At 58.2% G+C, this 57,671-nt stretch carries 47 protein-coding genes (1 of these 47 running past the window's edge); 12 read left to right on the top strand and 35 right to left on the bottom strand.

All coding sequences use genetic code 11. From position 1 onward, the window contains the following. The 4 genes in view from B3759_RS03830 to B3759_RS03815 are tightly spaced (at most 52 nt apart) and all read right to left on the bottom strand, a layout consistent with a single transcriptional unit that may run on beyond the window. A protein-coding gene (locus tag B3759_RS03830) for a phosphoenolpyruvate hydrolase family protein (protein ID WP_291363786.1) crosses the window boundary here: on the bottom strand, window positions 1-723 show its 5' portion. Its footprint begins 108 nt before the window's first position; only the first 723 of its 831 coding nucleotides appear in the window; its start codon is at window positions 721-723; its stop codon lies off the left edge, out of view. After that, window positions 710-1,966 carry a Tm-1-like ATP-binding domain-containing protein gene (locus tag B3759_RS03825; protein WP_291363785.1) on the bottom strand — a complete coding sequence of 419 codons (1,257 nt, stop codon included), beginning with the start codon at window positions 1,964-1,966 and terminating at the stop codon, window positions 710-712. Before B3759_RS03825 ends, B3759_RS03830 begins: the two co-directional genes overlap by 14 nt. Before the next feature lie 6 nt (window positions 1,967-1,972). Further along, the gene (locus B3759_RS03820; RefSeq protein WP_291363783.1) at window positions 1,973-2,287 is read right to left on the bottom strand and encodes a putative quinol monooxygenase; all 315 of its coding nucleotides are present in this window, start codon (window positions 2,285-2,287) and stop codon (window positions 1,973-1,975) included. Window positions 2,288-2,339: 52 nt separating this feature from the next. Further along, complete coding sequence (locus tag B3759_RS03815) at window positions 2,340-3,716, bottom strand: PLP-dependent aminotransferase family protein (protein WP_291363781.1); 1,377 nt, start codon at window positions 3,714-3,716, stop codon at window positions 2,340-2,342. Window positions 3,717-4,168: 452 nt separating this feature from the next. Between B3759_RS03815 and B3759_RS03810 the strand changes: the two genes are divergently transcribed. After that, the gene (locus B3759_RS03810; protein ID WP_291363779.1) at window positions 4,169-7,948 is read left to right on the top strand and encodes a Hint domain-containing protein; all 3,780 of its coding nucleotides are present in this window, start codon (window positions 4,169-4,171) and stop codon (window positions 7,946-7,948) included. Window positions 7,949-8,039: 91 nt separating this feature from the next. Here B3759_RS03810 and B3759_RS03805 read toward each other — a convergent pair whose 3' ends face one another. The 4 genes from B3759_RS03805 to B3759_RS03790 form a co-directional block, all read right to left on the bottom strand. Next, window positions 8,040-8,282: a hypothetical protein gene (locus tag B3759_RS03805; RefSeq protein WP_099348685.1), complete on the bottom strand. Its 243-nt coding sequence runs from the start codon at window positions 8,280-8,282 to the stop codon at window positions 8,040-8,042. A gap of 115 nt (window positions 8,283-8,397) precedes the next feature. Then, on the bottom strand, window positions 8,398-9,213 hold the full coding sequence (locus B3759_RS03800) for a family 1 encapsulin nanocompartment shell protein (RefSeq protein ID WP_291363777.1): 816 nt from the start codon (window positions 9,211-9,213) through the stop codon (window positions 8,398-8,400). A 1-nt stretch (window position 9,214) separates the two neighbouring features. Further along, window positions 9,215-10,237, bottom strand: a complete 1,023-nt coding sequence (locus B3759_RS03795; protein ID WP_291363775.1) for a Dyp-type peroxidase — start codon at window positions 10,235-10,237, stop codon at window positions 9,215-9,217. A gap of 388 nt (window positions 10,238-10,625) precedes the next feature. Then, complete coding sequence (locus B3759_RS03790) at window positions 10,626-11,780, bottom strand: MFS transporter (RefSeq protein WP_291363774.1); 1,155 nt, start codon at window positions 11,778-11,780, stop codon at window positions 10,626-10,628. A 228-nt stretch (window positions 11,781-12,008) separates the two neighbouring features. Here B3759_RS03790 and B3759_RS03785 point away from each other — a divergent pair, with 228 nt between their 5' ends. Further along, window positions 12,009-12,950 (top strand): metallophosphoesterase family protein, encoded by a 942-nt coding sequence (locus B3759_RS03785; protein WP_291363772.1) that lies wholly within the window; start codon window positions 12,009-12,011, stop codon window positions 12,948-12,950. 27 nt (window positions 12,951-12,977) lie between these two features. Here B3759_RS03785 and B3759_RS03780 read toward each other — a convergent pair whose 3' ends face one another. The 3 genes from B3759_RS03780 to B3759_RS03770 all read right to left on the bottom strand — a co-directional run bounded on the left by B3759_RS03780 (window position 12,978) and on the right by B3759_RS03770 (window position 19,114). Beyond that, a complete protein-coding gene (locus B3759_RS03780) occupies window positions 12,978-13,337 on the bottom strand; it encodes a hypothetical protein (protein WP_291363771.1) in 360 nt (119 codons plus the stop codon). A 78-nt stretch (window positions 13,338-13,415) separates the two neighbouring features. After that, window positions 13,416-15,134, bottom strand: coding sequence for a DUF4132 domain-containing protein (locus B3759_RS03775; protein WP_291363770.1), 1,719 nt, complete (start codon window positions 15,132-15,134; stop codon window positions 13,416-13,418). 1,385 nt (window positions 15,135-16,519) lie between these two features. Next, on the bottom strand, window positions 16,520-19,114 hold the full coding sequence (locus B3759_RS03770) for an MMPL family transporter (protein ID WP_291363768.1): 2,595 nt from the start codon (window positions 19,112-19,114) through the stop codon (window positions 16,520-16,522). A gap of 261 nt (window positions 19,115-19,375) precedes the next feature. Between B3759_RS03770 and B3759_RS03765 the strand changes: the two genes are divergently transcribed. Then, window positions 19,376-19,636, top strand: coding sequence for a hypothetical protein (locus B3759_RS03765; protein ID WP_291363767.1), 261 nt, complete (start codon window positions 19,376-19,378; stop codon window positions 19,634-19,636). On the opposite strand, the gene truA is transcribed toward B3759_RS03765, so the two are convergent. From truA to B3759_RS03735, 6 genes are all read right to left on the bottom strand, one after another. Then, window positions 19,606-20,430, bottom strand: coding sequence for a tRNA pseudouridine(38-40) synthase TruA (gene truA, locus B3759_RS03760; RefSeq protein WP_099348693.1), 825 nt, complete (start codon window positions 20,428-20,430; stop codon window positions 19,606-19,608). The genes B3759_RS03765 and truA overlap by 31 nt on opposite strands. Continuing rightward, window positions 20,427-21,341 (bottom strand): methionyl-tRNA formyltransferase, encoded by a 915-nt coding sequence (gene fmt / locus B3759_RS03755; RefSeq protein WP_291363766.1) that lies wholly within the window; start codon window positions 21,339-21,341, stop codon window positions 20,427-20,429. The genes truA and fmt overlap by 4 nt, the downstream gene beginning before the upstream one ends. 76 nt (window positions 21,342-21,417) lie before the next feature. Then, window positions 21,418-21,966 (bottom strand): peptide deformylase, encoded by a 549-nt coding sequence (gene def / locus B3759_RS03750; protein WP_010668161.1) that lies wholly within the window; start codon window positions 21,964-21,966, stop codon window positions 21,418-21,420. An 83-nt stretch (window positions 21,967-22,049) separates the two neighbouring features. Further along, entirely contained in the window at window positions 22,050-22,514 is a 465-nt protein-coding gene (locus tag B3759_RS03745) for a hypothetical protein (RefSeq protein ID WP_291363763.1), read from the bottom strand. Then, window positions 22,507-23,610 (bottom strand): AI-2E family transporter, encoded by a 1,104-nt coding sequence (locus B3759_RS03740; RefSeq protein WP_291363762.1) that lies wholly within the window; start codon window positions 23,608-23,610, stop codon window positions 22,507-22,509. Before B3759_RS03740 ends, B3759_RS03745 begins: the two co-directional genes overlap by 8 nt. A 232-nt stretch (window positions 23,611-23,842) precedes the next feature. Next, window positions 23,843-24,262 carry a hypothetical protein gene (locus B3759_RS03735; RefSeq protein WP_291363760.1) on the bottom strand — a complete coding sequence of 140 codons (420 nt, stop codon included), beginning with the start codon at window positions 24,260-24,262 and terminating at the stop codon, window positions 23,843-23,845. Window positions 24,263-24,428: 166 nt separating this feature from the next. Between B3759_RS03735 and alkB the strand changes: the two genes are divergently transcribed. After that, window positions 24,429-25,112: a DNA oxidative demethylase AlkB gene (gene alkB / locus B3759_RS03730; protein ID WP_291363758.1), complete on the top strand. Its 684-nt coding sequence runs from the start codon at window positions 24,429-24,431 to the stop codon at window positions 25,110-25,112. A 29-nt stretch (window positions 25,113-25,141) separates the two neighbouring features. On the opposite strand, the gene B3759_RS03725 is transcribed toward alkB, so the two are convergent. After that, entirely contained in the window at window positions 25,142-25,798 is a 657-nt protein-coding gene (locus B3759_RS03725) for a hypothetical protein (RefSeq protein ID WP_291363757.1), read from the bottom strand. Window positions 25,799-25,995: 197 nt separating this feature from the next. Here B3759_RS03725 and B3759_RS03720 point away from each other — a divergent pair, with 197 nt between their 5' ends. Then, on the top strand, window positions 25,996-27,486 hold the full coding sequence (locus B3759_RS03720; protein ID WP_291363756.1) for a carboxypeptidase M32: 1,491 nt from the start codon (window positions 25,996-25,998) through the stop codon (window positions 27,484-27,486). A 182-nt stretch (window positions 27,487-27,668) separates the two neighbouring features. Here B3759_RS03720 and B3759_RS03715 read toward each other — a convergent pair whose 3' ends face one another. Next, window positions 27,669-27,872 carry a helix-turn-helix domain-containing protein gene (locus tag B3759_RS03715; protein WP_291363807.1) on the bottom strand — a complete coding sequence of 68 codons (204 nt, stop codon included), beginning with the start codon at window positions 27,870-27,872 and terminating at the stop codon, window positions 27,669-27,671. On the opposite strand from B3759_RS03715, the gene B3759_RS03710 reads away from it, so the two are divergent. Next, entirely contained in the window at window positions 27,816-27,998 is a 183-nt protein-coding gene (locus tag B3759_RS03710; protein WP_291363755.1) for a hypothetical protein, read from the top strand. The genes B3759_RS03715 and B3759_RS03710 overlap by 57 nt on opposite strands. Here the strand turns inward: B3759_RS03710 and B3759_RS03705 are convergent. Continuing rightward, window positions 27,972-28,721 (bottom strand): AraC family transcriptional regulator, encoded by a 750-nt coding sequence (locus tag B3759_RS03705; RefSeq protein ID WP_291363754.1) that lies wholly within the window; start codon window positions 28,719-28,721, stop codon window positions 27,972-27,974. The two genes, B3759_RS03710 and B3759_RS03705, sit on opposite strands and share 27 nt — an antisense overlap. 243 nt (window positions 28,722-28,964) lie before the next feature. Here B3759_RS03705 and B3759_RS03700 point away from each other — a divergent pair, with 243 nt between their 5' ends. The 6 genes from B3759_RS03700 (at window position 28,965) to B3759_RS03675 (ending at window position 36,531) form a co-directional block, all read left to right on the top strand. Beyond that, the gene (locus tag B3759_RS03700) at window positions 28,965-30,224 is read left to right on the top strand and encodes an aspartate aminotransferase family protein (RefSeq protein WP_291363752.1); all 1,260 of its coding nucleotides are present in this window, start codon (window positions 28,965-28,967) and stop codon (window positions 30,222-30,224) included. Window positions 30,225-30,238: 14 nt separating this feature from the next. Continuing rightward, window positions 30,239-31,261 (top strand): phosphotransferase enzyme family protein, encoded by a 1,023-nt coding sequence (locus B3759_RS03695; RefSeq protein ID WP_291363750.1) that lies wholly within the window; start codon window positions 30,239-30,241, stop codon window positions 31,259-31,261. Between the two features lie 79 nt (window positions 31,262-31,340). Then, window positions 31,341-32,795: an APC family permease gene (locus B3759_RS03690; RefSeq protein ID WP_291363747.1), complete on the top strand. Its 1,455-nt coding sequence runs from the start codon at window positions 31,341-31,343 to the stop codon at window positions 32,793-32,795. Window positions 32,796-33,249: 454 nt separating this feature from the next. Beyond that, the gene (locus B3759_RS03685) at window positions 33,250-34,671 is read left to right on the top strand and encodes a class II 3-deoxy-7-phosphoheptulonate synthase (RefSeq protein ID WP_291363746.1); all 1,422 of its coding nucleotides are present in this window, start codon (window positions 33,250-33,252) and stop codon (window positions 34,669-34,671) included. A 162-nt stretch (window positions 34,672-34,833) separates the two neighbouring features. Further along, the gene (locus B3759_RS03680) at window positions 34,834-36,075 is read left to right on the top strand and encodes a nicotinate phosphoribosyltransferase (RefSeq protein ID WP_291363745.1); all 1,242 of its coding nucleotides are present in this window, start codon (window positions 34,834-34,836) and stop codon (window positions 36,073-36,075) included. A gap of 66 nt (window positions 36,076-36,141) precedes the next feature. Next, entirely contained in the window at window positions 36,142-36,531 is a 390-nt protein-coding gene (locus tag B3759_RS03675) for a hypothetical protein (RefSeq protein WP_291363744.1), read from the top strand. A gap of 143 nt (window positions 36,532-36,674) precedes the next feature. On the opposite strand, the gene B3759_RS03670 is transcribed toward B3759_RS03675, so the two are convergent. The 15 genes from B3759_RS03670 to murD form a co-directional block, all read right to left on the bottom strand. Continuing rightward, complete coding sequence (locus B3759_RS03670; RefSeq protein WP_291363742.1) at window positions 36,675-37,532, bottom strand: pyruvate, water dikinase regulatory protein; 858 nt, start codon at window positions 37,530-37,532, stop codon at window positions 36,675-36,677. A 174-nt stretch (window positions 37,533-37,706) separates the two neighbouring features. Next, window positions 37,707-40,379, bottom strand: coding sequence for a pyruvate, phosphate dikinase (gene ppdK, locus B3759_RS03665; RefSeq protein ID WP_291363740.1), 2,673 nt, complete (start codon window positions 40,377-40,379; stop codon window positions 37,707-37,709). 211 nt (window positions 40,380-40,590) lie between these two features. Further along, window positions 40,591-42,678: an NAD-dependent DNA ligase LigA gene (gene ligA, locus B3759_RS03660; protein ID WP_291363738.1), complete on the bottom strand. Its 2,088-nt coding sequence runs from the start codon at window positions 42,676-42,678 to the stop codon at window positions 40,591-40,593. Further along, window positions 42,678-44,402, bottom strand: coding sequence for a DNA repair protein RecN (gene recN / locus B3759_RS03655; RefSeq protein WP_291363736.1), 1,725 nt, complete (start codon window positions 44,400-44,402; stop codon window positions 42,678-42,680). Before recN ends, ligA begins: the two co-directional genes overlap by 1 nt. A gap of 153 nt (window positions 44,403-44,555) precedes the next feature. After that, entirely contained in the window at window positions 44,556-45,605 is a 1,050-nt protein-coding gene (locus B3759_RS03650) for an outer membrane protein assembly factor BamD (RefSeq protein ID WP_408736441.1), read from the bottom strand. Between the two features lie 132 nt (window positions 45,606-45,737). After that, window positions 45,738-46,754, bottom strand: a complete 1,017-nt coding sequence (gene lpxC / locus B3759_RS03645; RefSeq protein ID WP_291363734.1) for a UDP-3-O-acyl-N-acetylglucosamine deacetylase — start codon at window positions 46,752-46,754, stop codon at window positions 45,738-45,740. Window positions 46,755-46,987: 233 nt separating this feature from the next. Beyond that, window positions 46,988-48,499, bottom strand: coding sequence for a cell division protein FtsZ (gene ftsZ / locus B3759_RS03640; RefSeq protein WP_291363732.1), 1,512 nt, complete (start codon window positions 48,497-48,499; stop codon window positions 46,988-46,990). A gap of 110 nt (window positions 48,500-48,609) precedes the next feature. After that, entirely contained in the window at window positions 48,610-49,986 is a 1,377-nt protein-coding gene (gene ftsA, locus B3759_RS03635) for a cell division protein FtsA (protein WP_291363731.1), read from the bottom strand. Further along, window positions 49,983-51,047, bottom strand: a complete 1,065-nt coding sequence (locus tag B3759_RS03630) for a cell division protein FtsQ/DivIB (protein ID WP_291363729.1) — start codon at window positions 51,045-51,047, stop codon at window positions 49,983-49,985. Before B3759_RS03630 ends, ftsA begins: the two co-directional genes overlap by 4 nt. Next, window positions 51,044-52,027 (bottom strand): D-alanine--D-alanine ligase, encoded by a 984-nt coding sequence (locus B3759_RS03625; protein WP_291363727.1) that lies wholly within the window; start codon window positions 52,025-52,027, stop codon window positions 51,044-51,046. The genes B3759_RS03630 and B3759_RS03625 overlap by 4 nt, the downstream gene beginning before the upstream one ends. Further along, window positions 52,024-52,995 (bottom strand): UDP-N-acetylmuramate dehydrogenase, encoded by a 972-nt coding sequence (murB, locus tag B3759_RS03620; RefSeq protein WP_291363725.1) that lies wholly within the window; start codon window positions 52,993-52,995, stop codon window positions 52,024-52,026. The genes B3759_RS03625 and murB overlap by 4 nt, the downstream gene beginning before the upstream one ends. After that, complete coding sequence (gene murC / locus B3759_RS03615; RefSeq protein ID WP_291363723.1) at window positions 52,992-54,419, bottom strand: UDP-N-acetylmuramate--L-alanine ligase; 1,428 nt, start codon at window positions 54,417-54,419, stop codon at window positions 52,992-52,994. The genes murB and murC overlap by 4 nt, the downstream gene beginning before the upstream one ends. Continuing rightward, a complete protein-coding gene (gene murG / locus B3759_RS03610) occupies window positions 54,416-55,648 on the bottom strand; it encodes an undecaprenyldiphospho-muramoylpentapeptide beta-N-acetylglucosaminyltransferase (protein ID WP_408736440.1) in 1,233 nt (410 codons plus the stop codon). The genes murC and murG overlap by 4 nt, the downstream gene beginning before the upstream one ends. Next, window positions 55,630-56,799, bottom strand: a complete 1,170-nt coding sequence (locus B3759_RS03605; protein WP_099348268.1) for an FtsW/RodA/SpoVE family cell cycle protein — start codon at window positions 56,797-56,799, stop codon at window positions 55,630-55,632. The genes murG and B3759_RS03605 overlap by 19 nt, the downstream gene beginning before the upstream one ends. Continuing rightward, window positions 56,799-57,671, bottom strand: an 873-nt coding sequence (murD, locus tag B3759_RS03600) for a UDP-N-acetylmuramoyl-L-alanine--D-glutamate ligase (protein WP_291363718.1), incomplete at its 5' end; no start/stop codon positions are given. The genes B3759_RS03605 and murD, both read right to left, overlap by 1 nt.

Genomic DNA, 57,671 nt, shown 5'->3' with positions numbered 1-57,671 from the left:
GCTCAACACTTTCTGCGCATCGGCAGGCATCGCGATAGGCCCGCCATGACAGAGCAGGATCACATCATCGCGCACACTTTTCGCCGCGTCCGAAATCTCGTTGATCAGCTTGATGCAATCGTCCAGCGTGAAGGCCGTTTCAGCCCCGATGCTGCCGCCCGTTGTCAGCCCCATGTGGGCTACAAGAATATCGGCGCCCGCGCGGGCCATGTCCTTTGCCTGCTCAACATCGAAAACATAAGGCGTGGTCAGCAGATCTTTCTTGTGGGCACGGGCGACCATATCCACTTCAAGACTGTAGCTCATACCCGTTTCTTCAAGATTCTTGCGAAAGTTTCCGTCGATCAGACCCACCGTCGGGAAGTTCTGGATGCCGGAAAAGCCGACGCGACGCACATCATCGAGGAATACATCGAAATCCACAAACGGATCGGTGCCGTTGACGCCTGCCAGAACCGGCGTGTTCGGCACGACCGGCAGCACTTCACGCGCCATGTCCATGACAATCTGGTTGGCGTTGCCATAGGCCAGAAGCCCGGCGAGCGATCCGCGGCCCGCCATGCGGTAGCGGCCGGAATTATAGATGACGATCAGATCAATGCCACCAGCCGCCTCGCACTTGGCGGAAAGGCCGGTGCCGGCTCCGCCGCCGACAATCGGTTTGCGTTCGGCGATCAGTCCGCGCAGGCGATGCAGGATGGCGCTACGTTCAATCCGGGGCATGGAAGTCATTCTCCTTGAAAAGATCGATAAGTTCTCCTGCCATGGCCTGAGCGAAGGCAGGATCGTTCATGGCGAGCGGCAGGCTGATGAAACGGCGATCCGTTGTCTGTTGCAATGTTTCAAGCAAAGCATCGCGGAAAGCGATATCGGCTGCCGGATCATAAAAAGGCTGATCCGGGCGGTCGAGTTGTGAAAACCCGCCTTCCGGGTAAAAGAACCGGACAGGCCCGTCACAGCGATTGAGACGTTCGCCGATCAGACGTCCCATTTCACGGCACTCCTGATCGGTCGTGCGCATGAGGGTGATGAACGGATTGTGCCGCACGAAAACACGGTCACGATAGCGCTCAGGCACGGTTTCCACAGCACCGAAATTGACCATGTCGAGGCCGCCGCAACTCCCGACATATGGCACCTTGGTCTCGGCGATCACATCGAGACGGGAGGCGTCGCAAGGGAAGATACCGCCCGCGACGAAATCACAGAACTCGGTTGTGGTGATGTCCAGCACACCCCGCAGAACGCCCTGCGCGACAAGGCGCTCCATTGAGTTTCCACCGGAGCCGGTCGCGTGGAAAACCAGACATTCGAAATCCGGCTCAAGTACCCGGACCGCTTCCGTGACACAGGGCGTTGTCACTCCGAACATGGTGATCCCGATTGCAGGACGGGTTTCCGGCGCAGCCACATGACGGGTTTCCGGCGCAGCCACATAAGGATGGCGTACCATGGCCGCCATGGCGTTCGCCGCATTGGCGAGAATGGGGCGGGATATGCGGTTCAGCCCCTGCAAATCCACGACGGGATAGATCATCGCGATATCGGACTCGCCGACATAGGGCTTGATGTTACCCGAGGCGACTGTGGAAATCAGGATCTTCGGCAAACCGATGGGCAGCGCCTGCATGGCCGGTGCGACGATGGCCGTTCCCCCCGAGCCGCCGATGCCGATGACACCGGCCAGATCGGCGCGGCCCGGCAGGAAGCGTTCCAGCGCGACGGACATGGCGGTGATCGCCTGACCGCGTTCTCCACAGAACACGGCAGCTTCGCCATCCGGATGATGGGCGGCGACTTCCTGCGCCGGGATGTCTGCTGGACAGGGTGTCTCACTGGTGCTGACATCCACGATCAAAGCTTCAATGCCGTTCTCGACAAGAACGGAACGCAGATAGGTCAGTTCAGCAGATTTCGTGTCGGCAGTGCCGAGAAGATAGACATGCGGCGTCATGATCCGCGTCATCCCGCTTCAGGAAAAGGCCGACACGTCTTCGAGCATGGTCACCATTGGTCTGCCTTCCATGCCTTTCTCGAACGCGGTCTTCATGGCGAGAAAATGGGGCTGCTTTTCATGTTCGTGAATCGCTGCCACGCTTTGCCATTGTTCGATGAATACGAAATGCAGCGGATCATTCAGATCGCGGCGGCAGGTATAGAAAAGATTGGTCACTTCCTGACGGGATGCTGTGATGCAGGCCGTCATGACGGGCAGAATTGCGTCGAGATGCTCTTCTTTCAGATGAAAGGATGCAACGACCGTCACATGCTGCGTAGTGTCAGGCATGGGCTTCCCTCCGAATGGTGGCGTGGGAAGAGCCTACTCGAAAGATACACTTTCAGTATATCGGTATAGTGTCACGCGACACTTTTCCCTCTGTATCGAGGCAGGCTGACTGTACGAGCCTCAGCGCCTCGGGGAGTCGCCGGAACGATACACTCCCGAATGCGAGGCGTATTCCAGTGCTGTGCACCGCTTTCGTCGACTGAAAGGATGTTGCGGCGGGAAGGGAGACACCAAGGTCTTTCGCCAGCGCGATGACACGTTCTGCTCGCTTTAGCGGCATGGGCAGCCACGCATGAAAAGCGTAATGACGCGCCTGCACGACCTGAGGCAGGCTGGCGGTCACAAGCTCCTGACGACGAATGGCCTCGTTCTGAAGGGCCTTTCGTACGCTTTCGGCAGTGCCGTTCTGCATCCACAGCGCCATCATGGCATAGGACAGGGGGGCGATCATAAGCGAAGAAGCCAGAAGCGCAGGCAGGCATTTTTCCATATAGCCAGCCGGAGGAATGAGGGTTCCGATACGCAGTCCCGGGCTGAGGATCTTGGAAAGGCTACTGACATGGAACGTGCGTTCCGGCGCGAGCTCAAGAAAAGATGGTCGGGACGGATTATGCCCGGAGACATACACACCGTCTTCAATGATCAGAGCATCGAATTTCCTGCAAATGCTGACAATTTCCTGTCGTCGCTGCAATTCCATCGTCGCTGTGGTCGGGTTGTGCATGGTAGGCGTTAGATAGAGGACGGCGCGCTCTTTTCGATTTTTATGGAGAATCTTGTCGAGTGAGGCAGGAAGTATTCCTTCCTCATCCATTCGGGCAGCATGAACGGGCATGTGGTTTTGCCGCATGGCGCCAAGCATGCCGGGATAGGTCTGCTCCTCCGTCACAGCATATGTGACATGTGACCGGGCGACGTTCAGAGCTACATTGAGAGCCTGCTGCGCGCCTGCCGTCAGAAGCAGGTTTTCCGGCAAGACCTCTACGCCCAATTCTGCAAGCCAGTGCGCCATGATGCGGCGATGTTCGGGATGCCCGGCGATCGGTGGATAGACATTGAACAGATCCGGATCGACCTGTTTCGCCAGTTTGTTGAGCGTGCCGGACAATGCCCTGTTGCTGAACATCGGTGGCGGCATGTTCGTAGCGAGGTCAAATCTGGTTCCGGCGTTTTCCTGCCGGACAGAAACGAACATGCCACGACCATGTACGCTGCGCACCAGCCCGCGACGTTCAAGAATGGCATAGGCGCGTGAGACAGAGCCGATGCCGATGCCAAGCCGCCACGCCAGATCCCGATGGGCGGGAAGGCGGTCATCCACCTTGAGCTTTCCGGCAAGGATGTCGGTACCCATCGCTTCCGCAAGCCGTTCCGCCGGAGAGGCGTTCCCGTCCGGTAGATGTGGGTCCCATGATGACTGAAGGCGCATGTTTTTTCTCTGCCCTGGACCTCGTGTTTCGAAAATCTGTTCCTGTCCGGATGTGTGATTTTCTGACTGCCGGAAAGTCTGGTTGCCCTGTTTTGGATGTGACTGTCCAGACTGAGTGTGTGTTGACGGGACGTAGCAGGGGGATGGTTTCAGTCTGTATTCATTGATCGGATGCGACGGAAATATAGAACCTGTAACTGAGTATTTTTTACAAGAGATGAAGTTTTTTAATAAAAATTAAGGATTGATGTTGCCGCTATCCAGAAAGTGTCGGGCTGCTGGGGAGGAAAAGTCGCATAAAAATCCTGAAATATTCGCGTATTAGTATTTTATCGTGAATAAAACGTCTTCCGGTTGCGGGTGGGTTCTTTTTGTCGTTTATAAGAGTGCGATGTGCATAGAAGATGTATTTCGTATACTTTATTTATTCTTCTGAAGAACGGAAGTCAGAAATGGCGGCGGCAATTTCGGGTGGTGACTGGCTGGCGGTCAGTCATGGCGGCAAGACATATTACGAAAGTGGCCAGACCTCCGTTTCTGATCCGACTTCCCTGACAGACATCGCCAGTCTCGTTGTGGCCAGCGGCGCCATCGTATCCGGCGTGACAATTTCTGGCGGTAAGCCTGTCGTGTCGGTCCTCAGTGGAGGGATTCTCACGCAGGTAACGGAGATGGACGGCTCGCTGTCAGTTGCAGCCGGGGGCACGGTCAGCAGTAGCACGTTGACGGGCGATCAGGCATCGTTCGCTTCCGGTGCCGTCGCCGCCGGAGTAACGCTTGGCGGAGACAGCAGCGCATCCGTTCTGTCGGCTGTGTCGGGCGCCATCATATCGGGCATTTCCGTCGTATCCGGTGGTTCACTCAGTCTGGCCAGTGGGGCGGTCGTCAATCAGGTGACAGCGTCATCCGGTGGTGGCGTTTCGGCAGCCTCCGGCACGGCGATCAACGGGATGGTGCTGTCATCAGGCAGCGTGAACGCCATCGCCACATTCCAGTCTGTGACGAACTATACCGATGACACGTTTGATCACACGATTCCCAACGCAACAACGGGTGGGGCTGATCTCTGGCTTCCCATAGACGCCAGTACACATGTCACCTCGATCTCCATTGATCTGACGATTGATGCGCTGAACGGTCCCGGCATGCATTTTTTCGCACTGCAGGTGGACTTTTCAAACGGAGCCTGGGCGCATGGCGGCTTGCAGGCGCAGGGAGAGACGCCGTGGCGGATCAACTGGGGTGGGCTGGATGTCACACCGGATGATCCGACGGGATACAGTATCAACGATCCACAGGATCTGTCCTATATTCAGGATAATATTCCCCAATATGTTTCAGCGGATTTTCTCGTTGGAAAAACATACACCTACACCATAAGTCGTGGTGAGGAAGTTACGTTTCTTCCTGGTTATTACACAAAGATTGACGGGGCGCAGACTTATTACGTCGATCAGACCCGCACGATGTGGGAATGGCATTTCACTGTCACGCCCACCGACGGATCATCGCCCGCCATCACACAGGTGCTCTACACAAGTTCTCCGTATATCAGTGAAGCTGCTTACTGGAACGAGAACTTTGAAGCGAGTCAGCCTGCCAGCGAGTGGACGAATCTAAAGGTCACTTCGGAAGATGGTTCCACTCAGGTCGTCAGCAAGGTCATGTCGGCAAATGCGACGGGTCCGATTACATCCGGCAGTTCCATTACGTCCGGCGCAACAATCCTGTTCAGTACGACAAATGTGTCTTCCGGGCAGGTTCTCAGTCATGCGCAGGTTGAAACATCCGGGGTCATCAATGTCGAAAATGGCGGGGTGACGACAGGGACTATTGTAGGGGATGGCGGTTCTCTCCTTGTGTCGAGCGGGGGCATTGCCCTGCAGGATACCATTTCGAGTGGTGGAACCGCGATAGCGCTGTCATCGGGAACCGTGGAACGGGAAACCGTGCTGTCCGGTGGGACGATTGTGGTGTCGTCGGGCGGAAACGCCGTGTCGGATATCCTGTCCGGCGGCAGTGAAACAGTGCTGTCCGGTGCGCATGTCGCATGGGAAACGCTGCAGTCAGGCGCTGTGCTGACGGTTGCTGAAAGCGGCATGGCCGGAGGGGCGGCAATTTCTTCCGGAGGAAGGGAGATTGTTTCTTCCGGTGGCTATGTGCGGGGCGATACCATTTCTGCGGGAGGCTCTGTGCAGGTGCTGTCCGGTGGCAGCGCTACGGATGAGACCGTTCTTTCCGGCGGCACGCTGACTGTTTCAAATGGAAGCGTCACGCAGACCACAATGAAGGGAGGGGAGTTTATCCTCGAGGGTGGGGCGACCCATGCCAATGTGCTGTCCGGTGGCACACTGATTGTTTCCAGCGGGACAGAGTTCGCCGATATAATCTCTTCCGGTGGTGTGGTGGAATCCCTGTCCGGCACACTCGTGGAACAAGACATTCTTTTGTCGGGTGGACAGATCATCCTGAACGGCGGGAAGTCTTATCTCAATACTGTGGTTGGAGGCACGCTGACTGTCTCCAGTGGACTGGCCTATTACGACACACTGTCTTCGGGTTCGACAGAGATTGCCCTGTCCGGTGCGAACGTACAGGAAGAAACCCTGTTGTCGGGCGCGACACTGATCGTTTCCAGCGGTGCTCTCTCGCTAAATAATATACTTTCCGGTGGCACTGAAATCGTGCTTTCCGGTTCCATTATCCAGTCACAAAAGGTTCTGTCCGGCGGCACACTCATCGTTTCGGCTGGAACGGCCAGTTATGACACAATCTCCTCCGGCGGGACGGAAAAAGTCCAATTCGGCGCCAGCGCGGCAGCTGAGACCGTTCTGTCGGGCGCAACAGTCGTTGTTTCCAGTGGAGGTTCCACGCTCAGCAATACGCTTTCGGGTGGCACTGAAGTGGTGCTTTCGGGAGGCGTTGCCCAGTGGCAGAAGGTTCTGTCCGGTGGCACGCTGGTGCTTTCCAATGGCGCATCGGCGACAAACGTTTCTCTGGCCAGTGGTGGAAAGATCGATTTCCGCGCTCTGGATTATACTTCCGACGTGTCCGCCAGCATCAACAGCGCGTCGAATATCCTGACGGTTTCAGCAGGCGGCAAGACCACAACCGTCTCGCTTTCCGACACATATGGCGATGGTCCGGTGACGGTGACAGCCGATGAAGACGGCGGTGTGGAAGTGGAAACCTGCTTCCTTCCCGATACCCTGATCCGCACGCCATCTGGCGATGTTCCCGTACAGTCTTTGCGTCAGGGTGATCTGGTTCTGACATATGACTGGCAAAACGATCGAGACGTGCCGCAGCCGCTGACATGGGCTGGAAGCCAGAGCGCACGGGTCCGTGCAGGTCTTCTTGATGACGAGGCAGGCTACCCCGTGCGTATCCTGAAAGATGCAATCGCGCCCGGCCAGCCTTACAAGGATCTGCTGGTGACGGCGGAACATTGCCTGTTTTTGAAGGACTCATTCATTCCGGCGCGTATGCTGGTGAATGATCGCTCCATTTTCTACGACCGTACCCTGATCTCCTATGCCTACTATCATATCGAGACAGCGGAGCATTCCGTCGTGCGGGCAGACGGGCTTCTCACGGAAAGCTATCTGGATACGGGTAATCGGCGAAACTTCACGCAGAACGGGTCTGTGGTGTCCTTTCCGGCGGCTCGAGGAAAGTCCTGGGAAAACGATGCCGCCGCGCCGCTGACGGTCTCGTGCGACAAGGTCGAGCCGGTGTTTCGTATGATCGAGGCGCGGGCCGAGGCGAATGGTCTGACGCTGCGATCCGCACGGCCCGCTGTAACGCATGATCCGGATCTGCATCTGCGGGCGGAAAACGGCATGTTCATCCCCGTGTTTCGCAGAGAAGGGGATTGGTTCCTCTTCATGATTCCGGCTGGGGTGGACCGCATATATCTGAAGTCGCGTGCCGCACGTCCGGCTGATGTCGCAGGACCGTTTGTCGATGATCGTCGCTGGCTGGGCGTTCTGGTGGGCGAGATCATGGTGCAGGACGCAGAGGCGATGAAACCGCTGGTGACGCATCATCAGGAAGTTGATCTCCCGGGATGGCATGGCCTGTCGGATGAACCCGGACGCTGGACGGACGGGGATGCGTTCCTGTCGCTCGGGATGGCAGACACACCGGACGAGCGGTTGCTAAGTGTGCAGATTCTGGCTGCGGGTCCGTATCTCGTGCTGGAAGGAAAGCAGGCTGCTGCGTTAGCCTAGGGACTGTCTGCAAGTCTGAAACGCTATAAATAGACAGGGGCGTCTCTCATGAGAAAGACGCCCCTGTCCATTCTGAAATCAGAAAACTGCTTTATTTGACGTCAAGCGTCTTTTTGCCAAGCAGAGCCAGTTCACTGGCTTCCATGCCTTCCGGATTATGGGTCGCCTTTTTCGCGATTTCCTTCTCCTGCTCGGTGGCGTGCTCTCCGCCTTTCAGCACATGCTCGGCAAGAAGGATAACTTCTTCCTTCGTCAGGAGCTTCGGGGAGTGTGTCGCTTTGCGAGCCAGATCGTGAAGCGAACTGGAAGCGTGGGGTGCGCGGTCGTGTGCCATGGTGTGTCCTTCTCAGAAATCATGCAGAAACGCATGACATGCTCCAGAAAGTTTCACATCATTTCTGAAGCATTGCAAAACATTAAAGAGCATGGCAGGCAAATGGTTGCAGTGTTCAGGAGGCTGGCTTCGAGGCTGCATCAATGGCGACCGTCGCTTCGCTGGTCAGAACACGGAAAACGAAGCTTTCCTGCAGGTAAAGTTCGACTGTCTCCGCCGTGTGGCTCAGATAGCCGATCGAGAAATCCTGACCGATATCCAGCGCCAGATCACCGCCACGCATGGAGACAACAAACGCACCCTCAATGGCCGGAGCCCAGATGAGCTTTCCGTCGATCAGGCTTTCGATGTGCTTGCGGACCGGGTAGCCCTCATCATCGCCGCCGTTCACGGCCAGCCACGCCTGCGCACCCAGAACGATCGAATAGGGGCCGTTTACGCCTGCAAGACGCAGGGCGTCGAGCGCTTCGGTAATGACGTAAGAATAATCCTTGGCGGAAGAGGGCAGCTTCAGATGGGCGTTGGAGGTGCCTTTGCGGATGCCTTCGATGCCAGCAGCCGCATAACCGTCGAAAATGGCGCGATCTTCCGCGTAGGCGATTTTCTTCGCGGCATCTTTCACCGGCTGCCAGTCTGAATCCAGCGAACCACGGTCTACGGCGTCGATCTCTTCACGCGACAGGGTGAAGGGAACCCGCAGTTCAACGAGAGGCAGCACTTCGCGCTTCACGGCGCGGATACCTGCATCTGGTGTTTCGATCGTACTGAAGCGGCCTGTCCCGACACCGGCGAACGCCTCACCATGTGGCTCGGACGTATCGACCACGCGCCGTCCGGCAAGATGACGTCGAAGGGTGCGCGAGGCTTCCTCTTCGATTTCCTTCCAGGCAGCACCGGAAATGGGGGCGAGATGGCGATGAAGATTGTTCATATTATTGTTCCTCTTTCAGTGAGCCGATGCTCAGGGAGGTGTCGGTCTGGTCTGGCTGCGTCTCTGGTGTTGCGGGCACGCTCTCCAGCGGAGCAAGGTCAGGGGCGCCATCCAGAAAATCGGATGTCGGGATGAAGAACAGCGTTCCGGTGACGGCTGTGCTGACATCGAGAAGCCGGTCGTAGTTGCCCGGCGGCTTTCCCACAAACATGTTCTGCAACATCTGCTCCGTCCGCGCCGGAGAGCGGGAATAGCCGATGAAGTAGGTGCCGAACTCGCCCTGACCGGGTTTGCCGAAAGGCATGTTGTCACGAAGAATCTGAAGCTGCTGCCCATTTTCCTCAATATTTGTCAGCACATTGTGGGCGTAGCTTTTCTTGGCGCTGTCGGCGAGTTCAATATCGGACAGCTTCTTGCGACCAATGACGTCTTCCTGCGTCTCGGTCGGCATTGCGTTCCATTTTTTCATGTCATGCAGATATTTCTGAACAATGACATAGCTGCCGCCAGCAAAGGCAGGATCTTCATCGCCGATGAGCGTTGCGTCGAGTGCCGCCTGACCGGAGGGATTCTCCGTGCCGTCGACAAAGCCAAGCAGGTCTCGTTCGTCGAAATATTTGAACCCATGCACCTCATCGGTAATCGTCGCCACGCCTTCCAGACGTGAGACGATTACGCTGGCCAGCTCAAAGCAGAGATCCATGCGGGTTGCGCGGATGTGGAAAAGGAAATCGCCGGGCGTCGAAGGAGCGACATGCACCCCGTGGATCTCCTGAAACGGATGCAGATCCTTCGGACGTGGAGCGCCAAACAGAAAGTCCCAGGCGTTGGAGCCGATTCCGGTGATACAGCTCAGACGTCCATCAGGGATGCGAAATCCTACACCACGCACCAGAGAGGACAGATCACCGAGCAGATCACGTATCTGGATGGCAGCTGATGCGGAGACGCCATCGTTGAGGGTGGCGACCATAAAAATTGCGGCCTGAGTCAGTTTGGTATCGACGGCTTGAGGCGTGGCCAATGGACCTATGCTCCTCTGGGAGGGGTTTCACATGACAATGAGGCACAAGCATAAGTTGTCGAGCGATGGTGACAAGAGACGCCATGCATTAAAATAACCGCTATGTGTTTGTTGGTCTGTTTGAAAGCAGGAAGAGGCGACAAAGGCTATGTTCAGGTCAGAAAAGAGAAAGACAACACCACGACAATCTGTCGATTGAGACAACATATGTTGAAGTATTTGCGGGGCAACCAGCACACACTGACCCAATGCAACGCTGATCCGACAAAATTGCCGCTTCTATGTTCCAGATGACTGGCTTCTCCCTTTGTATGAACGAGAGACACCTGCAGATTCTTTATGGCTAAGGGGACGCCCCTAAGTCCGGCTTAAGGCTGCTGCGGAAGCTTCACACCGCCTCCGGCGACAGCCTTCCCCGACTGGACAACAGCACCATAACAACACCAATCGCCGCCAGACCGAGGCCAAGCGCCGACACCATAAAATACCCCAATCCAAGCGACAGAACACTGCCGCCCAAAGCCGCTCCCAGCGCGTTGCCAAGATTGAAAGCGCCGATATTCATGGAAGACGCCAGTCCCGGCGCTTCGTGCGCGGCCTGCATCGTGCGCATCTGAAGGGCAGGGGTAAGCGAGAAGCAGGCGATACCCCACACGAAGACGCCGATCAGAGCACCAGCAGGCGTTTGTGCTGCGATGGGGAAGACGAGCATGATCAGGCCGAGGATCGGGAAGAAGATGAGCAGCGTTTTTGTCAGGGAGATATCGGCGGCCTTTCCACCCACGATATTCCCGACGCTGAACCCGACGCCGATCAGCATCAGCGCAATGGTCACTAGTGTGGGGCCGGCATGGGTGACGGTTTCCAGCATTGGAACGATATAGGTGTAGAGCTCAAACATCGCGCCGGCAGCAATGACCGTCAGGCCCAGCGCCATCAGCACGTTGGGGCGGACCATGACTTTTAACTCAGCCGCGGCGTTCGGACGCGGACCGGCTTCGGCAAGCGGCAGAAACAGGGACAGGGCGGTAGCCGCGACCAGACCAAGCAGCGAGATCGCCATGAACGCCTGACGCCAGCCCAGCGTGTCGCCCATCCATGTCGCAGCAGGCACGCCGAGGATGTTCGCAATCGTCAGGCCCATGAACATGCTGGCGACGGCGCTGGCTCGTTTGGAACGATCAACAAGGCTCGCCGCTTCGACTGCCCCCAGTCCGAAAAACGCGCCATGCGAAAAGCTGGTGAAAACACGGGCCAGAAGCAGTTCCATGTAAGTCTGGCTGGCGGCGGCTGTCAGATTGCCCACGGTGTAGAGGATCATCAGTCCGATCAGCGCATATTTGCGCGGGTACCGGGCGAGGAAGAGGGTAATGACCGGAGCGCCTGCCATGACGCCGAAGGCATAGGCGCTGATCAGTCCACCCGCCTGCGGCACGCTGCTGTGGACGCCATGCGCCAGAACCGGAAGCAGTCCCATGGGAGTGAATTCCGTCACGCCAATAGCAAACGCTCCGAGGGCAAGGGCGATCAGAGCCTTGTTCATTCTGTCATTCCGTTCCTGTTTGATTGTTTCAGATAGCGAATGTCGCCGCGTAACAGAACCCATTCAGAAACTTCCCCATCAAACGACCTCGTGCCGAGCGGGCGACAGGGCTTTTCCGGCTGTCAGTGCGAGAGATGAATCATTTGTGACACGCTTGAATGGAGGCGGGATTCTGATCAGACTGGTTTTTCAGTCTTGCCGTGCGTGGACAGGAAGAGGGCGGCCCGAATGTTTCACCTCAACAGAAGAACTTTTCTGTCGCTCGCGGGCGGTGCGGGTCTGATCAGGACGATCGGCGCAGGGGCGGCTCTTCCCGTCCGTCCGCCTCTGCGGCCTCACAAGCCGTTCTCCTTTCTGTTCATCACAGACACGCATCTTCAGCCGGAGCTGAACGCGGTTGGTGGCTGTCATCAGGCTTTTGCAAAAGCTCGTTCCATCCGGGCAGATTTTGCCATTCAGGGCGGAGACCATGTGTTTGACGCGCTGGGTGTGAATGCCGGACGAGCCTCAATGCTGATCGATCTTTACAAAAGGACGGCGCAGGACCTCTCGCTGCCTGTTCATCATACGATCGGGAATCATGACTGCTTCGGTGTTTATGCGAAAAGCGGCGTGGAACCGACTGATCCTTTATATGGAAAGAAGTTTTTCAAAGATAATTTCGGGCAGCTTTATTATTCGTTCGATCACAAGGGCGTCCATATCGTTGTGCTGGACTCAATCGGGATCACGGAAGATCGTGGTTATGAAGGCTGGATCGATGACACCCAGATTGGCTGGCTGACACGGGATCTCGCGGCACAACCTGCTGGAATGCCGATCATTGTCGTCACGCATATCCCGCTGGTGACTGCTGCCGCCGAGTATGCCGTGCCACAGGCTGTTCCACCGAAACATCATGTCATGAGCGTGAGAAATGCCTATGACGTGCTGCCGTTGTTCGATCGATACAATATTATCGGTGTTCTACAGGGACATACTCATATTCTGGAGCGGATCGAATGGCATGGTGTTCCCTATATCACCGGCGGTGCTGTGAGCGGCAACTGGTGGCATGGAACACGCTATGGAACGCCGGAAGGCTTCATGGTTGTTGATGTCGAAAATGGAGTTATGAAAACCCGCTATGAAACATACGGATTTCATAGCGTTGACCCTCACGATACTTGATGCTCGAAATGTCCTGTCTGTGACGTCCTAATTCAGAATCCATCTATGCTGAAGACCAATCTTCTTCATAATGGGTTTGATCGGAGTGTGTGGATTTGAACGACAGGCGTCAAAGAACTCATCAATGATGCGGTAGTGGTCATATTGGATATTGTAAGGCGGTATGCCACCGGCAGCCATGGCTCCGTTCCACCAGCGCTTGTTGGCTTCTGCGGCATCGGGTGTGCTCGGCTCATAGTTCTTTAAAGCCTGCGAGACGGTCTCACAATATCCGTCATAGGAAAGATGAAGCGCTTCCAGATTGACTGAATGGGCAGCGGTCCAGTGTGAATCAATACAAAAAATGACAAAAAGGGTCAGGGCAAGATGAGGGAAGTGTCGGTGCATGTTTCAGGGTTTCCTTGCGTCCTGAATGGCACAGGCCGGTAAAGGTATGGTAACCCGGCCTCGGCGCACCTTTGGGAACTATTCAGCCTCATCATCCAGAGCGTTGAGTTGATCCAGAATGGACTGATCGCGGATACGGTCATCCCGTATCAACATGAGGATCTTTTGCAGGATTGAATCCATCTGTACGTCGTCGTGTAGCGGTCGATATGAGGGCAGACCTTTTTTGAGGGATGCCAGCTTCCTATTCTCCACTACCAGTTGACGTTGTTGCGGAAGGACCATGATGTCCCCGCTGCCCAGATGAATGCGATACCGATGGCATTTTCCATTGATAAGAGCGTTATGTTTTTCAAGGGAAACTGCGCCGTCTGTGTCGATTTCAGGTAGCAGCGCTTCAAGAAGCTGCCTACGACCCAGAGCAATACTTCCGAAATGAGGTTCTTTGGGGAGTGCGATGTCTCCAAGGCCCTCCTGACGACGCCAGAGCGCGAGATCTGGTATGGAGAAAAGCGTTTCGGGATCGAACGTGATATTGCTGGCCGCTGCGCTCACCATAAGATCAACGTCACGCATCACCTCTGAGAAAACGATACGATCGATGTCAGCCAGACGGACTGGCGTACCTGTTTCGCTCAGTTTCTTGCCGCCGTCATAGCTCCAGTCGCCTTCATCTTTCAGGATACAGAACCTGATTCTGTCGGTCATGACATGGGTAAAAACGCCCGACCAATCGGAATTCTTACTGTCGCCGACACCACCCGTCCGGAACTCTACATAGACACCGTGAGCAGGCACCTGAAATGTCCAGGGTGCACTTTCACTGGAAGGCATGTGACCAGTCAGCGTGCGGATGCGCCAGCCTCTCTGCCGCCCGATCTGGATAACCTGAGCCTGATTCAGAATGCGTCGTGCGTAGCGGTAGGAGGCCGGGGACGTCTCCTGTTCTGACTGGGTTATTGTGTAAGTTTCCCGCCAAGCCTGTCGGATGGGCTGTGAGATCTGCAGATGTGTGAGAGTTGCGCGCCACTGTGCGATAGTCTCTGACGCGGCAGCATGTAGCGGGTGCCAGAGGCTCAGAAGCGCATCGGGCGCAAGAGGGGGCATCGTGTTGCCGTCAGGTCCGAACAGTGTGCCATCCTGTCTGATCATGCAGGTTTGAAGCGGTTTGTCCGGCATGGCCACCAACCATATCTGCCGCCGCGCCAGCCATCCCAGCACAGGGTGAAGAAGCCAGCGTTCCTCAAAGGTCGGCCATGACCAGGTTTGTCCGGTCACCCATGACCGTTCCAGCCTCTGACGGTGCAGCATCATATCGGCGGAAAGCTGCTTTGCGTCCGCCCGTGTTCTGCGCAGAATCGCATCGCATCCCGTTTCTTTGCGGATGGCTGCGGGCAGCTTGCTCAGAGTAGTGCCTGTCGCATCCTCATAATGAATTACGCCTTGACCAGATTCCGCAATGCTCAGGACAATTGACACACCGTCGACGAGGCTTTCGCGGCGACGGTGCTGTGCATCCAGCCCATGATCCAGCGCGATGAATTCCTCTGCTTCGACAGTCGTCATGCCGAGAGCTGCGGAGGCTTGTGCAAGTATCTTATTGAGGTGAGACAGCATGGTCGCGTGACGGGTTTTTGCCCGCAGCTGAGTCAGTGCCCGAAGAGCGTTCGGTGTGCCGATAGCGCCGATGGTGGAAACCAGGCGATTGAAGACCCAAACGTTTTCTTTCTGAAGGGCGTTAATACCTTGCTGCAGTAACCAGTCGACATCAGCAGAGTCACGGGCGGCTGCTATCATACAGAGACACCCTGCTCTGATATCATCGCTAATATCTTCTCTCGTACTGGAGTTTCTGGCGTCTGGATCTTTTGTGCGTAGACTGCGGCATGCTCCAAATGGCATGATGCCATATTCGGTTGATCTGCTATTGAGGAAGCTAAAATACCAAGGGTTTTGCAGGAAAGCGTCTGCTGTTTTCCGGATTGATCCGGTTTCAGAATGGACCCGTTTAATGAGTCCTACAAAGTAAGGAAGAACGGCGGCCCGATAGAGAGGGGATGACGCAAGAGGTTGAGCATGGGAAGGCTGTAACGAGCAAAGCTGATAATATTCCTGGAGAAAATTGCGTGCGAAGTCGAGTTCGCGCGTGCCATCCGGTTCTGCAAGCCTTTTGGCGAACCGGGATAAAGTTTTTCGTGATGGTTGTGGTGTGTCGGGCGTCTGGAAGAACTCCAGACGGGCGTCCATTACATCCAGTGGTATGTCTGAAACGCGCCGTAATACGGACTCACGCCCCAGCCAATAGAGTGCCGGAAAGTCGCGAGCGAGAGTTTCTTGATCCTGCACGGCCTGATCGAACCATTGTTCGTCAGGCAGGCTTGTTCCTCTGCTTCTGAATGAACTTAAATAGCGCAGCAATCCCGGTTCCGGAACAAAATGCAATTCTGATGCGGGTTTTGTTATCTGATTGAGAATACGATATGTCGCGATCATGTCCGGTGCATGACGATTTTCCAGATTGGAAAATTTCTCTAACCATTCAGGTGGTTTCGGTAGTGGTCCGATGTTGGGCAGGTCAGTCGCCATGCAGGTTTCGAGTGGCGCGTTATCGTTATTAAGGCTTTTGATGAATGATTGTGGAGCTATGCCACCGTAATATCTGTTGAGCGTGGCAAGCCTTTGTTCTTTCCACGCAGACTGAATGTTCCTGAAAATATCTGTGTCAATCTGGCGCATTTCCGCAATCCATCTGACCAGTTGGCGTTCAAGGACACCGACTTCAGAGAGTACCATTCTTGCAAGCGCCATGTCGGCATTTAAAAGATCATGCTGCGTCATAGTCATAAATCTGCGCATCCTTTATCTTCGTCGGCTTTCAGGCGATTGTAAAAGTCTATGCCTGTTATGTGAGGCCCGTCGTAAAGCGGCTTTTGGAGAAGCTGTTTGCAGAAGTTCCTGATTCCATGGTCCGTGTAAAAAAGATGGAATAGGAACATTCTATTGTTCATGACCAATAACTGGTTATGAACCAGTCTTTTGGTGTGCTGGTTGAGCGGTGGTCACGGATTGAAGTAAATACGCTGTCTTTCTGCCAATAATGCGCTTGTTAATACTGACCGAAATAAAAAACACGCGAGAACCAGAGTCCTCGCGTGTTTTATGCTTTGCAGGAAAAACTCATTCTATTCCTGATCAATCGACCGCTTTGGCAGCAGAGCCGGAATGAACACCAGCGTCGCCAGAAGCGTGCAGCCCAGAGAGAGCAGCAGCAGACGTCCCATGCTGGCGGTGCCGGGATGATGCGAAAGCGCCAGCGAGCCAAAGGCCGTGCCGGTCGTCAGGGCCGAGAACAGCACGGCGCGTGCGGTCGGCGAGGCGAGGGGATACTGCACACCCGCCCGCCAGTTCATCACGAAGTAGATATTGAACGACACGCCCACGCCCAGCAGTAGTGGAAGCGCGATGATGTTGGCGAAGTTCAGGGTCTCCGGGACCACTCGGATCAGAATGACGGTCATCAGGGCCGAGAGCAGCAGGGGAGCCAGAACAAGCCCCATATCCAGAACCTTGCGCAGCGCGAATAGCAGGATGATCGCGATCATGATGATCGCGGAAATCGCCGCTGTCTTGAATGCTCCGACAATGGTCTTCGCGCTTTCGACAATATCCACGGCTGATCCGGCCATGTCAGGCGAAAGCGGGCGGACTGTCTTGACGAAGGTATGGAGGGCTCCGGGCTTGGACATCAGGCCGCTGGGATGAATCTCCACCAGAGCGCGCCCATCCGGGAGCAGATAATCCCGTTTGATGACGTCTGGCACATCCTTGAGGGTCACCGGTTGCGCGGACAGCACATCTCTCAGCGAGTCCAGCTGCATCGGCAGAAAACGAACCAGCGCGTCGTTGGTCTGCATGGCCAGTGCGTCAGGCGCCGTCGCGAGTTTGGCCAGTGCGGCCTGAATGCGACGCAGCGGGTCGGTGGGAGCGAGATCGTTCAGAATGCCCGAGAGCGCGGCTGCGGCGGACGCTGCGGACGCCTTGACGGCGGCGGCGTCAGGGGCTGCCTGCGGGTTCTGCACGGTCAGACCGGGGATCAGGATCTGTGCGGCATCTTCAATCAACGCCAGCTTAGCCTCCTGATCTTCCGGAACATAGGAGCCGAGCCACATGGCGTCATGCACGCCCGGCAGCTTTCCGGCCTTGTCGGACATGGCTTTGGCGGCATCGAGATTGGGGGCAAGATATTCGGCGCTATAGGGCGACGAGACCGGATTGCTCATCAGCAGATGCAGGGTCCGCATACCTTCGGACTTGGGGTCCTTGGTGTGCAGCGGATCACCGTCGAATTTCAGACCGGGGATCAGGACAATGCCTGCAACGGCGACGATGGCAAAGACAGCGAGCAGAGGTTTGCGCCAGTGGCGGATCGTCCGGTCAACCGGCTTCATGAACAGATAGCCTGTCCGTGCATGGTCAACCGATGGACGGAAAAGCCGCAATAGGGCGGGCAAGAGCAGGATGGTGCAGACAAACGCCACCAGCATCCCGATGCCGGCGATCAGACCCAGTTCAGCAACACCGAGAAACGCTGTGGGTGTGAAGGCAAGGAAGCCAGCGGCAGTGGCCAGAGCCGCCACCAGAATCTGGTGGCCGGTTTCTTCACCGGTCTTGAACAGTGCCTCTTCCAGTCCCGCTTCGCCGGATTGAGTCGGCTGCTGACCACGCAGACGCACCGAAAACTGGATGGCGAAGTCCACGGCGATACCGACAAAGAGAATGGCGAACGCCACGGAGATCAGGTTCAGTGTGCCGACAGCCACAGCCGCGAACCCGGTTGTCAGGAGAAGGCCGGTGATCAGGGTGATCACGATTGGCACAATGACGCGCCATGTATGCACGGCCAGTGTCAGCCACAGGATGACAAGTGCCAGTGAACCCAGCAGACCCGCGACCATGCCATCGGCAACGGTGGCGAATTCCTCGTCACTGATCTGCACATCGCCTGTCAGATAGACATGGGCATGACCTGTTTTTACAAATTCAAGATCTTTAGCAGCAGCGCGAATGGCGTCGGACGCAGCGCCGCCCGGCTGGAATGAACCGTAATCCAGCTTCGGTTGCGTCATCACGAACTGGTAGCGGCCTGCCAGATCCGTCAGATTTCCGGCCAGAAGCTGCTGCCATGAGAGAAATTCAGGATGCCCGTTCGCTGCGGCCTCAAGACTGTTGGCGAAGCCGTTCAGGGGAGCCTGAAAGCCAGCCATATTGGCCTGACCGCGTTTGACGCCTTCTGCGATCAGCCCGAGGGAGTCAAACAGACCGCGCGCCGACGGGTCGGCTGCCAGAGCGCCAAGGAAAGGCTGGGCTGCAACGGTGTCGTCCAGAACCTTGGAGAGAGCCTTCTGGTCGAGAAACATCAGCCCATTGCGGTTGAGGTAGGCGTTGTCATCCGGCAGGCGGATATAGTTGAAGTGATCGTGATCTCCGGACAGCTTTTCGGCCAGAGCGCGTGCTGTTGCGCGTCCTTCTTCAGGTAGATCGGCCTCGATGACCGCGACCAGAAGATTGTCCTTCTGAGGGAACAGCTTTCCCATCATGTCGGAGCGTTTTTTCCAAGCCAGCTTGTCGGACAGCATCTTGTCCGTGTCGGTGGTCACGCCAAGGTGATTGTAGCTCACCCAGACGGACGTCGCGGCCAGCAGCATGAAAAATGCGACGACGAGAGAAGCGCGCTTGGCGCACAGGACGATAAGTCGGCCGATGAAAAGGGAGATCATGTGAGGTCTTCAGGCCCTTGCCGTTGACAGCGCAAGATTGGCCAGCCCCGATATCCCGTGACCAGCGCAAGTTGAAGTAAAGGCTTGGTTTGGCTGAACCGGCGGCGGGACGCAAGAGGGGAGCCGGGAAAGCGTCTGTTGGCAGGGAAAAAGGTTGCAGTTTTCGTAATTTTGTGTATACTAGATATTTCTTTATTGTAAATTTATATAGTTAAAACGTAGTAACTTTGATTTTTCCTCTATTTTAATGGTGTTGATCTGATGAATGCAAGAAAAGAGTATTATATAATTGTGAAAGACCATCAGCGTATGTTTATTTATTTTGAGGGGATCGTTTTTGATGATACGGAAATTAATAAAAAAGTATGTAAAATGCAAGAGTTGGGAAATCGAATAACATGTGAAGCTTGCTCTGTGGAAGATTATGTTAATAAAGAAGCTTTTATAGAAGAGGTTAAAAAGTCATTTTCTAAATATGTTTATTTAGAAAATCAGTCGATTTTAAACGGATCAGGGTCGTAATCCACACCCACCAGATACAGGCCCTCGGAAGGGGCGGTTGGACCGCCAGCGCAGCGGTCACGCGCCTCCAGAGCCGTGCGTAGTCTTTCAGCGTCCCAGCGGCCACAACCGACGAGTTGCAGCGTGCCGACCAGATTCCTCACCTGATGATGCAGGAAGGAACGGGCTTCGACATCGAACAGGATCATCTCGCCGTCACGGGTGACATCCAGCCGGTCGAGTGTGCGGACGGGGCTCCTCGCCTGACAGGCGACCGCCCGGAATGTCGAGAAATCATGTGTTCCCAGCAGAGTCTGCGCGGCGGCGTGCATGGTCGGAACGTCGAGCGGATGGCGTACATGCCACACCCTGTTGGCTTCGATACCGGGGCGGGAAGGGCGATTCAGCAGTCTGTAGCGATAGCGGCGGCGGGTTGCTGAAAAGCGGGCGCTCCATGTCGGATCGACGGAAGCCGCCTGCAAAACCACCACGGGATGCGGTTTGAGATAGTAGGAAAGACCGTCCCGCACTGCACGAGGGTTCAGCGGTAGAGAGATTGGGAAATCCAGATGCGCGACCTGGCCGGTGGCATGAACGCGCGCATCCGTGCGGCCAGCGGTGATGCTGGGAACGGTCCGTCCCCCAGCCATGCGCGAGGCCGCTTCTTCCAATAATTGCTGCACGGACAGGCCGGTTTTCTGCCGCTGCCAGCCGACCAGACCGGTGCCGTCATACTCTATTTTGACGGCCCAGCGCTGCCGGTCTTCGGGCGCATGGCTCTGGCTGAAGAACGCCGGCGTGGAGTCGTCAGTCATGACCCGAGGTGCGTGCCGACCGCCATGGGCTGTCCACGCAGAAACGCCTCTGCGTCCATCATGCCGCGTCCAGGGCGCTGAATCCGGCAGATGTGGAGGGCTGTGTCCTCACCGCACGCCACAGTCAGGCGGTCATCCAGAACCGTGCCCGGCGTGCCTGAGCGTTTTGCCTCGATCTCAACTGCGCCGATTTTCAGGGTCACGTCATCCAGCGTGGTGAAAGCGCCGGGCCACGGTGTCAGGGCGCGGACCTGTCGATCAATGGTTTCCGCAGACTGAGTCCAGTCGATGCGCCCATCTTCTTTCGTCAGGCGAGCGGCGTAGGTCACGCCCTCTTCAGGCTGCGGAACTGCGGGAGGACGATCACGCAGCACATCCACCACCATCTTCGCACCCAGCGCTGCAAGCTCGTCATGCAGGCTGGTTGCCGTCGTCACTACTGTAATGGGCACGCCGACCGAGGACAGCATGTCGCCCGTGTCCAGACCGACATCCATCTGCATGATCGTCACGCCGCTTTCCGTGTCACCGGCCAGAATGGCGCTCTGGATGGGAGACGCGCCCCGCCAGCGGGGGAGCAAACTGGCGTGAATGTTCAGGCAGCCCCGTTCGGGTGCATCAAGCATCGCTTTCGGCAGGATCAGGCCATAGGCCGCGACAATAGCGACATCGAATTTCTGCGCGGCGAACCAGTCCAGTTCTTCCTGATTGTTCCGCAATTTTTCCGGGCAGCGCACGGGAATGCCGAGCGTTTCCGCGGCATGATGCACAGGGGAGGGACGAAGCGCCTTACCACGTCCGGCCGGCCTTGGAGGTTGGGTATAGACGACCGCAATCTCATGTCCGGCATCGCGGAGAGCATAGAGCGCCGGAACGGCGAAATCGGGCGTGCCCATAAAGGCCAGACGCATCGGTCTGTTCTCCGCAAGTCAGGCCGGAACAGGATCATGTCCCGCCCGGCAATGTGAAAACTTTGCCGGTGCAGTCTCAGTGCTTGAGTTTCTGCTCTTTCGCCAGACGCCGCATGATCATGTTGCGACGCAGCGTGGAGAGATGATCCACGAACAGAACGCCATCGAGATGGTCGATCTCGTGCTGGATGCAGGTCGCCAGCAGCCCGTCTACCTCGCGCTCGCAGCGTTCGCCTTCCACGTTCGTCCAGCGCACCCGGACCGCTTCCGGACGGACCACTTCCGCATACTGGTTGGGCAGCGAAAGGCATCCTTCCTCACGCGGCGTCATGACTTCGCTTTCCGTGAGGATTTCAGGATTGATGAGAACGATCGGCTGGCGGTCTTCGGCATCGCCAAGATCGACAATCACATAACGCTGGCTGATACCCACCTGAGGGGCTGCCAGACCGATGCCGGGTGCTGCATACATGGCTGAAAACATGCCCGGCAGCGTCGCTTTCAGCGTGTCCATATCCTCGGGACGCACGATCCGGGCCTTCTGGCGCAGCACGGCCTGAGGGGCGATCAGAATCTGTGTGGGCGCAGCAGTGGCCCCGGCGAGGGAGAAGTCGACGTCGTTCATAGCGCCGGTTTAGCGAGGCTGATTGTGTTTTTCCAGCCCTGACTGTCGGGTGAAATACGCACGCAGATCGGAACAGGCTGCTTTCACCAGTTTCGCGGACTGTATGTGGCGGCATCCGTCGGATCATAGGTCAGCGACATGCGATCCTCGCCCGATCCGGCATAACGGCAGACGGCCAGAGTGCTTTCCACGCGACTGCCCGGAGACGCCAGATAGGGAACTGGCATACAGAGATACCACAAGCGGCCCCGCGAGCCTCCGGCATCACTGACGGCGAAGGCTTTCGGGGCGGAAACCGGCAGCGTGTCGTCGTGACGCGGCGGGTTGTAGTGCAGCGTTATCTGCCCCGTCGCGTCGGGATAATACTGGAGACCACAACTCTGGATGAAGTCAGCCAGCGTCGGCTGGCGCAAGAGAGTGGTGTCTGGCTTTTCCTGCGCGCAGAGCTGGCGCTTGGTCTGTTCGTACCGGGCGCATCCAGTGACGGCGACAAGACTTGTCAGGCAGAGCAGTCCGGCCAGCCGGGATAAGGGAAAGCGTTCAGACACGTTCATCATCTTCAAGCGGTGGCGCGAGCTTGTCGCCGACTGCGAGCAGCATCGCCGTCAGTGGAGAGGCGAGGATTAGTCCCGGTGCGCCAAAAATGCCGCCGAAGAACGTCTGTGACAGAACTGTCAGACCGGGCGGCATCTGCACGGCTTTACGCTGGATCAGCGGAGCCATGACGTTACCTTCGAAAAACTGCACTACCGTGTAGAGCGCGGCAACCATGGCGGTCTCGCGCAGGCCAAGGGACAATGCCAGCAGCAGGGCGGGAATAGCGCCGAGGATCGCACCGATATAGGGAATAAAGTTGCAGAGCGCGGCCAGAAAGCCGAGGCTGACGGCTAGAGGTACGCCAATAATCCATAAGCCCACGCCGGAGAGGATGCCGACGACCGCCATGTCCAGCGCCTGTCCCGCAACCCATGCCCACAGCGTGTCTGCCGCGACAAGCATGACTTCCTGTCCCCGTCCACGCCAGTGGCGCGGAACGAGGCGAAGGATGCCATTGGCATAAAGAGCGGGAGAGGCGGCGAAATACAGACCGGCGATGATCACGACGGCAAGCGTACCTAGCACACCGAACGCTGAGCCGAGAAATCCGGTCATGGAGCCTGCAATCCGTGAACCCAGCGACATCAGACCGCCACTGCCGGAGGCACCGCCGCCATGACCGCCCAGAGATGCGGGAAGATAATTCAGCAGGACCTGTCCCTGTGGCCATGATGCAAGCCGGTCACGAAGGGCATAGACCTGTGTGGTCAGGGCGTCGCGCAGTTTGGCGGCCTGCGCAACGATGTCCGAACCGCTCGACCAGCCGATCCCGACGGTCAGCGTGACCATCAGCACGCAGACGATAGCGAGCGCCGCACCATAAGGCAGGTTTGTCCAGCGTTTCAGCGCACGGGCAAGCCCGTGCAGGATGACGGCGAACAGGGCAGATGCAAAGACCACCATGATCACGTCGCCGATCAGCCAGATCGACAGCATGACAGCCGCAATGGTCAGGGTAAGACGGAGGATGCGGGCAATGCTGTCGAGAGGCGTTTCACCGGGTGGCGGCGAAAGCTGGTCGTCGTCGGAAATCTGTTCGGAAGTCATGAGAATTTAGATCACCTGAAGCTGCGGCCATCGTTATCGTGGCCTGACATACGCCATAACGCCGTCATCAGGCTTTCGCTCGCAATGCCGGTCACAATTTTTCAAAAAAACAGTTTGAGCAGAGTGTACGTCGGCGTTGGGGCGTGTCTGTACGATCACGGCCCAATCGTCTGACCGACCGGGCCGTCACATGGCTCCCAGAAGAAACGGGTATTGCTCCCGGCACAGTCCGTCAGCGGGGCGCGACCCAGCCGTTACCCGTGGAATCGCCGAGGCTGCCCGAACCTGTCGGTCCCGAATCCTGATAGGCGGAACCAAATCTCGACAGATCAGCGCCAGTGACCGCATCGCGTGTCACATGCTGGGCGTGCTCAGGGTCAGGGCCATGGAGCATGTCCATCGACGGCGCATCCTGATATCCTGGCGGCAGCTTTCTGCGTCCTTTGACGTGCAGGTTTTCATGACGACCGGTCGGTACGCCTGCGCCGGAGTCTTCCCGTGTCGGGTCACCGGACATCATTTCAGCACCGGACAAGGCGTCACTCTGCTGCGCCATCGCCTGTCCGGACAGGGACACGCTGGTGGCCGTCAGCAGCAGAAGAAGAAGGCCTGCCGTTGGGAAAAAGCCGGTGAGTCTGGGAAGAACACGCATGAATACAGATCTCTCAGGGCTGGGTTGCGGGCGCGCGGCCGGGCAGCCCATCATCAGGGTCATTTCTATCAGTCTACAATTACCCTCCACCATCTTACAACCGCAATAGATCACGGGCAGACGTGCTATCAGCGAGGGAACGGATAATGAGACAGGAGAAAGGCCAGTGACCGGGGATCTTTTCGACTTTCTCAACGTAACCGAGGCTGGGCAGGGCAGTGGTGCGCGAGAGCGTATCCAGCTGGATACGGGCGCTTTTATTTTCCCCGGCATGGCGCTTTCCCGGGCGCCCGCCCTTCTGGAGGCGGCTCGTCATATCGTCCGGCAGGCCCCGTTCAGACATCTTGTCACGCCCGGTGGTCACCGCATGTCCGTCGCGATGACCTCCTTTGGCGATTATGGCTGGGTCTCGGATCGATCTGGTTATCACTACACGCTTGTCCAGCCGGAAAATGGTCAGCCATGGCCTGTCATGCCTGATGTGTTCCGGTCACTGGTGGAAGAAGCGACGGAAGCCGCGGGTTTTCCCCATCCTCCGTTGCAGGCGGGTCTGCTCAATCTGTATCGTCCCGGAACGCGTCTCTCCCTGCATCAGGACAAGGATGAGGAGGACGCCGAGATGCCGATTGTCTCAGTCTCTCTTGGAGTGGCGGCGACATTTCTGTGGGGCGGTCTTGATCGGACTGCTCCCGTGCGCCGGTTTCGGTTGTCACATGGCGATGTCGTGGTGTGGGGCGGCCCATCACGGATGATGTTCCACGGCGTCGCTCCACTGGCGGTGTCCTCGCATCCCCTGACGGGCGAGTGCCGTCTCAATATGACATTCCGTCAGGTCACACGGCGCTCCTGAACCTTATCGACTGAACACGAACGCCTTCTTCAGTCGTAGCTGAAGTGCGGCTTTTTGCGTGTGTTGATGAAAAGCTGTACCGCGTTGGATGTATCAAAGCCGGTCGGAAGAGGTCCGACGATGCCTGCCGCCGTAATCGGTGCGGACATGGTGCGGGCAGGGAAACCGCAGTGGCTCAGTGTCGCGGCGATGCTGGAAGCAATCCGGGAATCCTTGTTGTAGACGTAATATTCTCCAATCCCTCGTGCGGAAAATATCTGTGAGCGCTGGACTTTCCGGTCGATCCCTTCCAGGACGCCCTGTGTCAGGTCGGCCATGAAGGTCGCTTCCGCATCGCCCGCGAGCGTGATGATCTCAAAGTCGTTTCTGAGGTTCACAAAATCACTCTGCAGGCAGATACGCGCCTCATCAGAAATGTCGCGCCACACTGCATCCGCTTTGATCTGGTCTGCTTTCGCCCGTGCTTCCACAGCCTGTTTCTGGGCTGTCAGAATGGCGATCTGGGCATCCTTGTAAGCCAGTGCCTCTGTGGCATGGGCGTGATCCAGTCTGAAAAACATGTATCCCGAACTGAGGCCTGAACACAGGCCTGCGACAATGGCGATCAGCAGGCTCCAGCCGGTGGGGCAGTTCCGGCTCCATGTCTTCAGGAAGGTAAACCTTTCTGTAATGTTCGTTATCCGCATCGTGCGTTAGGACGTTCCACGTAATGAAAACAGGGAAGGGTAAGCTGTAACCGTTCGTTAATCGGGTGTTAATAAAGGAGAAGTTTTCGACCTCATAGTGGGATTTTTCTCAGGGCTGAAAATCGTTTGAGTTCCTCGCGGTCACAGAGCGGAGAGTTCGTGATAGTCTTGCGGTAATGATTCAACTGGAGTTTTCCATGAACGCGTACGACCATCTGCATCGCCTTTTCGGACGTCTTTCCGCTCTGGAAGATGCGGGAGGTCTTCTGTCATGGGATCGCGATACGATAATGCCGGAAGGAGCTGCTGGCCGTCGTGCAACGGTTATGGCGACTCTCGGTGGCTTGCAGCATGAAATGCTGACTGCGCCTGAAGTGGCGGACTGGCTTGGTAATGCCAGTGCGGACGGTGATTTCTGGAAACAGGCCAATCTCAACGAGATGAAACGAATTCATGCCCGTGCGGTGGCCGTGCCGGGCGATCTGGTCGAAGCGCTTTCAAAAGCCGGATCGGAAGCGGAAATGGTCTGGCGCAAGGCTCGTGCCGACAACGATTTCAAAAGTCTGCTGCCCTATTTGCAGACTGTGCTCGATCTGACACGCGAAAGCGCAACAGCGATCGGCGAGGCTCTCTCCATTTCACCATACGACGCGCTGCTGGATGGTTTTGATCCGGGTATGACGCAGCAAGCCATCACGCCGATCTTTGATACTCTTGCTCGCGATCTGCCGCCATTGTTGCAGGAAGTGCTTGAACGGCAGGCATCCACAGGAGACATTTCTCCGGTGGGATCAGCACCTTTTTCAATTGCGGATCAGGAAAAACTTGGCGTGTCCATGATGCGACAGGTTGGTTTCGATATGATGCGCGGGCGTCTGGATGTGAGCGCTCATCCGTTCTGTGGTGGAGCGACGGATGATGTGCGTATCACCACGCGTTATGAGACCGATGATTTCCTTCCAGCGTTTCTCGGTGTGATTCATGAAACCGGTCATGCGCTTTATGAACAGGGATTGCCTGCGGAATGGCAGGGCCAGCCGGTCGGACGGGCGCGGGGAATGACCCTGCATGAAAGCCAGTCTCTGCTGATGGAAATGCAGGTTACCCGGTCCCGCGCCTTTGCGACATTTACAGCGCCGATCATGGCTTCTGCATTTGGCGAGCTCGGAACATGGAAACCGGATGACCTTTATCGCCGCATGACACGGGTCAGTCCCGGCTTTATCCGGGTGGATGCGGATGAAGTCACCTATCCGGCGCACATCATCGTCCGTTACGAGCTTGAGGTCGCCATGATCGAAGGGCGGTTGGCGCTGAAGGATCTTCCCGAAGCGTTCAATGCCCGTATCAAGGATATGCTGGGGCTGGATGTTCCTGACGATCGGCGCGGATGTTTGCAGGATATTCACTGGCCGCTGGGGTTGTGGGGCTATTTCCCCTGTTACGCGCTGGGAGCGCTGACGGCGGCGCAGTTGTTTGCCTCCGCGAAGGTAGCGCTTCCGGATATCGGGAATGAAATCCAGCGTGGAGAATTCAGCAATCTTCTGGGCTGGCTTCGGGCTGCGGTGCATGAACGGGGCAGCAGCGCTTCGACGCAGGACATCATCAGCGAAGCGACGGGGAAGCCGTTGGGAGCCGAAGACTATCTGCGGCATGTTCGGGCTCGTTATATCGATGGAGAGCGGTAGGTTTTTTATAGGAACGGGCGTTTTTGATTTTTTGAGTCGAGCGACTGTCTGTAGTGAACGGAATGGTCGCATGAGCAGGAACGCATCTCACGGCGCGCAGGGTATCTGTCATAGTTCTTGAAAAATAGTCCCTGTGTGCAAAGAGATATTTTCCACCATGCTCGACCGCCAAAAAAAGCTGCTCAACCGCTGGTAGTGCCCTGCCAGCTTCGCGGGGAGCATCCATGCCAGCGGGTAAAAGCCCGGGTGAAAGCGCTGCCTTCGCTATAGCCCAGAAGAAACGCTGTTTGTGACACGGAATGTTCGCCATTCCGCAGATATTTCAGCGCATGCTGACGGCGCACGTCTTCCACCAGAAGCCGGTGCGTGAAGCCACTCGCGGCCAGACGACGCTGAAGGGTCCAGTAGGGACAGCCAAGTCGCTCTGCGACCTGTGTGATGGAGGGATGACCGTGCGGCAGAAGATCAAGGATGACGCTGCGGACCTACAACAGAAAATCCTGTTCAAGTGACTGTTTGTGCGCCTGTATCTGGAGCAGTCCATCCTTGATTGCGCTGAACAGGAGCCCGTCTGCGGCTGGCATCGGTGTGGCGAGGCTGGCTGATGGAAACAGGATGGAGTTAGTCTCCTGTCCGAAAAGAACCTTACAGCCAAACACCTTTTCATGCTCATTTGTGCAGGAAGGTGCCTTGTTGCGAAAATGCACGGCTACAGGTGTCCAGTTCTGGCCGCAGGCATCCCTGATGATGTTGCACAATACGGCGAGAGTCAGCTCGGCATCCTGACGATGGTCGTGAAGGAGTGGGTCGCCAACATCATAATCCAGACGGGCAGTCTCACCCTGTCTGGAATGAGTGACGATGCTGTTGTCCTGATGGATCGGAAAGAACGTCGCCAGATTGTCGAGCGCATCGCCCAGAATGGAAGAGGAGAGGGCAGCGTAGCCCAGCATGCCCAGACGGCGGGGTGCGAACTGGTGGCCGAACCATAAACCAAAATTTGCCGTTGCTGTTTTGCTTGCTGCGTAATCCAGCGTGCGACAGTAAGCGTCCAGAGAAACAGTCTCGGACGGGGTGCTGCTGAGCCGCCCTTCAAGGCCGCATCGGCTGAACACATCCACGGGTTGCGCCCCGAGACGCGCAATAAAGGCATCCAGCCCATAAACGACGGAGGCCAGAACCGTCGTGGATGAGGCCGGTGAACCGGAACGTCCCTGAGTTGGCAGACGTGTCATTCCGCCACTATCTCCCATGATGGCAGGTCGGACTTCTCCGTCCGACCATCGGATCGCGCAAGAAAAGACAGGGTGAAAGAGCGAAGGCTCTTCTGTCAATTCATTTCTTTTTCGCAACGCATTCGTTGTCGGATGTCATGAGATTGTGCCCGTCTGTCATTATCCGTTCTCCCTTGCATGCCTACGCTGTTTCCATGAGGCCACCACGCGGATGGCCATGTGTGAGAGTGTGGGAGAGACGTCATGGCCAATCCGTATCTGGCCGGTTTTGAGAGCAAGGCGGATATCCTCGCCGCGTCGGAAGAATTCTGGAATCCCGACAAGACCCGGTTCTGGCAGAGTGTGGACGTGCCGCTCGTGATCGGGAAGCGCGAAGGCTACGTGCTGACCGACGTGGACGGGCACGAACTGATCGACGTGCATCTCAATGGCGGCACCTATAATCTCGGTCACCGCAATCCCGATCTCATTGCGGCGCTGACCGATGCCTTGCAGTATTTTGATATCGGTAATCATCATTTTCCGTCTCCATCCCGGACGGCGCTGGCGATGAAGCTGCTCAAGCTTTCCGGAGAGCCGTTCGAGCGGGTCGCGTATGCCACCAGCGGCAGCGAGGCCATTGATCTGGCCATCAAGAGCGCCCGTTACGCCACAAAACGGCGTCGCATCATCTCCATCCGCAAGGCCTATCACGGACACACCGGCCTCGCAGTCGCGACAGGCGACGAACGGTTCAGCCAGCTTTTCCTTGCGGATCGCCCCGAAGAGTTCGCGCAGGTGCCGTTCAATGATTTTGACGCCATGCAGGCCGCGCTGAAAGCGGAACCCGCAGCGGCTATCATTATGGAAACCATCCCGGCGACCTACGGTTTTCCTCTTCCGGCTCCCGGTTATCTCGCCGAGATTCGCCGTATGTGCGACGAGACCGGTACGCTCTACATCGCCGATGAAGTCCAGACCGGACTGATGCGTTCCGGCGCTCTCTGGGCCGTTTCCCGTCAGGATGTGCGTCCCGACATTCTCGTCACCTCCAAGGGACTGGGTGGCGGCATCTACCCCTTCGGTGCGCTGCTGCTGACAAAGCAGGCCAGCGGCTGGCTGGAGCAGGACGGCTTTGCGCACATGTCCACCTTCTCCGGTTCGGAAGTCGGGTGTTACGTGGCGAACGCCGTTCTTGATCTGACGACAAGTCCTGAAACCGTCGCCAATGTGCAGGCGATCATTGCGCAGTTCGCAGCAGGCTTGGCGGGTATCCGAAGCCGTCATGCTGACTGGTTCGTGGGTATCCGACAAGAGGGCCTGATCATCGGTCTGGAATTCGCCACGGCGGAAGGGGCGAAGCCTGTCATGCGGGAGCTGTACAAGCGCGGCGTGTGGGCCATTTTCTCCACGCTCGATCCGCGCGTGCTCCAGTTCAAACCGGGTCTGCTGCTCCAGTCCGGGCAGGTGGATGACATCCTGCAAAGGCTGGAAGACGCCATTTCCGCCAGTTCACCTTTCTGATGGGAGAATGCGTCATGACCGCACGCGCCTGGGAACAGACCTCATGGAATTGGCAGGACAATGTCGCTCCTTTCCTGCCTCTCTATGGTATTGATCCGGAATCAAACTGGTCCCTGCTGAGTTTTTCTGAAAACGCCGTCTACAGGGTTGATACGCCAACGGGTGAGGTTTTTATCCTGAGGCTGCATCGTCCTCATTATCGCAGCGTGGATGAAATCCTTTCGGAAATCACTTTCATCGAGCATCTTCGGGCTGATAACATCCTGAATACACCAGCGATCATTCCAACACAGGATGGGGCCATGCTGGCTCATGCGGGTGAGGGGGAGCAGCAGCAACATGCCGTGCTGTTCGCCTATCAGCCCGGAGGCATGCCGTCGGAAGACGGTCTGCCCGACAAGTTTCATGAACTGGGCCGTATCTCCGCGCAGTTACACAATTATACCAGCAGGCATGCCGCGCTCAAAAATCTGAAACGTCCTGTGTGGGATGTTGAAGTGGCTGTCGGCGAAAATGCCATGTGGGGCTGCTGGCGGCATACCCGCAACATGACGGCTGAGCAGACGCAGTTGCTTGATGCGGCCGATCGCAGGGTGCGCGCTGAACTGGAGCGTTACGGCAGTCCGGACAACCGTTGGGGGCTGCTGCATGGCGACATGAGGCTGACCAATATCCTTCATTGTGGGGATCAGACCAGCATCATTGATTTCGATGATTGTGGCTTTAGCTGGCACATGTACGAATTTGCCTGCGCCTGTACGTTCATGGAGTGCAGCAAGGATATCGACGCCATCACCGCGTCCTGGTTGCGCGGATATACCCAGATACGTCCTCTGTCCGAGGCTGACATCCAGATTATTCCCGCCCTGTTGATGCTCAGACGTCTGTTGATGGTCGGATGGTTCACGACCCATCAGCATTCTGCTGAAGCTCGTGCGCTGGAACCCGGCTTTCTCGAAGACTCACTGGTCATGGCTCAGAGCTATCTTGACGGCACATTCCTGTCCTGCCTGACGCGTGTCACCGAAGAAGCCTGATTCCCGATTTTCTCTGACCTAATTTGTTTCGTTATCAAAACAGGAATCGTCACTTCCTGTCTCTCAAAGGATGATCGTGATGAAAAATGTCGCAGCATCGCCGCCGCCTGCCAGCCCATCATCCAATCTGCAGGGTAATCTTGGCGTCATGTCCATTGTCATGATGGTGGTGGCCGCAGCAGCGCCGCTTACCGTCATGGCGGCCAACAGTCCGCTTATCATAGCCATGGGCAATGGTATTGCTGCGCCACTGGATGCCGCGATTGCTACACTCATCATGTATCTGTTCACGGCTGGCTTCATCTTCATGTCGCGCTACGTGACAAATGCGGGAGCGTTTTACGCCTATATCCAGAAGGGACTGGGGCGACAGGTCGGTCTTGCGTCCGCGACGATGGCGACGGCGTCCTACAGTTTTATCGTGATCGCTCTGGAAGCCTACATTGGCTACACAGTCAGCGAACTTCTACACAATGCACTCGGCGTTTCCATTCCGTGGTGGATACTCTCCATCATTGTGGTGATGGTCGTGGGCTTTCTGGGTTACCGACATATCGAGATGAGTTCACGTTTTCTCGGGATCGCGCTTGTTCTGGAAGTGGGCGTTGTTCTGCTGGCTGACCTTGTGATCGTGGTGACGAAGGGTGTCTCTTCCCTGTCGACGGAACCTTTCACGGTTCACGCCGCTCTTTCCGGTTCGCCCGGTCTTGGCATCATGTTTGCCATCTACTGCTTCATCGGTTTTGAATCGACCGTGATCTTTCGGGAAGAGGCTCGAAATCCGGATGTGACCATTCCGCGAGCGACCTATACGGCCGTGTTCGGGGTGGGCATCTTCTACGTTATCTCGATGTGGTGTGAAGTTGCCGGTTTTGGCGTGAGTTCTGTTGTTCCCATGGCCAATGAGCATACAGGCGACATGTATCTGCTGCTCATCCGGTCCTACATGGGGAGAGCGAGTGAGGACATCGTCAATGTCCTTCTGATCACAAGTCTTTTCGCCTGCATCCTTGCGCTGCACAATGTCGTGGTGCGGTATCAGTATATCATGTCGCGCTATGGCGTGTTGCCTGCCGGAATTTCCAGCGTGCATACGGATCACTCATCTCCGCATGTTTCGTCGTTCGTGCAGTCCTGCACGTCCTTTGTGGGACTACTCATCCTGCTGATACTCGGTCTTGATCCTGTAACGCAGATCTATGCTTGGGGAGCAACGGCCGGAACGCTGGGCTACATGGCGATCCTGTCGCTGACCTGCATATCGGTTCTGATGTTCTTTAACGTTCGCAACAAGGGACTTGGCAATATATGGCACACATTGATTGCGCCGGTCGGGGGACTTGTGGGGCTGCTGGCGTGTCTATGGATTGCAATCGCAAATCTTCCTGCGCTGATCGGCGGGGATAACGCTGGCGTCGCTGCATGGGGTATCGGTTTTCTGGTGATTGTCACGTTCGCCTGTGGTTATGTTCTCGCAAGCCATATGAAAAGCAGATACCCCTTGCGTTTTGAAGCGCTGAGGGAACTGGCCTGATTTTCTGTCTATTTTGAAGACGCAGTAGCATTGTGTGTGGGTCTGAAGCGTGGGGAAATCCTGTTTCAGACCCTGCTGCTGATATGATGTCCGACGTCGCTGGAATGAGACTCTTCACTGGTGTCTTGAGAAAGCCTGTGCGCTCCGTATGACTTCACCTCCCTGCTGCGCGCGTCGCAGTCAGATCCCTCAGGTCCAGAAACCAGTCGTCTGGGTGTGAAAAAACGCGTCGCTGAATTTGGGCACGTTATTCTTACGGGATAGAGCGTCTCTTGAGCTGCCCCTTGCCTGTGCCCGACGATCTTCCACAGATGTGGTGAGAGGCATTTTTTGCACTCAGCGCCAATCTCCGGCATAAAGTTCCACCCGCGTCTTGCGTGGGCATCCCTTCAACATCAGCTTCTCTGAAACAGCCGGTCTCTGAAAGCCCGGCGCTTATCGACAGGAACCGACCATGAGTGTCACGCTCAGCCCTTCCGCATCGTCCCTGACAGCCGGTCCGACGACGGCTGCCAACTGGTCGCCGGAAAGCTGGCGGTCGTTTCCCATCAAGCAGGTGCCGACCTATCCGGACGAAGCCACGCTCAAGGCGGTTGAAGGACGGCTGAAGAGCTATCCGCCGCTCGTGTTTGCAGGAGAGGCGCGCCGTCTGCGTGGCCATCTTGCCGATGCAGCGGCTGGACGTGCCTTCGTGCTGCAGGGTGGAAACTGTGCGGAAAGTTTCTCCGAATTCTCGGCGGACTTCATCCGTGACACGTTCCGTGTGCTGCTGCAGATGGCGGTTGTGCTGACCTTCGGCGCAAAGGTGCCGGTGGTGAAGATCGGCCGCATGGCGGGGCAGTATGCCAAGCCGCGCTCGTCTGACACGGAAACCGTCGGCGATGTGTCGCTGCCGTCCTATCGCGGCGATATCATCAACGGCCCGGCTTTCACGTCGGAAGACCGTATTCCTGATCCGAAGCGGATGGAGACGGCTTACTTCCAGTCAGCCAGCGTCCTGAACCTGCTGCGTGCGTTCTCGCGCGGTGGTTACGCCAACCTGCACCGGGTCAACCGCTGGAATCTCGGTTTCGTCGAACGGTCTCCGTTGGCCGAGCGTTATCGCGCTCTGGCGGAACGCATCGACGAGACGCTGGAGTTCATGGCTGCGTGCGGCATCAACTCCACCACGGCGCCGCAGATCGACGAGACAGAGTTCTATACCTCGCACGAAGCGCTGCTGCTTCAGTATGAGCAGGCCTTTACCCGCGTCGATTCCACGTCCGGCGAGTGGTATGACTGCTCGGCTCACTTCCTGTGGATCGGGGATCGCACCCGTCAGCCTGAGGGCGCGCATGTCGAATTCCTGCGCGGTGTGCGTAACCCGATCGGCATTAAGGTCGGTCCGACGACGCAGATTGATGCGCTTGAGCAACTGCTTGAGATCCTCAATCCTGCTGACGAGGCCGGGCGTATCACCCTGATCTCCCGCATGGGCGCGACCAAGATTCAGGACCATCTGCCGGGTCTGGTGCAGGCGGTCAAAGGGCTCGGTCGCACCGTGACATGGATGTCCGATCCGATGCACGGCAACACCATTTCCACGGCCAGCAAGGTCAAGACACGCTCGTTCGAGGCCATTCTCACGGAAGTGCAGGGCTTCTTCGACATCCTGACTGCTGCGGGCGTGGTGCCGGGTGGCGTGCATATGGAGATGACCGGTCAGGACGTGACCGAGTGCGTCGGTGGCGCGCATCAGCTCACGGAGAACGATCTGGGCGCTCGTTATGAGACATTCTGCGATCCGCGTCTCAACGCGGAGCAGTCTCTCGAACTGGCGTTCCTGATTGCCGAGGAGTTGAATTCACGCGCCAGCACCCTGCGAAAGGGCGCTTAACCAGGATAAACCAGTGTTTATGACGGGAGATTATTCTCCCGTTGTAAGCTGCGCCCTGTCACTTTCTGAGCTTTCCTGCGACCCGTGACCTTGTGGTCGCGGAAGGTCTATGTCCAGAATAATACAGTGCATCTGGTCCTGATGCCTAGGAAAGGGCAGCTCGTGGTCTTGAAATCGTCTTCCGTACCTCCGAAAGAACCTCGTTCCGAGGTCTCTTCCGGGGTAAGCTCCTCGTTCTGCGTAACAGCGCTTGATGATGCGACGATCAAGGCTCGCACTGACAGTTATTTCAACCGCACCAAGGAAATCGTCTCGCGATTTGGCGATTGCGTGGTGACCTATGCCGTGTTTATTCGCCGGCCAGTCCTCTCCGCCACAGCGATGGTTGAAGACTGGCTGAAGAATATTGCCCGTGAGCGTGGCATCGAGATTCTGGTCGAGCCAGTTTTTACGGAAGGCGAGTGGGTCGGAGCAGGCGAACCACTACTCTATATTACGGGCTTCTTTTCCCATCTCACTGACCTTGAGACCCTGGTGCTCCAGAAGCTGGGCGCGTGCTGCGTTGCGGCGCATCGTGCCTATCAGATGGCGCTCTCTCTGCCCAAGGCGCAGTTTCTCGCCATGGAAGCCCGCCATTGTGCGGGCTACGAGATGCAGGAGCTGATGAGCTATGGCGCATCTGTCGGTAGCCGTGCTGCCCAAAAAGAAGGTGCGGTCGGTTTCATTGGCGGTGCGACCGATGCGACTGCCGCGTTTTTCGGACAGACGCACGGGTTCGGCACGATGCCGCATGCCCTGATTGGGTATGCCGGTTCCACGCTTCGGGCCGCCGAGATGTTTCACGAGGTCTATCCTGACACCGACCTGACCGTGCTGGTTGATTACTATGGGCGCGAGATCACGGACGGTCTCGCTGTCTGTCGTCACTTCAAGGAACTGGCGGAAGCGGGGCGGGTGGGCTTGCGTCTCGACACGCATGGCGGACGTTTTCTGGAAGGACTCGATCCTCAGGAGTCCTATGCCGTTCTGGATCGCTATGTTCCGGATGCTATCCGTCGTTATCGTTCGGAAGGGGAATTGCGTAACCTGATCGGGACCGGCGTTTCGGCGGCGGCTATCTGGCGGATGCGTGAAGTGCTGGATGAGGCAGGCTTCGAGAAAGTGAAGATTGTCGTGTCGTCCGGTTTCGGGGTGACAAAATGCGCCAGCATGGCTGACGCTAGCGCGCCGATCGATATCGTCGGGACCGGATCTTTTATCCCTAAGCTGTGGAATGAGACTTACGCCACAGCGGATATCGTGACGTATGACGGTGTGGAGAGCGTGAAGACAGGACGGGAGTTTCTATTGCCGTCATTCCGCCGGGCGGAAGAAAGGCAGCGCAAACGCCTGCATCCGGGCTGATCGCCTGTTTCCGAAAATTGCCGTTACCTTATAAGTTTATTGTGAATCACAGGAGTTGTTTCGTTCATGACTGAAGCCGAAGAAAATGGTGAAGACGCAACGGTATCGGCTCAGGAAACGGGGCCGGTTGTGCGTCTGCTCGACCTTTCCGGAGGCGCTGAGGATAATATCATCGAAGACATCAAGGGATTTCTTGATGCCGAGCATGCAAATGCGTTCGCGCGGGCCTATGTCCGCGACAGTATAGAAATCTGTCGTGTGCCGGGCGCTTCTGCGCGTGACACGCTTGAAGCGTGGTTTTCATTCGGTGAAAATGCGGAAGTGCTGGGAACCGAAGAACCTTGGATATCTTCAAGTGAGCTGAACGATTTCATCGACCGTCCGGCGACAGAAGAAGAACGCGACTGGCGTCTGCTTGATCCTCGCCGCTATGAATCGGAAGATGAGGACGAGTGATTTCTGAAGAGACGATTGAATGAAATCGTCTCTGGAAAATAATCACGATCTACAAAAATCTGTTTATCAGTAATGTGTTTGAGCATCGCCTTTTCCAAAAAGGCGATGTTCCCTGAAACTGTCTGAGAAAAACAAGCCCTTACTCAGCCCGGTGCCGAAAGCGGGTTCGGGTGCTCCAGAATATCCAGCACCGCAGCGCTTGTTTCCTCAATCGACCGTCTGGTGATGTCGATGATCGGCCAGCCATGGCGCGTGCAGAGGCGTTTCGCCCACAGCAGTTCATTTCTGACTTCTTCCGGATCAATATAGCTTGTTCGCGTCAGGGATGTTCCCCCGGCATGCTGCTTGGTGGGCACCATGCTGTTCAGTCGTGTCCGACGGATTTCAAGCAGGGCTTCCGGCGCAATCGTCAGGCCGATGACCGGCACGTCCAGCTCAAAGAGCTCTGGAGGGAGAGGAGTGTCAGGCACCAGAGGTACGTTGGCGGCCTTGATGCCCTTGTTGGCGAGGTAAAAGCATGTCGGCGTCTTGGAGGCGCGGGAGACACCCACCAGCACGACATCGGCGTCCTTGAGTTCTCGGGTCTGCTGACCGTCATCATGCTCGATGACGTAGTGCATGGCGTCGATACGGCGGAAGTAGTTCTCGTCCATGATGTACTGGCCGCCAGGTCCTCCGTCGACGGCTTGTGTCCCGGTTGCGCCTTCCAGAAAGGTCAGTGTGTTCTTCATGACATCAAGCAACTGGACACCAGTCCGTTTGCAGCCATCTTCCAGATCGTTCTGCAATCCTGCGTCGATAAGTGAGGAAAGAACAGGTCCCGGCTCGCTGGCGATACCGGCAATCACGCGGCGCAGCTGGGTTCGGCTGCGGACCAGATTCCAGTGGCGGAACTGGAGCTCCACATCCGGGAAATGCGGTGCGCAGGCCCTCGCCTGTGCGTCGAGGGTCTGCCCGGTGCCGCCGGAAACCAGATGAAGACAGATACTGCGTTTGGTCATGTTGAGAGCCTGTATTTTCAGAAAAGGTCTCCCGCTTTCATGAGGAAAAGCAGCCAGACCATTTCACGCGTCTTGAAGCGAGTTTTTGATTTCGTGCCGCAGAAACAAAAACGGGGCGCCCTTATGGGAGCGCCCCGTCGATGCTGATCTCAGATCAGACAGTCATCCCTCAAATCAGGATGACGCCTTTTCCTTTTTCATCGCCAGAGCCGCCTGAGCCGCGGCCAGACGAGCCACCGGCACGCGGAACGGGGAGCAGGAGACGTAATCCAGCCCAACGCTCTCGAAGAAAGCGATGGAGTCCGGATCACCACCATGTTCGCCGCATACGCCCAGCTTCAGGTTGGACTTGGTCTTGCGACCATTCTCCGCACCCATGCGCACCAGAGCACCGACGCCTTCACGATCGATCGAGACGAACGGGTCTTTCGGCAGAAGGCCGTGGTCGACGTAGTAAGGCAGGAACGAACCGGCATCGTCACGGGACAGGCCGAGTGTGGTCTGCGTCAGATCGTTGGTGCCGAACGAGAAGAAGTCCGCCACTTCTGCAATCTGATCCGCCGTGATCGCTGCGCGAGGCAGCTCGATCATGGTGCCGATGAGGTAATCAAGCGTCGTGCCCTGCTCCTTGAAGACAGCAGCCACTTCCGCTTCCGCTGCCTTGCGGGTCACCTCGAGTTCCGTCTTCATGCCCACAAGCGGGATCATGATTTCAGGAACAATGGCCTGTCCGGTCTCTTTCGAGACGGCGATAGCGGCCTCGATGATGGCGCGAACCTGCATCGCATAGATCTCGGGGTAGGTGATGCCGAGACGGCAGCCACGGTGACCGAGCATCGGGTTGGCTTCCGACAGAGCCGAGCGACGGGCGCGCAGGGAGTCAACAGACTGACCGAGGGCAGTTGCCACTTCCTCAAGCTCTGCTTCACCATGAGGAAGGAACTCGTGGAGCGGCGGATCGAGCAGACGGATTGTCACAGGTAGACCGCTCATGATGCGGAAAATCTGTGAGAAATCGTCACGCTGGAACGGCAGCAGCGCGTCAATTGCCTTTTTACGGGTCGCCGGATCGTCGGACATGATCATCTGACGGACGAAACCGATACGGTCCGGACCGAAGAACATGTGCTCCGTCCGGCTCAGACCGATGCCTTCGGCACCGAAGCGACGAGCCGTCTCGGCATCTTCCGGCGTCTCGGCGTTGGCACGAACGCGCAGGCGACGGACTTCATCAGCCCAGCCCATCAGGGTGCTGAAATCACCCGAGAGGGTCGGGGGAATAGTCGCAACCTTGCCGACATAGACAGCGCCCGTGCCACCATCGAGGGTGATCCAGTCGCCACCTTTCAGCGTGACATTGCCGACCGTCATGGTCTGCGCCTTGTAGTCGACGGTGATCCCACCGGCACCGGCTACGCAGACACGTCCCATGCCACGCGCCACGACGGCGGCGTGAGAGGTCATGCCACCACGGGTCGTAAGAACGCCACGGGCTGCGTGCATGCCATGCACATCTTCCGGTGAGGTTTCGATACGGACCAGAATGACATCTTCGCCCTTGGCGGCACGGTCTTCGACTTCTTCAGCCGTAAAGACGATTGCACCGGCTGCGGCGCCCGGAGAGGCCGGGAGACCACGGGAGAAAAGGTTCTTCTCGGCTTTCGGATCGAGCGTCGGGTGCAGAAGCTGGTCGAGCGAGCCGGGTGGGACGCGCTGGATGGCTTCTTCCTGCGTGATCAGGCCTTCCTGCGCCATGTCGATGGCGATCTTGAGAGCGGCTGCCGCCGTGCGCTTGCCGGACCGGGTCTGGAGCATGTAGAGCACGTTGCTCTGCACCGTGAACTCGATGTCCTGCATGTCGCGATAATGCTTCTCAAGGATGTCACGCACACGCATGAGCTCCTTGTAGGCTTCCGGCAGAACCTTCTCCATCGGAGACTGATCGGCTGTCGCACGGGCGGCGGACATGGGCTGCGGCGTGCGGATACCCGCGACAACGTCTTCGCCCTGCGCGTTGACCAGATATTCGCCGTAGAAGATGTTTTCGCCGGTGGACGGATCGCGGGTGAAGCACACGCCGGTCGCACAGTCATCGCCCATATTGCCGAAGACCATCGCCTGCACGTTGACGGCGGTGCCCCAGCTTGCCGGAATGTCATGCAGCTTGCGGTAGGTGTGGGCGCGCGGGTTCATCCACGAACCGAACACGGCGCTGATCGCGCCCCAGAGCTGCTCCTGCGGATCGTTCGGGAACGGCTTGCCGGTCTCTTTCTGAACGACGTCCTTGTAATCCTTGACGATCTCGCGCCAGTCGGAAGCCTTGATCGCCGTGTCGTCGGTGACGCCCAGACCGTGCTTGGCCTGCTCAAGCAGATCCTCGAAACGATGATGCGGCACGCCCATCACGACGGAACCATACATCTGGATGAAGCGGCGATAGCTGTCCCACGCGAAACGCTCGTCCTTGGAGGAAGCCGCCAGACCTTCAACCGTCTCGTCATTCAGACCGAGATTGAGAACGGTGTCCATCATGCCCGGCATGGAAACGCGGGCACCCGAGCGGACCGAAACCAGCAGCGGTGCAGTGGCGTCGCCAAAGACCAGACCAACCGATTTCTCAACGCGATGAAGGGCCGCCGCGACCTGCTCTGCAAGGTCTGCCGGGTAGGCATTACCGTTATCGTAGTATGCCGAGCATACTTCGGTTGTGATGGTAAAACCGGGAGGCACTGGCAGTCCGATGGAAGCCATCTCCGCCAGGTTGGCGCCTTTGCCACCAAGCAGATTGCGCATTCCGGCGCTGCCTTCATTAAGGCCGCCACCGAAGCTGTAAACCCATTTCGTCATGACCAACGCTCTCCGAGCGCGGTGATTCCGGCCATCTGTTCCTTCCCGGGAAAATCAGGCCTGAATACAGTCCGCGGGGAATTTATAGTTATTATTAAGTGCTCCGTTCCCGGGCGACAGCATCATGCCAGCTTGTAGCGGTTTCGGCAATTCGCTTTGCAACGAATATTGCCGGTGGACAGAGTCTGTTACAGAAATAAGGCAGAGATTTTTAAACTTCTGGTAATCCGGCCAGTTGTCGCCACCCCGTTTCATCGACTGTATCAATACCCAGTTCCTGCGCTTTACGGGCTTTTGAGCCAGCTTCCGCACCGAGCACGACAAGATCTGTCTTTTTTGAGACGCTGTCAGTGACTTTCGCTCCCAGACGCTCCGCCGTCGCCTTGGCCTCCGGACGTGTCATGGTCACAAGAGAGCCTGTAAAAACAATGACTTTTCCGGATAGCGCGCCGCCCGCCTCAACGATCTCATCCTCCACGGTCACGTAGGTCAGAAGATCATCCAGCGTCGTCTGGTTGTGAGGTTCGGCAAAGAAACTGACGATCTCGTCAGCAATGGCCGTGCCGATCCCGGTGATCTCGCCCAGTTCCTGACGTTCCTCGGAGCCGATGATCTGTGCCGCCTGCATCCGTTCGCGCAGATGCGTGAACGATCCGTAATGACGGGCCAGAAGTTTGGCGTTGTTTTCTCCCACGCGTCGGATGCCCAGCGCATAGATGAAACGGGGCAGGGAGATGGTTCGCCGAGTCTCAATGGCCTGACAAAGCTTCCGTGCCGAGGTCGCGCCCCAGCCTTCCCGTTTGGCAATTTCGTCTTCATGCGTCTCAAGGCGGAAAATGTCGCCCGGCGCTTTCACCATGCCGATGTCATGGAACTCGGTGATGCTTTTTTCGCCCAGACCATCAATGTCAAAGGCCATACGCGACACGAAGTGGATCAGACGCTCGACGACCTGCGCGGGACAGGTGAGGCCACCGGTGCAGCGGATGACCGCTTCGCCCGGAATCCGCTCCACGCTCGCACCGCAAGCCGGGCAGTGATCCGGCATGACGAACGGTGCATGTCGCTCATGGTTCTGTTCCGCGACGACTGCGACGATCTGGGGAATGACATCCCCGGCACGCTGAATCTGCACCAGATCGCCGACGCGGACATCCTTGCGCTCGATCTCATCCTGATTGTGCAATGTGGCGCGTGAGACGATCACTCCGCCGACATTGACGGGCTCAAGATGCGCCACGGGCGTCAGCGCGCCGGTGCGGCCAACCTGCACTTCAATGGCCAGAAGCCGGGTCACGGCCTGTTCAGCCGGGAACTTCCACGCCGTCGCCCAGCGCGGTGCCCGTCCAGCGAAACCGAGACGTTCCTGAAGCGCCAGATCGTCGATCTTGTAGACTACGCCGTCGATATCATAGGGCAACTCGGCCCGTTCCAGCGCGATCCTGTCGAAAAACGGCTCAGCCTCTGCAATACCTGCCAGCTTTGTGGAAAGCGGATTGACCGTGAAACCCCATGCGCGAAGCTGGTCGAGATAGGCGGAATGGGTCGCAGCGACTGGTCGGGACGAAAATCCCATCGCGTAAGCAAATAGGGAAAGCGGCCGACGGGCCGTCACCTTTGGATCAAGCTGGCGCAGGGAACCTGCTGCGGCGTTGCGCGGGTTGGCGAAAAGCTTGTCTCCCGCAGCCTCCTGCGCGGCATTGATGGCGAGAAATTCTTTCTTCCCCAGAAAGACTTCGCCGCGGATTTCGATCAGATCCGGCGCTTCACCCCTCAGACGGAGAGGGATGCTTTTCAGCGTCTTCAGATTGGCGGTGACGTCTTCACCTTCCGTGCCGTCGCCGCGTGTGGTGCCGCGTGCGAACCGACCGTTTTCGTAGGTCAGACTGATGGAGACGCCGTCGATCTTGGGTTCGCCGACAAAGGCGAGGGCAGCGGCCTGCACCTCATCAAGGCCCAGAAACCGCACGGCGCGTTTTACGAAGTCCTCGAAGTCGGCGCGGTCGAACACGTTGTCCAGTGACAGCATCGGCGCGAGGTGACGGTGTTTCTTGAAAGCGCTACTCGGAGCCGCACCCACCTGAAAGCGGGGGCTGTCCATACGTATCAGGGCAGGGAAGCGAATTTCGATTTCTTCATTGCGGCGGCGCAAGGCATCGAATTCCGCGTCCGAGACTTCTGGCGCGTCCTTGGCGTGATAGGCCTCGTTCAGACGGGCGATCAGAGCTGCCAGACGTTCCAGCTCGTGTTCGGCCTGTGCACTATCGAGCTGATCGACGGGAATATGCGCCGTGTCCATCACCGCTTCTCCAGAAGGCTTTCCGCGGCGGCGCGCGCGGCATCTGTTATGACGTCACCCGCCAGCATCCGGGCGATTTCCTCGCGTCTTTCCACGTCCGGAAGCGGAGCAGCGCTGGTCTGGGTCTGTCCGTTCCGTACCAGCTTGCCGATCCGCAGATGGTGGTCAGCCGCCGCCGCGACCTGCGGCGAGTGTGTGACGGTCAGGATCTGCATGTCTCGCGCCAGCCGGTGCAGGCGCTCGCCAATGGCCGCCGCCGTCGCGCCGCCCACGCCCGAGTCGATTTCGTCAAACACCAGCGTGCCGATGGAAGACCGGCCTGCCAGCACCAGACGGATGGCCAGCATCAGACGCGACAGTTCACCGCCAGACGCGACCTTGCCCAGTGGTCCGGGCGGCTGGCCGGGATTGGCGGCCAGCAGGAAAGTCGCCTGTTCCAGTCCGTGAGCGCTCCACTGTTCTTCGGCAAGGGGCGTTAGTTCCACCACAAAACGGGCGCGCTCAAGTTTCAGCGGCTTGAGTTCCGCCATGACGGCGGCCTCAATCTTCCGGGCAGCCTTGACGCGCTGGGCGGACAGATCTTCGGCGGCGGCAATAAAGGCTGCTTTCGCCGCTGCTGTCGCGGCTTCCAGTTCGACAAGGCGGGCGGTGCCTGTTTCAAGAGCGTTGAGTCGTTCCGTCAGCCGCTTGAGCAGGTCCGGCAGATCGGAGACCGACGTTTCAAACTTGCGGGCCGCCGCACGCAACGCAAACAGGCGTTCCTCGACCTGTTCCAGCAGACGGGGATCGGCGTCCTGATCGGCGGCCAGTCGGGTCAGCATGCTTTCCGCTTCGGAGAGCGCGACTTCAGCGGCGTCGAGCGCCTTGAGGGCTTCCTGCGCACCGGCCTGCTGCTGCTCGAATTCCGTATCCGGTTCATCGGTTTCCCGTCCGGGAGCGGGCAGGAGTCTGTGCAGGGCGCGACTGGCGGCGCGGAGAGCGGCGGCTGGACCGGAGTTGCGCCTGTCCCGAGGTGTCAGTTCCGCAAGAGCCGCCGCGACGGCCTCGCTGCGCCGTTCATTACGCTGGAGCGCCTGACGCTGCGCGGCGAGTTCGTTTTCCTCATCAGGCTGAGGGGCGAGGGAGGACAGTTCATCAATCGTGTGCCGCAGCCACTCTTCTTCCCGTGCGGCGGTCTCGATTTCCCTCTGTGCTGCTTCCAGAGTTTCTCGTGCCTCACGCCAGGTTCTATGGCAGGCGGCGACCTTGCGTCGTGTAGCGGCGGGGACGCCAAATGCATCGAGCAGATCACGGTGCGTCGTGGGGTCGGCAAGCCCCATCTGTTCGTGCTGTCCCTGAATTTCTACCAGCATTCCGGCCACACGGCGCAGCAGACCGATACCAATGGGCTGATCATTGACCCATGCGCGGGACCGTCCGTCGGCGCTCAGGATACGGCGCAGAATCAGGGATTCATCGCTCTCGGCGGGAACGCCCTGTTCCGAGAGAATGTTGCGCACGGGATGGTCCGCAGGCACCTCGAAGCTGGCTGTGACACGTGCTTCGCGGGCTCCCGCCCGGATCAGGCGTGCATTGGCGCGTTCTCCAAGGGCCAGTCCCAGACTGTCGAGCAGAATGGATTTTCCCGCACCAGTTTCACCTGTGAGTGCTGTGAGTCCGGGATGGAAAGACAGATCCAGCGCTTCGATGAGAACGACGTCGCGTATGGAAAGAAAGTTCAGCATTACGAAAGTCCGCTCCGACCTGTCTCCGCATGGAAGCTGGTGATGTAGCGGAGCCTGAGGGAGGAAATACGTGAATGTACGCCTGCCTGCCAGTCGGTGAAGGCCCGCATTTCAATGACAGGCACTGTTCACCTCAGTGATCCACATGCGGACTCAGCGGGCTGAGCCGCGTGCTCCTCTTTCGGAAGCGGGAACACCTGTGCGGGCAAGATTGCTTGTCAGCTCCGAGCCGTTGCCACCGTCATTGAGCTGGCTTGCCGATACGGGAGCGACAGGAGCCTTTGACAGGGAAGGCGGCGCGTCAGCACGTCCCTCGCCATGACTTGCGGACTGGGCGGGGCTCTGCGTCGGCATCGCCGGTGCCGAGATCAGCTTCCCCGGAGCCGGGGTCTTGCTTGAGAGAAGATGGTAGCTTTTCAGATCGCTATAGGCGTAGCGATACCACTTGCTGTCAGGATAGTTGTAGGCCAGAACGCCGCCGGTCCGACGTGCTTCATCCGTCAGGCCGAGGTCAAGATAGACTTCGACAAGGCGCTGGAGAGCTTCCGGCACATGGTTAGTGGTCTGGAAGTCCTGCACAACGCGCTGGTAACGACCAAGTGCCGCCTGATAGGCGCGCTGTTCCTGATAATAGCGACCGACAAGCATTTCCTTGCCCGCGAGATGATCGCGGCAGAGGTCGATCTTCAGTTGGGCGTCACGCGCATATTTTGTCTGAGGGAAGCGGGCGATGACGTCCTGCAGACGCGACATGGCTTCCGCCGTCATCTGCTGATCACGTGCAACATCGCCGATCTGCTCATAATAGCAGAGAGCCAGCAGATAGAAGGCATAGGCGGCGTCGGAGCTGGTCGGGTGCAGTTCGATAAAGCGATCAAGCTGCTGCGCGGCGTCCGGGTATTTGTTCTGGAGATAATAGGCATAGCCCGCCATCAGCTGCGAATTGGCGGTGTAGCCGGAATAGGGATAGTTCTGCTGGAGCGTTTCGAACTGTTTTGTTGCAGACAGATAACGCTGGGTGCGCAGGGCGTCGATGCCGTTGTTATAAAGCTCGTCTGCCGAGGACACTGTGGGGGCGGGTTTCTCGGCTGGCGATGTCTTGAACATCGAGCAGCTTGTCAGAAACAGGAGTGTTCCGCAGGCAGCTGCCGAAGCCAGACGCGACGTCACTCTGGGGGGGATGCGCGAGGTTGGCTGCGGCACGTATCAACTCACTGTCTGCGTGTATAATTATTGGCCGATTATAGCACGGAATACAGCGACGGAAAGGTGTTCAGTCCGTTCTGCGTGCTACATTGTTTGTACCGTTGTCCATCAGCAGGAACGGACGGACTTTCAGGCCGCCTGAAGCGATGCTGAAGCCTCTTTTCCGGTGCCTTTGACCTCGCGCCATGCGTTCCTGTCGGCAAAAAGCGCACGCAACAGCTGGTTGTTGAGATTGTGCCCGGATTTATAGCCCGTGAAGCTGCCGCGAATATGCGCGCCGGCAAGGAAAAGATCCCCCACGGCATCCAGCATCTTGTGGCGGACAAATTCGTCCTTCACCCGCAGGCCGGTCGGGTTCAGGATCTTGTCCTCATCGACGACGACCGCATTATCCAGTGAGCCGCCAAGCGCAAGACCTGCGGCCTGAAGAGCCGCAATTTCACGATGATTGGTGAAAGTGCGGGAGAACGCCAGTTCCGAACGGAACGATGCTTCCGTGAAGGTCAGATCCAGTGTCTGCCGACCGATGGCGGAGGCTGGAAAGTCGATTGTCATCGACAGCGGCATATCCGTCGCCGTTGAAGGGTACAGTTCGGTGAAAGCGTCTCCATCTTCCACGCGAATGGTCTTCAGAATCTCGATTTCACGACGTGGCGTCTCAAGCTGCGTGCGTCCGGCGCAATCAATGAGGAAGAGGAAGTCGGCGGAAGAACCGTCCAGAACCGGCACTTCCGGCCCATCCAGAAAGATGCGGGCATTATGGATGCCGTTGCCCGAGAGAGCCGACATCAGATGCTCAATGGTGGCCACACGGTTTCGCTTGTCGGACAGATCCCCGATGACCGTGCTCAGTCTTGTATCAATGACATGGTCATAAAGTGCGGGAATGGAGGCTGCGCCGGGAATATCCGTCCGCTGGAAAATAATGCCCGTATCAGCAGGAGCCGGTTCTATCCGTAGAGTGATCGTGCGCCCTGTATGCAGGCCGGTGCCCACACATTTTATGGGAGAACGAAGAGTATTCTGGCGCACTGCTACGACCGCTTTTGATAGTTTTGAATAGATGCTGAAAGTGGGTGTGGCGGATGAAAAGACCTCATCATCCCTCTCGAGCAGCGCGACGGGATCGGGACTGAAGCTTTCCATTGACATATCTCTCGGTCTGACTGGGGTTCTTGGAACCTGTATTTTGAAGCTTACAATACGCGGGAGGCATAATGGTTCCAGTCAATGTTTATTGCGTCGTATTACCGGGAGAAAAAAGATCTTCACCACGGACCGGTAGATCGTTTCGGAAGCCAATAAAGAGACTTTTTCAGTAAAAAAAAGGGGCCGTTAAGCCCCGATTTTCTGAAATGTCAGAGTTTTACGCAGATCTGTCAGGACGGACGGCGCATGAAGGCCGGAATGTCCAGACCATCATCACCCTGAGCAGGACGCACGGTCGGGCCTTCCTGCTGTTCGTTACGCTGGGCCGGCGTAACCTGCGGAGCCGGCTCCTGTCGTGTTTCGCGAGGCTCGGCAGCAGGGCGACGCAGCACGCCGGTCATGAGACCGAACAGGCTGCTGCGCGCCGGTGCTGGCTCAGGAGCGCGGGGAGCCGGAGCCGGTGAGCGCGTGTTGCTGGTGAACAACCCATCCCGTGGCGAAGCAGCCCGAGGCGTTGCGTTGGACGGTGCTGATTGTCCCGGAGCTGGCTGCTGATTGAAGTTCGGTGTCTGGCGCTGAGGCTGTCCGGCGGCGACTCCATTTGGATGACCGGCAGGCGGTGCATTACGGGCTGCCTGCATGCCACCACCGAACATTGGCGGCTGACCGCCTGCCTGCGGAGCATTCTGGGCAGCGTTGGCAGCAGCCTGTTCTTCCTGTTGCTGAGCGGCAGCGGCCTGTTCCTCGGCCTTCTGCTGCGCCTTGGAGGAAGGCATGTCGATGCCTGTGGCCACGACGGAAACACGGATCTTGCCATCCAGATCAGGATCAATCGCGGAACCGAAGATGATGTTGGCGTCTTCGGCCACTTCCTCGCGGATGCGGTTGGCTGCCTGATCGACCTCGAACAGCGTCAGATCATCACCGCCGGTGATGTTGATCAGCAGTCCACGGGCACCTGCCATTGAGGTGTCTTCGAGCAGCGGGTTCGAAATCGCGGCTTCCGCGGCAAGACGGGCGCGGTCTTCACCCTCGGCCTCGCCAGTACCCATCATAGCCTTGCCCATTTCCGCCATGACAGTGCGGATATCGGCAAAGTCGAGGTTCACGAGGCCCGGAGCCACCATCAGATCGGTCACGCCACGCACGCCCATATAAAGGACGTTGTCGGCCATCTTGAACGCATCCTTGTAGGTGGTGCGTTCATTCGCCATGCGGAAAAGATTCTGGTTGGGAATGACGATCAGCGTGTCGACATACTGCTGAAGCTCGGCGATGCCCTCTTCCGCAGCCTTCGCACGGCGCGGTCCCTCGAAGCTGAACGGCTTTGTCACCACGCCAACGGTCAGAATGCCACGCTCACGCGCCATCCGCGCCACGATCGGCGCCGCACCCGTGCCTGTGCCGCCACCCATGCCAGCCGTCACGAAGACCATGTGCGAGCCTTCAAGATGACGGGAAAGTTCGTCCGCCGCTTCTTCCGCCGCTGCCCGTCCAATCTCCGGCTTTGCACCCGCGCCCAGTCCCTGCGTCAGATGCGGACCAAGCTGAATGCGGCGATCTGCACGGCTGCTTGAGAGCTGCTGGGCATCCGTATTGGCCACCACGAATTCCACGCCTTTCAGATCGGCGAGAATCATGTTGTCCACGGCATTCGTGCCACCACCCCCCACACCGATGACCGTGATCTTCGGTGAGAAATCTGCATGGTGCTGCGGGGGAACGGTGAGGTTCAGAGTCATTTACACTTCCTTGGACGGGACCGGCGCTGGTGAGCCGCCATACTACATCGCGCGACTCGATGGGTGAATCAAAACTTATCCAACACTATAAACATATCGATGACAGCATGTCAGACGCGATCCCGGATGAAAGAGACCAAGCGGTTTAAAAAACCTGTCGGACGTTCTTCGCTGAACTCGATATCGCCAAAAGGGCGCTCCGCCGAGGCCGCCCAGGTCAGCAGACCCACGGTGGTGGAGAAGCTTGCAGTGGTGCAGGCGTCAGGCAGACCGATGACATTATGCGGACGACCGAGCCGGACGTGACGGTTCAGAATTCGTGCCGCGACGGAGCCAACACCGTCCAGCAGCGAGCCTCCGCCGGAGAGGATCACACGCCCGCCAGCCAGATGCCCCAGCCCGGCATTGTCGAGACGATCCCGGACCAGTTCGAAGGTTTCCTCGATTCTGGGGCGGATGATATCGCCCAGCGCCGCACGGGGAATCGCCTCGAACATCGGCATGTCCGCGCCCTGTCGCTCGATGCGGATGGTGACGCCGTCATTATCGGCTGAAAGATCAGCATGTCCGTGCATCGTCTTTAGACGCTCGGCGTTGTCCGTGGACGTTCCCAGACCGCGGGCGATATCGCGGGTGACATGCTCTCCGCCGATTCCGATCTGGGCGGTGTGCAGCAGCTGACCTTCTGCAAAAACGGCAAGAGACGTGGTGCCGCCACCCATCTCGATCACGGTGGTGCCCACCATACGCTGATCTGCGTTGGTGACCGCCAGACCGGCAGCCAGAGGGGCGGATACCAGAGCGTCAAGCTTCAGTTCCGCCCGTCCCAGCAGCGCATCCAGAGTCCGAAGCGCCGTCGAGGAGGCGTCGATCACATGCAGGCGGGCGCGAAGTTGCTCGCACAGATGCCCGCGTGGGTCGGTCACGCCGTCCGTCTCATCAACCGCAAAATCCAGCGGCAGAGTATGGATGACGGCGCGGCCTTCCGACTGCGCTTTCATCCGGCCTTCCGTGACAATTCGACGAATATCGTTGTCCGTGATTTCACGGCCGCCAATCGGCCAGTGAACATTGAACAGAAGGCTTTCCGGATGACCACAGGACAGGTTGACCACAACCTTGCCCAATGAACGCTCGGCTTCGCGTTCGGCATTGCCGACCACATGCCGGATGATGGCCTCGGCCGCTTTCAGATCGACAATCGCGCCGTTTTTGACGCCATTGGAGCGCAGCCAGCCATGACCCAGAACCCGCAATTTTCCGTTGGGTTCGCCCTTGCCGATCAGGCAGGTAATCTTTGTCGAGCCAATATCCAGAACACCGACCAGTCCACTGCGCCATGCACGCTGTTCCGGCTTGCCTTCAGCGAGGTTGAGCAGGCTGCCAGACGAATCCTGCGAGTCCGCGTGGTCATGTTCCCGGGGGCGCGATGCTTTTCTGGGAATCAGGGATTTGGAGGAGAGTCCGGAAACGATCAGATCGTTCATGCTGGAAGAGCTCCTCCGTTATTGTGGGCATGTTCGTTATCATCGTGGAAGGATGAAGGGCGTCTGTCACCCTCATCCGTGCGTTTCGGCTTTTTCGCAGGTGCAACCTTGGGAGTCGCCTCATCGTGAGCGACGGGAGCCTGAGACTGGCTATTGGATTTTGCCGTGTGGTCCTGATCTTCCGAGGCAGCAGCATCGCTCGCAGCCGGAGCCGGACGCTCCCGGATGGTCAGGCGGTCCGGCAGGCGCAGGTCGATGATTTCGACCGGACGATCCAGCAGGTCAAACCGTTTCTGAAGTTCTTCCAGTCGGGTCAGCGCCTGCGGTTCTGCCGCTTCAGGCAGATAGACCGAGGTTCCGTCTTTCAGCGTCAACGTCCAGCGCCGCATGTTGATCAGGGTAGCGGCTGTCATGTGGGCTTTTACATCCGGTGTTTTCGCCAGAGCATCCAGAAGCTCGGCCGCCGCATGATCAGCCCCTTCTCCAACAACAAGAGGGAGCTGCATGAACGCCTGAGCGTCCCTGCTGGTCATGCCCTTGTCCGGAACCGGGTTGCCGTCCCGGTCGATAGGCACGAACTGACCCTTGTGCTGCCAGATGGCGAAAGGGGGGCGTTCCGTGAGATGCACCACGATCAGTCCGGAGAATCGCCGCCCTACCGTAGCGTTCTCGACAAAGGGTAGATCGTTCAGGCGCTCACGGGCCGCCTTGACATCGAAGCCGAGCATCGGGTCACCGACCGACACGCCGAGCGCTTCATGGATGGCGTTCTGACTGGTGAGATTCGCTCCCTCGACCCGGATTTCCGTCACCTTGAGAGGAATTTCCGCCTCAATCTTCGCCTTGAGCGGACCAACAAGTCCCTGTGTTCCGTGCATGGACAGAAACACCCACGCTCCCACACCCAGCACGCCTGTAATGGCCAGAAACTTCAGCTTTCCCTTGTGACGGCGCAGAAAAAGGGCGACCGCCGACGGTCGATCCGCCTTGTTCGTGTGGCGGAAACGATCGCCGCTTCCTGCTTCGCGGCGTTCCGGAGAAGGCGAAGACGGTCGCTTCATCGGCGCGTGGCGTCCGCCCGACGGAGGGCGTCCTGCACCAGAAGGTCACAGAGTTCGGAATAGGAAATACCGCAATAGGCCGCCTGTTCCGGCAGAAGCGATGTTGGCGTCATGCCCGGCTGCGTATTGACTTCCAGCAGTACGATCTGTCCGTGTCCGTCACCTTTGGTGTCGTCATAACGGAAGTCGGAACGAGAGGCTCCAGAGCAGCCAAGAGCCTTGTGCGCAGCGACCGCCAGTTCGCAGGCGCGGGCGAAATCGTCCGGATGAATCTCGGCAGGCAGTGTGTGACGACTGCCGCCTGCACCATATTTGGCGGCATAGTCGTAGAAGTCATGACCGGACCCGGCGTTGGGTGTGATGTCGGTCACGGTCAGGGCGCGAGGACCGTCCGGCCCATCATCAAGGACGCCGACCGTGATTTCGCGACCGGGAATATACTGCTCCACCAGCGCCACTGGGCCGTAACGCCATTCTTCGACAACCTGCGCACGCTGGTTGGTGTTGCGCACGATGGAAACGCCGACAGACGAGCCTTCATCAAGTGGCTTCACCACGTAGGGCAGGGGGAGCGGGTCTTTCTCAGCCAGTTCATTGATTGAGACGACGCGCCCTTCGGCAACGGGAAGATCGGCCGTCATGAAAATCTGTCGGGACGCTTCCTTGTCCATGGCGTTGGCGGAAGCACGGAGACCGGAATGCGTGTAGGGCAAACCGAGCCATTCCAGCACGCCCTGAATGGCCCCATCCTCGCCAAAACGACCATGCAGCGCGTTGAAAACGGCAACAGGCTTCTGTGCCGCCAGACCGGCAACAACCGCCGCCAGATCACGGGTAACATCCAGACCCTGTGCGTCGTAACCAGCTTCCTTCAGAGCCGCGACCACGCCTTTGCCGGAGGACAGACTGACCTCGCGTTCTGCCGAGGCACCCCCCATCAGAACCGTAATCCGTCCCTTGTTCTGCTGTGGCGCGCTCATGCCGCATCTCCCTTTGTTTCAGAGGCTTTCAGCCCGATGCGCTTGATCTCCCACTGAAGATTGACGCCTGATTTCTCCAGCACACGCTTGCGGACTTCTTCGCCCAGCGCTTCCAGATCCGCCGCTGTCGCATCGCCGGTATTGAGCATGAAGTTGCAGTGCTTCTCGCTGATCTGCGCTCCGCCGATGGTCAGACCACGGCAACCCGCCCTGTCGACAAGCTGCCAGGCCTTCTTGTCACTGATATCGGGCGACGGGTTACGGAACGTGGAGCCGCCGGTTCGTGCCCGTACCGGCTGCGAACCTTCACGCGCGGCACGGATTTCCGCGATGCGGCCAGAGACGATGCTCTGTTCCGTCGGTTCGCCACGCAGACGCGCCCGCACCACCACAGCACCGTCCGGCAGGGCGGAGCGGCGATAGCCAAACCGTAACGCGGAGGCTTCAAGATGCAGTAGCGTACCGTCGCGGGAAACAATCTCGGCCCAGTCAAGCACCGTCGCCATGTCGGACCCATAGGCTCCGGCGTTCATGCGAACGGCACCGCCGATGGAGCCGGGGATGCCAGCCAGAAATTCAAGGCCGCCAAGACCCTTGCTGGCGGACGTCTCGGCCACCGTCGCATCAAGCGCTGCGCCACCTACAATCAGGCCGTTTCCGTCAACCTCGATGCCGGAAAAAGCACCGCCCAGACGGATCACCAGACCGGGAATGCCGCCATCACGAATGATGACATTCGAGCAGGCTCCAAGCGTCGTCACCGGGATTTCCGGTGAAAGACGCTGCATGGCTGTGACAAGGTCATCCGTGTCAGCGGGCTGGAACAGACATTCAGCCGGGCCACCAACGCGGAACCAGCTTCGTGCGCCCAGAGGCTGATTGACGGACACGCGTCCCCGCACATCGCCAAGCGAAGCGGCGATAACGTCGCCAGCCGTCAGGTGCGAAGAGGCGGGGGCGTTGGTCATGCCGCGCCTTTCTGCTTCGCCTGAAGCGCCAGAAGTTCGCTCGGCAGCGCATGTGCCCAGTTGGTGATGGTGCCTGCGCCGAGGCAGACGACATAATCGCCCGGCTTGGCCATGGCGTTGATCATCTCCGCCAGATGCGCCGGGTCGGTCAGCGGCACAACCGAGCGATGACCACGCTCACGCAGGCCCTCGACCAGTCTGTCGCGGTTGAAGCCTTCAATGGGATCTTCACCGGCGGCATAAACATCAGACACAATGACCGTGTCAGCGTCGTTCATACAGGTGCAGAAATCGTTGAACAGCATCTGCATGCGGGAATAGCGGTGCGGCTGCATCACGGCGATGACCTGACGCGCTCCAGCCTGACGGGCGGCCTTCAGCACGGCGGCGATCTCGACCGGGTGATGACCGTAATCGTCAATCACGGTGATGCCGTTCGCTTCGCCACAACGGGTGAAGCGGCGCTTCACACCACGGAAAGACGCCAGACCCGAACGGATGGTGGCGTCGTCGATATCCATCTCGGTCGCGACGGCAATGGCGGCGAGAGCGTTCTGCACGTTGTGGTTGCCGAGCATCGGCAGACGGAACGGACCGGCCTTGCGGGTGCGGCGACGGGTGCGATCGGTGATCTGCACTTCAAAGGTCGCGCCGAGCTTGTCGGTGATGACTTTCTCGGCCCGCACATCAGCCTGCGGCGAGAAGCCGTAGGTGACGACGCGATGGTCCGAAAGACGCGGGATCATCTGCTGAACGGCTGGATGGTCGATGCAGAGAACGGCAAAACCGTAGAACGGCACGTTGGAGACGAACTGGTCATAGCCCGCTTCCATCGCTTCCGCTGACCCCCAGTGGTCGAGATGCTCCGGGTCCATGTTGGTGACGACGGAAATCACGGAAGGCAGACGCAGGAACGAGCCGTCACTTTCGTCGGCTTCCACCACCATCCACTCGCCCTTGCCCATGCGGGTGTTGGTGCCGTAGGCCTCGATGATGCCGCCATTGATAACAGTCGGGTCGAGCTTGGACGCTTCCAGAACAGCGGCGATCAGGCTGGTCGTGGTCGTCTTGCCGTGAGTGCCGCCGACGGCGACGGACCAGCGCAGACGCATCAGTTCGGCGAGCATTTCCGCACGGCGCACAACCGGGATCAGGCGCGAACGGGCGGCGACCACTTCCGGATTGTCGCGCTTGACGGCTGTGGAAATCACCACAACCTGCGCCTGTCCGAGATTGGCGGCGTCATGGCCGATGGTGACTGAAATGCCGAGAGCCCGAAGACGCTGGACGTTCGCGCCATCGTTCATGTCCGAGCCCTGCACCTTGTAGCCCAGCATATGGAGCACTTCGGCGATGCCAGACATGCCGATGCCGCCGATACCGACGAAATGAATGGTACCGATTGTCAGCGGCAGGGCTCTCATGGCTTGGACTCCACAGTCGTGGCAGCGTGTCCCGAAGATGGCTGGGAAGACGCAGGGGAAGGGGGAATTGGCGAGGAATAGCGTCCACCGGACCCGTGATGCAAGGTCGTCTCGACCAGATCGGCCAGACGTTCCGCCGCATCCGGACGGCCCAGCTTTGCGGCGGCGGAAGCGGCGGCAGTGAGAATGCCCGTGTCGGTCAGCATCATGGTCAGCAGAGGCGTCAGGGCGTCCACGGTGAAGGTTGGCTGCCGGAAGAGCCAGGCTGCGCCAACGCCTTCAAGGGCTTGGGCGTTGGCGGTCTGTTCGTCACTCGCGGCGACCGGCAGCGGCACGAGAATGGAGGGACGACCGGCCACTTCCAGTTCCGCCACCGATGAACCGCCTGCGCGACCGATCACCAGATGCGCCTGCTGCATGAGTTCAGCCACATTCGGGAAGAAAGGGGCCAAGGTGGCGGCGATGCCATAGGATTCATAGGCCGTCCGAACCCGCTCGAGATCCTCGGCACGCACCTGCTGCGTGATCTGCAGGCGCTCACGAATGGCGAGCGGCAGGGCCGCCAGAGCGCCGGGAACGATATCGGAAAAGATCCGAGCCCCCAGCGAGCCGCCCCAGATCAGCAGATGAATGAGATCGCCCGGCGGTGTGTAGCCTTCGCCTGCAAGAGCGGCGATGGCGGGACGCACGGGCATGCCGGTCAGCGCGACGTGAGCGCCGGAAGGCAGCCCTTTGACTTCACTGAAAGACGTGCCGATCCCGTCCGCGAAGCGGGCAAGGAAGGCGTTGGCCTTGCCCAGAACGGCGTTGCCTTCATGCAGGATGATCTTCGGGCGCGATGAGCCGGGCAGAAGACGCGCACCGAGCAGAGGCGGGACGGAAGGATAACCACCAAACCCGACCACGGCAGCCGGGCGCAGTTTCGCCATGATACTGCGGGCTTCCTTTGCGCCACGCAGAAGGGCGAGACCACCTTTAAGCGCGCGGATCGGGCCGCGCCCTGCGACGCCCGCGCCCGGCAGGATGAACTGATCCGCCGTGGCGAAAACGCCGGAGGTGCGTTTACCCGCCCGCGCATCCGTCATCAGGGCGACACGGTAGCCGCGCCCGACCAGCACATCGGCGAGCGCCTCGGCGGGGAAAAAATGACCGCCAGTGCCGCCTGCCGCAATGACAATGGGACCGGTCGGGGAGAGGTTCGCCTGCGTGTTCATGTCGCTGTTTTCCATGTGCCCCGAGTGGTTTCCGTCAGTGAGCGGCTGAGCCTGCTTTGTCCCACACGCTGCCGCGTCAGCGCGAGCACCATGCCGATGGCCAGCGAGATCGAGAGCGCCGAAGAGCCGCCATAGGAAATGAACGGCAGCGTCATGCCCTTGGTCGGGATGAGATGCAGGGTGGAAGCCATGTTGACGAAGGCCTGCAACCCGAAGCCGGTGACAAGACCCGCCGTCGCCATGATCAGAAACGGATCGTCGTCCCGCAGCAGTCTCAGAAGCGCACGGATGACGATGGTCGCAAACACCGCGATGATGAACAGGCAGATCAGCAGACCGTATTCCTCACCCGCCACGGCGAACACGAAGTCGGCGTGGGCGTCAGGCAGCAGATCCTTCACACGACCTTCACCCGGTCCACGTCCAAGCAGGCCGCCATTACCGAAAGCGCGCAGGGCGGTGTCGATCTGGTAATGGTCGCCTACATCCGGGTGCAGGAAGCGCTCCACGCGGGAATGCACATGCGGGAACAGGAAGAAGGCCGCGATACCGGCCGCGATCATGATGCCGACACCGCCTGCGACCAGAATCAGGTTCAGCCCGTCCACAAAAAGCTGGGCCAGAAAGACGGCGGAGACAACGGTGAGCATCCCGATATCCGGCTGGGATTTCAGCAGGATCAGGATGACCGCGTAACAGGCGAGAGCCAGCAGCATCCCCGGAAAACGTCGGACTTCATGTCGTTTGGCGAGGAGCCATGCCGTCATCACGGCGAAGCACGGCTTGAGAAATTCTGATGGCTGCACGGACATCATCGGCAGCGCGATCCAGCGACGCGCGCCCTTGATCTCGATACCATGCACCAGCGTCATCGCCGTTGCAGCGATGGCGATCGCGCCGCCGATAAAGCCGAGCCGGATCACGCCCTTTCGGGAGAGCATCGACACAGCGATGGTCACGCATCCGGCAAGTGTGAGGAAGAAGACCTGCTTGAAGATGAACATGTTGCGCGATGCGCCGATACGCACAGCAACCGCAGGACTGGCGGCGAGCATCAGGATATAGCCGAAGCCGATCAGGATCCCCACGCAGGCCAGCGTCACATGGTCGACGCTGCGCCACCAGCGCCCGAGCGCAGAGTTGTCGATGCGGGAAAACCGGGCCATCAGGCGTGATCCTTCAGCGCGTGCACCAGTTCGGCAAAGCGGAGGCCGCGTGCCTCGAATCCCGGGAACTGGTCAAAACTGGCGCAGGCAGGGGAGAGCAGCACGACCTCGGCATCTTCCGTCTCGGCGACCTGACGTGCGGCGGGAACAGCATGCTCCAGATCGCCCACAATCTCGTAAGGCACCTTATGCGCGGCCAACGTTTCCGCCAGTATTGGCGCATCCTTCCCGATCAGGAAGGTTTTGGTGATCCGAGGGAAATACGGAACGAGATCGGCAATGCCGCCAGCCTTGGCCACACCACCCGCGATCCAGACGATCCTGCTGTAGCAGCCAAGCGCACGGGACGCTGCGTCGGCATTGGTCGCCTTGCTGTCATCGACATAGGCCACGCCGTTGATGTCCGCGACATGCTTCTGACGATGCGCCAGTCCGGCGAAATCTCCGATCCCGCTGGCCAGACTGCTGGAAGCGACACCGAGACGCAGCGCCATGGCGAGCGCCGCGCAGGCATTTTCGGCGTTGTGTGTGCCGGGTAATGTCTTGCCGGGCCGGGCGATGACCATGCCGTGGCTGACGACAGCGCCTTCATGTAGATGAAAATCAGCCGTCTCGTCATCCTGTCCCGAAATGGTCTCAACGGGAATATCCCGCGCTTTCACGCTGGCGGCGATATCCCGGCACCACGTATCACCGTTGCCGATGACGGCCAGATCGGAGCCGGTCATCCGGTCGAAGATATGGGTCTTGGCGGCGGCATAGCCTGCCATGTCGCCATGCCGGTCGAGATGATCCGGGGTCAGGTTCAGCAGGCAGGCCGTGTCGAAATGCAGCGTCGCCAGCCGCTCGAGCATGTAGGACGACATTTCCAG

Origin of the sequence: Acetobacter sp. UBA5411 (assembly GCF_002409645.1) — a bacterium.
Taxonomy (GTDB): domain Bacteria; phylum Pseudomonadota; class Alphaproteobacteria; order Acetobacterales; family Acetobacteraceae; genus Acetobacter.
The sequence above is the reverse complement of the archived record's forward strand: the minus strand, read 5'-3'. Positions and strand labels throughout refer to the sequence as shown.

Bases quoted from the DNA above. Each gene is read 5' to 3' on its own strand.
- B3759_RS03825 (WP_291363785.1), bottom strand. From the start codon at position 1,966: ATGACGCGGATCATGACGCCGCATGTCTATCTTCTCGGCACTGCCGAC.
- B3759_RS03820 (WP_291363783.1), bottom strand. From the start codon at position 2,287: ATGCCTGACACTACGCAGCATGTGACGGTCGTTGCATCCTTTCATCTG.
- B3759_RS03815 (WP_291363781.1), bottom strand. From the start codon at position 3,716: ATGCGCCTTCAGTCATCATGGGACCCACATCTACCGGACGGGAACGCC.
- B3759_RS03810 (WP_291363779.1), top strand. From the start codon at position 4,169: ATGGCGGCGGCAATTTCGGGTGGTGACTGGCTGGCGGTCAGTCATGGC.
- B3759_RS03805 (WP_099348685.1), bottom strand. From the start codon at position 8,282: ATGGCACACGACCGCGCACCCCACGCTTCCAGTTCGCTTCACGATCTG.
- B3759_RS03800 (WP_291363777.1), bottom strand. From the start codon at position 9,213: ATGAACAATCTTCATCGCCATCTCGCCCCCATTTCCGGTGCTGCCTGG.
- B3759_RS03790 (WP_291363774.1), bottom strand. From the start codon at position 11,780: ATGAACAAGGCTCTGATCGCCCTTGCCCTCGGAGCGTTTGCTATTGGC.
- B3759_RS03785 (WP_291363772.1), top strand. From the start codon at position 12,009: ATGTTTCACCTCAACAGAAGAACTTTTCTGTCGCTCGCGGGCGGTGCG.
- B3759_RS03780 (WP_291363771.1), bottom strand. From the start codon at position 13,337: ATGCACCGACACTTCCCTCATCTTGCCCTGACCCTTTTTGTCATTTTT.
- B3759_RS03775 (WP_291363770.1), bottom strand. From the start codon at position 15,134: ATGATAGCAGCCGCCCGTGACTCTGCTGATGTCGACTGGTTACTGCAG.
- B3759_RS03770 (WP_291363768.1), bottom strand. From the start codon at position 19,114: ATGATCTCCCTTTTCATCGGCCGACTTATCGTCCTGTGCGCCAAGCGC.
- B3759_RS03765 (WP_291363767.1), top strand. From the start codon at position 19,376: ATGAATGCAAGAAAAGAGTATTATATAATTGTGAAAGACCATCAGCGT.
- truA (WP_099348693.1), bottom strand. From the start codon at position 20,430: ATGACTGACGACTCCACGCCGGCGTTCTTCAGCCAGAGCCATGCGCCC.
- fmt (WP_291363766.1), bottom strand. From the start codon at position 21,341: ATGCGTCTGGCCTTTATGGGCACGCCCGATTTCGCCGTTCCGGCGCTC.
- def (WP_010668161.1), bottom strand. From the start codon at position 21,966: ATGAACGACGTCGACTTCTCCCTCGCCGGGGCCACTGCTGCGCCCACA.
- B3759_RS03740 (WP_291363762.1), bottom strand. From the start codon at position 23,610: ATGACTTCCGAACAGATTTCCGACGACGACCAGCTTTCGCCGCCACCC.
- B3759_RS03735 (WP_291363760.1), bottom strand. From the start codon at position 24,262: ATGCGTGTTCTTCCCAGACTCACCGGCTTTTTCCCAACGGCAGGCCTT.
- B3759_RS03725 (WP_291363757.1), bottom strand. From the start codon at position 25,798: ATGCGGATAACGAACATTACAGAAAGGTTTACCTTCCTGAAGACATGG.
- B3759_RS03720 (WP_291363756.1), top strand. From the start codon at position 25,996: ATGAACGCGTACGACCATCTGCATCGCCTTTTCGGACGTCTTTCCGCT.
- B3759_RS03710 (WP_291363755.1), top strand. From the start codon at position 27,816: ATGCTGACGGCGCACGTCTTCCACCAGAAGCCGGTGCGTGAAGCCACT.
- B3759_RS03705 (WP_291363754.1), bottom strand. From the start codon at position 28,721: ATGACACGTCTGCCAACTCAGGGACGTTCCGGTTCACCGGCCTCATCC.
- B3759_RS03700 (WP_291363752.1), top strand. From the start codon at position 28,965: ATGGCCAATCCGTATCTGGCCGGTTTTGAGAGCAAGGCGGATATCCTC.
- B3759_RS03695 (WP_291363750.1), top strand. From the start codon at position 30,239: ATGACCGCACGCGCCTGGGAACAGACCTCATGGAATTGGCAGGACAAT.
- B3759_RS03690 (WP_291363747.1), top strand. From the start codon at position 31,341: ATGAAAAATGTCGCAGCATCGCCGCCGCCTGCCAGCCCATCATCCAAT.
- B3759_RS03685 (WP_291363746.1), top strand. From the start codon at position 33,250: ATGAGTGTCACGCTCAGCCCTTCCGCATCGTCCCTGACAGCCGGTCCG.
- B3759_RS03675 (WP_291363744.1), top strand. From the start codon at position 36,142: ATGACTGAAGCCGAAGAAAATGGTGAAGACGCAACGGTATCGGCTCAG.
- B3759_RS03670 (WP_291363742.1), bottom strand. From the start codon at position 37,532: ATGACCAAACGCAGTATCTGTCTTCATCTGGTTTCCGGCGGCACCGGG.
- ppdK (WP_291363740.1), bottom strand. From the start codon at position 40,379: ATGACGAAATGGGTTTACAGCTTCGGTGGCGGCCTTAATGAAGGCAGC.
- ligA (WP_291363738.1), bottom strand. From the start codon at position 42,678: ATGGACACGGCGCATATTCCCGTCGATCAGCTCGATAGTGCACAGGCC.
- recN (WP_291363736.1), bottom strand. From the start codon at position 44,402: ATGCTGAACTTTCTTTCCATACGCGACGTCGTTCTCATCGAAGCGCTG.
- lpxC (WP_291363734.1), bottom strand. From the start codon at position 46,754: ATGGAAAGCTTCAGTCCCGATCCCGTCGCGCTGCTCGAGAGGGATGAT.
- ftsZ (WP_291363732.1), bottom strand. From the start codon at position 48,499: ATGACTCTGAACCTCACCGTTCCCCCGCAGCACCATGCAGATTTCTCA.
- ftsA (WP_291363731.1), bottom strand. From the start codon at position 49,986: ATGAACGATCTGATCGTTTCCGGACTCTCCTCCAAATCCCTGATTCCC.
- B3759_RS03630 (WP_291363729.1), bottom strand. From the start codon at position 51,047: ATGAAGCGACCGTCTTCGCCTTCTCCGGAACGCCGCGAAGCAGGAAGC.
- B3759_RS03625 (WP_291363727.1), bottom strand. From the start codon at position 52,027: ATGAGCGCGCCACAGCAGAACAAGGGACGGATTACGGTTCTGATGGGG.
- murB (WP_291363725.1), bottom strand. From the start codon at position 52,995: ATGACCAACGCCCCCGCCTCTTCGCACCTGACGGCTGGCGACGTTATC.
- murC (WP_291363723.1), bottom strand. From the start codon at position 54,419: ATGAGAGCCCTGCCGCTGACAATCGGTACCATTCATTTCGTCGGTATC.
- murG (WP_408736440.1), bottom strand. From the start codon at position 55,648: ATGGAAAACAGCGACATGAACACGCAGGCGAACCTCTCCCCGACCGGT.
- B3759_RS03605 (WP_099348268.1), bottom strand. From the start codon at position 56,799: ATGGCCCGGTTTTCCCGCATCGACAACTCTGCGCTCGGGCGCTGGTGG.